The organism is Providencia sp. PROV175 (genome assembly GCF_032707045.1).
GTDB classification, from domain to species: Bacteria; Pseudomonadota; Gammaproteobacteria; order Enterobacterales; family Enterobacteriaceae; genus Providencia; species Providencia hangzhouensis.
Map to the genome: position 1 here is coordinate 4,209,533 of NZ_CP120533.1, position 57,671 is coordinate 4,267,203.

The following is a 57,671-nucleotide window of genomic DNA, read 5'->3' on the forward strand; positions in this document are numbered from 1 at the left end:
CAACACAAATGGGTTATCGTGGTGTTGTAGTAACCCTGAAATGATGCTTCCACGTATTGGTAGGGTATTTTTGACATCTTGTTCAGGCTGAATACTTGTATTTTCAGTCGCAAACAGTGAAGCAGACCAAAAGCTGAGCACTGCACTTAACAAAATCGGTAAAGCGCGCATTAGTCACTCCTATTTTCAACATCGTCCAAAAAAAGTTTGTCCTATTTTACACACAAAACTGAATAACGGTTGAAAGATTATTCATTCGTTTGTTAGAGACATAATTTACACACAATGTTAACTTGTCATTCACATATTTTTAAAGGATGAAAACGATGAATGACCGTACTTATACTTTAGAAGAAGCCAGTGACTTAATGAGCCATGCATTTATTTATAAAATGCCATTTAACCAGCTACTTGGTATTAAATTAATGAGTTTAAATGATGATTTTGTTCAACTTACCGTTGAAAATCGTCAACAATTAATTGGTAATTTTACTCAGAACATTTTACATGGCGGTGTGATCGCTTCGGTTTTAGATGTTGCAGGGGGGATGGTATGCATCAATCGTATTTTGCAGCGTATTAATCCATTAACCCACACCGAGATTGTCGATAAAATGTCCCGAATGGGGACAATCGACTTACGAGTTGATTATTTACGCCCCGGTCGAGGGCAAATTTTTACTGCTAGTGCTAGCTTATTAAGAGACGGCAATAAAATAGCCGTGACCCGCTGCGAGCTTCATAACGAAAACAACCAGCATATTGCAACAGCAACGGCAACTTATCTGGTTGGATAGAAATAAAATATAAATAATTAGTCACCTACTAAACTAATAACTTGTAAAAAAACCTGAGCAATGTCACATTAGTGGTATCAAAAATCGAGCCGCTTAAATCGGCTCGGTCTCTCTGTATAAGTATCTTTTTAGTCTTTAATTCAATTTCAGAGCCAACAATGAGCCAGCAAAATACTACCAAAGGCGTGTTATGTGCCTTAGGCGCCTATTTTATTTGGGGTGTCGCACCTATTTATTTTAAAAGCATCCAAGAAGTGCCCGCAGAAGAAATTCTGACTCATCGTATTATTTGGTCATTTTTCTTTATGATTTTATTATTAACAGTTTCACGGCATTGGAGTTATGTTCGCCAAGTACTAAAGCAACCAAAGAAAATATTAGTTCTTGGTGTAACGGCAACGACAATTGCTTGTAACTGGTTAATTTATATTTGGGCAGTTAATAATGGTTATATGCTACAAGCTAGCTTAGGTTACTTTATTAACCCACTAGTTAACGTACTGTTTGGAATGCTATTCTTACAAGAACGTTTTCGCCGCATGCAGTGGACTGCTGTTGGTCTTGCACTAACAGGTGTATTGATCCAGCTTTGGCAATTTGGCTCAGTGCCTGTGATTGGGCTAAGTTTAGCTGTTACATTTGCCACCTATGGATTATTACGTAAAAAATTAGGGGTCGACGCACAAACAGGAATGACATTCGAAACACTTTGGCTGCTTCCTGTCGGGATTATCTTCTTATTATTTTTTGCAGATAGTCCAACGAGTGATATGGCAATGAATGATTGGCATTTGAATGCACTTCTGATTGCTGCCGGGGTAATTACTACAGTGCCACTGTTACTATTTACAGAAGCCGCTAACCATTTAAGGCTTTCAACGCTAGGCTTTTTCCAATATATGGGGCCAAGTATTATGTTCTTACTCGCCGTCTTTATGTACGGTGAAGTTATGACACCTGAATTGTTAGTCACTTTTGGGTTTATCTGGGTTGCATTAATTTTATTTACATTAGATGCATTATATACCCAGCAGAAACTGAGAAAAAAATAATGGCTAACTGTTTACAGAAACTCAGATAGCCGGTAAATAGCGTTAATATTAAATACCGACTCTCGTTTTATATTCTAAACGAAGTCGGTGTTTCATTATATGGAACTCAAATAGTTAATTTAATTAATGCAAATAGGCTATTTAATTAAGTAGTAAATTCTTTATCTACCACATGATAAATTAAAATTAATTTAAATCTTTTTGTTCTTATCTATATATACGCAATTGTAACAAAATAAATTTAATCACATAAAATCAATAAGTTAAACAGAAAAAATTCATCTTGATTTTCTATACATAATGGCTATCATTTAACTTATCTTAAATCCACTTCAATTAATAAACACATCCATCAAACAACTCTTTGAAATAAAAGTAGTTGTTTATTTTTTTCAATTAATGATTGCTTAATAGGAACTTGGTAATTATATTGTACGCCGCTTGTATTCACCCCAGCGGATGGTGATGGTCCGATTCATCACTGACGTTTCATTAAAGTGCGCACGATGACATTTCATTTTAAAAATGTCCTGGTGCGAGGTTTTCTGAAATTGAATGCAGACGGTTCTAAGATTTAATTTAATACAACCATGTAGCGTTAAGACTCTAAATAATTCGAAAACACAACTAGGCGGCGAGCGAGAGAGTCGCTAGGAGCATACAAAAGTATGTGACTAGTGCGAGCGAGCGAAGCCAACAACGTTGTGATTCGAAGTATGACGAGTACGGCTCTAAATAATTCGAAAATACAACTAGGCGGCAAGCAAGGGAGTCGCTAGGAGCATACAAAAGTATGTGACTAGTGCGAGCGAGCAAAGCCAACGACGTTGTGATTCGAAGTATGACGAGTACGGCTGCATTTTAGGTTCACTCGGCCTGTGCATTCAGACAGAGTTAACGTTGTTAAGGGCTTTTGGGAAGGGCTTAAAAATGCAACAGAATACCGTTCAAATGAAACGCGTACTGACCACTCCTGCGTTAGTTTTTTTCGGGCTGGCTTATATGGTGCCACTCGGAATTTTCACCACCTATGGACAAGTAACTGTATTGAGTGAGGGCCATCTGCCTATCGCTTATTTAATTACATTAGCTGCCGTCTTTTTTACCGCCATGAGCTATTGCCGCATGACAAGCGCACTTCCTCTTTCAGGATCTGCTTATTCATACGTGCAAAAAACCTTTGGCGGCACACTCGGGTTTTTAGTGGGTTGGGCACAATTGCTCGACTATCTCTTTCTGCCAATTATTAACTACATTGCAATTGGGATCTTTGTTCATGAAGCGTTCCCCGATATCCCAATGTATGTGATTATTTGCAGTACCATCACAATTGTTAGCATTATGAATATTTTGGGAATTAAATTAGTTTCCTCAATGAATATGCTAATCATTTTAATGCAATTTGTATTTATCGCAGTGTTCCTATACTTGAGTTTTAAAACTTCATTTGTATTGGATACTGATGCTTTATTAGCACCTATTACGGTAATGTCAGAACAAGTATCAGGGTTATTTGCTGGTGCAGCGGTACTCTGCTTAGCCTTCCTTGGCTTTGATGCGATCTCCACCATGGCAGAAGAAACCAAAGATGCACGTAGTGCGTTACCAAAAGCGATTCTATACACCGTGTTTATCGCAGGTACGCTATTTGTCATCATTTCCTATGGTGCGCACTTGGTTTACCCGATATGGCAAGATTTCATTCCTAACACAGATATTGCTAGCCTTGCGGTAATGAAACAAGTTGGTGGTGCGATGATGGCTTCTAGCTTTATCACCGCTTATGTTATCGGTGTATTTGCCTCGGCAATGACCTCACAAGCCAGTATTGTGCGTATTTTCTATGCGATGGGCCGTGAAGGCGTGTTACCACGTTCGCTGTTTGCTTATCTGCATCCAAGACTCAATACACCGGTTTACTCAATTATCTTTGTTGCGTTAGCATCACTGCTTTCATTAGTGCTTTCACTCAGCATGGTCGCCTCAATGATTAGTTTTGGTGCCTTAATTGCATTCACTTTTGTGAATTTATCGGTCATTAAACATTTTTACATTGACCGTAAAGCACCGCTGGATAATACAAAAATTATCACTTGCCTGATTATGCCTTCTATTGGTGTTATCCTAACATTATGGTTATGGACAAGCCTTGATAGCGAAGCCTTTAAAGTGGGTTTATGGTGGCTAGCCGCAGGGGCAATTTACTTAGCACTGCTGACCCATGGTTTTACTCGTCGTCCACCTGCAATCTCTGACGATGAAACTGAAATGATTATTAACTAAGCATTTCAAGTCTTATAAATGATTACGGGGGAGCACTTGCCTTCCCCGTTGTTTTTTTAGCTCTGGTGCCACCAAAGCACCACTGATACAGACGGTTTACAATGAATAATCAATTAGCTGACGTTATTTATTTTAACGGTTATATATATACTGCGGATGATAAAAATCGCGTTGTCGATGCGGTTGCTGTTCGTGATGGTTACATTCTTGCCACAGGCACTTCTGATGAACTTCATCAGTATGTTGGCCCTGAAACAGAGAGTATCGATCTCGAAGGCAAAATGATGATGCCTGGTATCATTGATGGTCATATGCACCCTTTTTGGGGCGGTATTCAACTCTTCGGTTGTCATTTAAATTATGAATCGTTAACTATCGAGCAAATTTTAGAGCGTGTACAAGATCACCTCGATAAAGATCCTCGTACCGGGGAAAATGATTGGCTCAAAGTCACTGCATGGCTACGTCAAGGAATGATCCCGGCGGGTGTTGATATGTATCGTGAAGATATGGACAAGCTCAATACAAAACGCCCTGTCGTATTATTTTCAAATGACTGCCATACATTGCTAGCCAATAGCCGTGCTCTCGAACTATTTGGTATCACTAAAGACACGCCTGAGCCACCTGATGGTAAAATTGGCAAATACGAGAACGGTGAGTTGAATGGCATCCTTGAAGATGCACCCGCTATGCGTGCTGCCGATAGCATTCCTTCAATTCGTGACGACCAAGCAATTGAAGTTGCTGAATTAGTACAGAAAGTACTTAACCAGCAAGGTGTGACTATGGTGATGGACGCCCGCGTTTCAGAACAACAGCTTGAAGCCTTTTCTCAATTACAGCAACGTGGTGACCTTACGATCCGTTTCCAAGCTGCTCGTGAAATCACCCCCGATGAAACACCAGATGTTGCTTCAGTAGCGGCAGCCGTGGATAAAGCCGTTGCATTTGCCAAAAAATGGCACCAAGCTGATTGGACACCAACCCCAGGTATTGGCTTGAATAATATTAAAATGTTTGTTGATGGTGTCATGCAATTTCCAACAATGACAGCGTCGTTATTGCAGCCATACCGCATTAATCAAGGCACAGATGACACGCCTAATTGGGTAGAAACGGATAACTATGGTGATCTGTATTTCACAGCTGAAATTCTTGATGAATTAATGGAAAAAATTGCCGCAGCAGGCTATGACCCTCACTTGCATACTGTTGGTGAAGGTGCCGTTTCCATCGTATTAGATGCGATTGAAAAAATGCGAGCAGCGCACCCAGAAAAAGATATTCGCCCAGGACTAGCTCACAATGAACTAGTCCATGCGGATGATTACGCCCGTTTTGCGCGCTTAAAAACCATCGCTTGTTTATCTTTCCAGTGGGCAGCCCCAACTCCAGAGCTAGCGGCTTTTGAGAAAAAAATGCTCGGTGATGAACGTTTTGAGCAACTTGAACCCATCGCTAAATTTGTCGATGCTGGCGCGGTTGTTGCATTTGGTAGTGACTGGCCAATCGATGATTTCGATGAGTGGTATGATTTAAAAGTCGCAGCGACACGCCGTGGCCACGATATTAATGGCCAAAAAGCACCGAGACTCGATAATGACCGAGATTTGACGGTAATTGAAGTTTTGCGCTCTGCAACCATTGACTCTGCTTATGCACAGCACCGTGAAGATGTACTCGGCTCATTAGAGGCTGGAAAATTTGCTGATATGATCGTGCTAGATCGCAATGTATTTGAGATCCCTGCTGATGATATTGAAAATGTAAAAGTATTACGTACAATTATTGGTGGAAAAACTGTACATATTGCTTAATTATTTATTTAGATAACTAATTAAATAAACACCCCAAAGATTCAATAATATCTTGGGGTGTTTTTAATTGGGCACTTAATTCCAAACCTGAATACTCACAATTAAATCGGGAAATTACGAGGGAATAAACTCCCTCGTAAAGCAACATTATTCTTCGTAAGAAAATGTTGTTTGAACAACTGTATTTCCATGACTAATGACAATTAGGCAAAGCCTATCCCGCATTAATAGTGAAATACCGAACACGGTAATACACGCCGAAACAAACGCAATCACTGCGAACTTGCTCATTTCCCTTGACCTCTTAATAGTTAAGAGGCACAATCCTAATTGTTCGGTTAGGTTTGGGCCTCGTTGGTTAATAATAACTAACGGGGCTTTTCCATTTCTAATCCAAACATTTTATCCAATATAATAAGCTTGAACCAGAAAGGCTCAAGCACCCGCCCAAATGATAGCAAACTTTTATATTTCACTCACGCTCAATTCCATTGGAATAAATAAAAATATAAATTTAATTATCTAATTATTAGTTCGTATAATATTAATTAATTTACATATTGATTTTATATATTGGTTTAAGAAAAAGGCTAAAAATCGGCTATCTTTAAAATAGCCCTTGCAAAAGAAAAAAGTTACCGTTAGTATCCGTAGCGTTTTATATTCATCTACTAACTGCAAGGAGGTTTACCATGACAACAATTAATCAAACTCTTTGCGGGCACACTCAGAAATAGCCACTCTCGTTAGTTAATCTATTTTCTTAATTTTGCCTGCTAATTCACCTTATTTTTCAATTAAAAATGAGTTAATAGCTTATGGGCAATACCTTACATACTGTGGATCAGCAAGTCAGCTATATCGCCACAGAATCAACATGGATTGAAAGTAAAGCAATCCAACAGTTACAAACAACCGCAAACTTACCTAATATGGTCTCTGTTGTTGGCATGCCTGACCTACATCCAGGCCGTGGATACCCAATTGGTGCGGCATTTTTCTCAACCAAGCGCTTTTATCCTGCGCTAGTTGGTAATGACATCGGTTGTGGAATGGCGCTGTTCCAAACTGATATTAAAAAATCGAAAGTTAACCTCGATAAACTCGAAAAACAACTTTCTGAAATGTCAGATCATGCGCCTTTGTCATGGCTTGAAGAGCATGTTCCAAATAACATGCAATCACATGACTTTATGTCATCATTAAGTTCTATTGGTGGCGGAAATCATTTTGCTGAATTTCAGAGCGTTGATGAAATATTAAATCCAGAATTGTTCAGCATATGTGGATTAAATAAACAACAATTACTGTTATTAGTGCATAGTGGCTCTCGTGGCTTAGGCCAATCAATCCTTCGCCAACATGTAGAAAAATATAGTCATGATGGACTTATAGACAATACTCAAGATGCAAAAGATTATCTGGAAGCTCATCAGAATGCATTGGATTTTGCCCAACTAAATCGGCAAATGATCGGTTTACGTATGCTGCAACAAGTAAAATCAAAGGGAAAACTCGTACTCGATCTTAATCATAACCTAGTTGAATACTGTAAAATCAATGGTACTGAAGGGTGGATACATCGAAAAGGAGCGACACCATCAGATCGCGGGCTAGTCGTTATCCCTGGTTCTCGAGGTGATTACAGTTATCTCGTTTCTCCACAACCAAGTCAAGTTTGTCTGAATTCTCTTGCTCATGGAGCTGGACGGAGGTGGATGCGGGCTGAGTGTAAAGGGCGTTTATCACATAAATATACACCGACTCAATTATCAAGGACGGTATTAGGTAGCCGTGTTATCTGCGCAAACAAACAATTGATTTACGAAGAAGCCCCTCAATCTTATAAATCTATTGATACTGTAATTGAAAGCATGGTGAATATTGGCATCATCCAAGTTGTTGCACGCCTTAAACCTGTTATAACCTATAAAACCAGTAGAGATTGCTAATGATATTATTACAGTTTTCCTCTGCGCAGGGGCCTGAAGAATGTTGCATAGCGGTGGAAAAAGCACTTGCTTGTTTTTTCCAAGAGGCTAAAAAGCTTTCAGTCATTGCCGATACACTTGAGTTTTTTCCATCACGCTACGGACTGAAATCTGCCTTAATTTCATTGGAAGGTGAGAATGCAGAAATACTATCCCAAAAATGGACTGGCACTATTCAATGGCAGTGCCAAAGCCAAATTAGGCCACGACATAAACGTAAAAATTGGTTTTTGAGTGTCACCCGTTTCTCTCCCATTAAACCAATTGAAGAGAGTGAAATTGAGTTTGAATTTACTAAAGCACAGGGGGCTGGAGGGCAGCACGTTAATAAAACCTCGTCTGCGGTTAGAGCAAAACATGTCGCTACGGGTATCACTGTCAAAGTGCAATCTGAACGCAGCCAGCACGCTAACAAAAAGCTTGCGAAACAGTTAATTCAATGGAAATTGAATGAACATCAATCGCAGCAACTTAATGAACTGGATCAACAACGTCATCATTCCCATTATCAAATTGAAAGAGGAAACGCTGTAATTACTTTTTCAGGAAATGAATTTAAACGTTTAAAATAAAACAATGCCACCTCAGATAAGAGGTGGTATATAATTTAAGATATCTACCTTACTGTTTTGTGCTTTACTACCCAGACAATATTTAATTCACTAAATAACACATTGAATTATTAAATTGAAATTCAGCAATATAATAATTTGGTTCAATGATAAAACTATATTCTTTTTGTGAAGAAAAACAATTTGTTGTTTGTATTAGTGACGAATAATCAACATCATAATTAATAGGTACAATATCACCCTTATTTTTATTCATTAAGCTATTAAATGCTGTTTCTAATTGTTTTTCATATTCCATGATACTCATTCCTTGTTGAATCTGCTTATCACCATAACCAAATTTATCAACGCTGTTCATCTACAAGCTCCTTTTATATGTACATTGAAAAATCACAAGTAAAATGGCTGATATAACCGATTAAAACAAGTTAAATTGAATAGAGTTAATCTTAAATTTTAAAGAAAATATTCTAATATTAATTAGATATTATAAATATGGAAGAATCTCTATCAGCCACCTCAATAAGAGGTGGTAATAGCCTGAACGGATTAGAGTAATTTTTCTGTTAAAAACCAGCCTGCGATACTTTCTCGTTTTTGCTGAGTCGGTAGCACTTCATGTGGAAATTCTTCAGACATGAAAAAAATCATGCGGCCAGCCCGGGGTTCTAATTCAAACAGTTGATTGTTTTCTTTATCGTAAACAACAAGTTCACCGCCATCTCCTGTTTGCCATGTTTCATTCATATATAAAACAGTAGTCACCTTACGACGCCCTTGTCCTCTTGGGTTATCAAGATGCTTTTTATAAAACCCACCATTAGGATAACGGCAGAAATGCGTTTCAAAATCACGTAGCCCTAGATAAAGCTGGCAGTTTAACTCTTGCCTTATCTGTTCCATTTTATCGAGATAATGGGTGATAGGTGCCCCCATTTCAGGCTCTAGCCAAATAGTTTGGTCAGCACGAACAGCTTTATTACCTTGTAATGAGTCTCCATGCCCAATGCGTGCATCTTGCAATGTGTTTGGTATGCATTGTTTTATCGTTTTAATATCTGACAAGGTCAGAAAATCGTTCCACACATACCAACCTTGTGAGGAAAGTGAATCAATGAGTTTATTGATAGACATGATAAATATAAGAATGGTTATTAGGTAAGATTTTATACTTTATTGTCGGGAAAAATTAAAATAAAAAACGTGAATCTTGATGATTCAACAACTATATCGATGATTAATCCTAAAAGTAGGTATTTCTAAATGCAGGCTCTCGAGCGCCATCTATTATATTGATGCTCAACAAGTTTCCTCCTCGAGAGGATATTAATTAAGGGGACTAACGGTAACCAGTTAGCCCCCTCAACCAATTAGCAAAATGATATCTTTAGTGTGTTACTCCACACATTGCTGTTCTTCCGACGCAACCTTTAATTTGAATGATGGGTTTTTGATCCAATATAGGGGCATCAATACTTGATGAAGCATTACTCTCATAAGCTGGCTTGAGCCCTACAATTTGTTCAGCAAGTGTATCTGGCTGTTGACGTTGAGTAAGTGATGATTTCGGTGTTTTCATGCCCTTTAAAAAATCTAATTCAATATTTAAGCGCTCTCGATTCATTTCTTTCATTAACATTTCAACTTCATAAATCTCTTTAGCTAACTCATTACTTTTTATATTAAAACTAGAAATAGGTGTAAAAATCTTGCCCCGTAACCCACCATGATTAACAAAATCTATTTTCTTGAAATTATTTTCAGGTCTATTCCAACTTTCATTATTTTGCAAATCTTGATTGACTTCCTTAATATATATATCAGCTTCAAATCGACTGTATTGCCAATCTTCCTCTTTCAAATTAGTAAGTGCAGCCTCCTGATTTAATAACATATTAGAGACTTGTTTAACTTTCTCATACTGCTCAGATAGACTTTTATTTATTTTAATCTCAACCGTATTCATAGTGCTATTTATTTTATCAGCATCACGCCTTTTAGAGACTAACAAATCCTCACGAACAGAATCTATTCTCTCTATTGATTTATTAGCACTACTATCAACATCATTTAATAGCTCATTAATTCTTTTTATTTTCAACCTAACCAGATCTATATTTTGATTTATATTTGCAAAGATTTCATTTTCCATATGAATAATCTCCATTAATTAACTTAATAAAATTGAAAATAAAGGTTATCGCAAGTTAAAATAAAAAACAAACATTTTAAATATATCATTAAATTATAAAATCAAGAATACATTATTCAGTATTATATAATTTCTATTATATTTATTTGTGGATTAGTACCGCAATTCTTCGCGGTACTATATTGAATTGAGATCTACAGCATTTCTAGCCGTGCATAAGAAGCCACCAGCCACTTAATTCCTTGGCCTTGGAAAGCGATTTGTAAACGACAGTGTTCCCCACTACCTTCAAGGTTAATAATCGTGCCTTCTCCAAATTTAGGATGAACTACACGCTGCCCTAATGCATAACCCGAATCATTTTGGCTAATCGGGGTACCAAGGCGTTGATGGCTAACTGGTCTTGAAACCTGCGCTCGCAAACGAACTTCCTCAACACACTCGGTTGGTAGCTCACCGATAAAACGAGAAGGCCTGTGATAAACTTCTTTGCCATATAAACGACGACTTTCAGCGTAGGTGATAGTCAGTTTTTCCATTGCTCGGGTAATACCGACATAAGCAAGGCGGCGCTCTTCTTCAAGACGACCACTTTCATCCATCGACATTTGGCTTGGAAACATACCTTCTTCCATTCCCACAATGAATACAACAGGAAACTCTAGACCTTTAGCTGAATGTAAAGTCATCAATTGAACCGCATCTTGATTGACATCCGCTTGCCCATCTCCTGCTTCCAATGCTGCATGAGAAAGAAAAGCCTGCAGTGGCATTAAGTCTTGGTCTTCATCTTGATAACTAAAGTCACGAGTCGCGTTGACTAGCTCTTCCAAGTTTTCAATTCGTGCCTGTGCTTTTTCACCTTTTTCTTGTTCATACATCGCTCGAAGGCCTGAGTCATTAATCACTCGATCAGCCTGAACATGCAATGGCATATCTTGGGTTTCTTTAGCTAATGCATCGACTAATTCTAAGAAACGCTCAATTGCAGCGGCTGCCCGACCTCCCAACACCTGCTCGCGAAGTAAGTACTCACAACTTTCCCATAATGTTAGTTGTTGATCCCGTGCAGTTTGGCGAACAGTATCTAATGTTCTATCTCCGATGCCACGTGTTGGTGTATTGACCACCCGCTCGAAGGAAGCATCATCATTACGATTTGCTATTAATCTTAAATAAGAAAGTGCATCTTTAATCTCTTGGCGTTCAAAGAAACGTTGCCCACCATAAATACGATATGGCATAGCACCTTGGATGAGCGCCTCTTCTAATACACGAGACTGTGCATTACTCCGGTACAGCATGGCACAATCTTGTAGGGCTCCACCATTTTCATGCCATTGTTTAATGCGCCCAACCACATAACGTGCTTCATCTAACTCATTAAAAGCGCAGTAGAGGGAAATGGGTTCACCATCTCCGCCTTCTGTCCATAAATTTTTCCCTAAGCGGTCACTGTTATTCGCTATCAATGCGTTCGCCGCTTTTAATATATTATTCGTCGAGCGATAATTTTGTTCGAGGCGGATAGTTTCTGCACCAGGAAAATCATTGAGAAAACGCTGGATATTTTCGACTTGAGCACCACGCCAGCCATAGATTGACTGGTCATCATCACCAACAATCATGACTTTGCCAGTTTCCCCAGCGAGTACACGGATCCATGCATATTGGATATTATTGGTATCTTGGAATTCATCGACGAGAATATTCGTAAAACGCTCACGATAATGCTGTAGTACATGGGGCTTGTTTAACCACAGTTCATGGGCTCGTAATAATAGCTCAGCAAAATCCACCAGTCCGGCTCTGTCACAGGCTTCTTGGTAAGCTTGGTATACTTTTAGCCATGTTGCTTCAACGGGATTACCGTAGGCTTCAATGTGTTGAGGCCGAAGGCCTTCATCCTTTTTACCGTTGATGTACCACATGCCCTGACGTGGCGGCCATTGTTTTTCATCTAAATTCATCGCCTTAAGTAAGCGACGAATTAAACGGTATTGGTCATCACTATCGAGAATTTGAAAATCCTGCGGTAAATTGGCATCCATATAATGTTGGCGTAATAAACGATGCGCTAAGCCATGGAATGTTCCTATCCACATACCGCCTTCACTAGTACCAATCAATTGATTGATTCTATGGCGCATTTCTGCTGCCGCTTTGTTCGTGAACGTCACTGCCATAATTGAAAATGGGGAAGCATTTTCCACAGACATCAGCCATGCAATTCGATGCACTAGCACCCGAGTTTTACCACTACCTGCCCCCGCAAGGACAAGTAAATTGGTACGCGGGGCGGCAACCGCTTCGCGCTGTTTGTCATTAAGGCCTTCAAGCAGATAAGAGACGTCCATAGTTACCATCAAAGCAAAACAGTGGTTAATACCACTGTGAGGTTATTAACAATGGCTATTGCCACTGTGTTTTTATACAGGAAATAATTATACCAATGATAAGAGAGAATCCAACCGCGAAATTTCCACATGCGGTAATAAACGCCCCTCTTTCTCTTCCATCAGTGTTTTTTGTTCTGTGTTTATCCAGCAAGCTTGCATACCGCTGTTAATTGCACCTTCAACATCAGTTAACAGGTTGTCCCCGACATGAAGAATAAATTGTGGCTCAATTTCAAGTCGCTTTGCTGCTAAACGATACATATCACAAAATGGCTTTGAGCGCCCATCAGGCCCCGCTTTCAATACAAATTGAAAATATTGGCCTAACCCACATGCTTCCGGCTCTGCGTTACCATTAGTAATCGCCACCAACGGAACTTTTTCTGCAAGTTGGCACAATGTTTCATGGGTGGATTTCGGGACATCGATTCTATTTCGCCAATATGTGAAATGCGCCATGATGTCATCCGCCCCTTTTTGTGCCGCTTCTTTCGAGTAACCATAATGGCAAAGCATCATTTTGGAAGAGAGCCAACGCCAACGTGATATATCATGATAAATATCAGGCTCTTGTTCTTCAACAAGACGGCGAAAAGCATAAAGATCTTCATTACTAAAATGATTAAAGCGCGGATCATATTCACGAACAAAACGTAAAACTTCTTCTTCCGTTTTATCAATAACTGGGTGGTTATCGTAAAGCGTGTCATCCAAATCAAACGTGATCGCCAGAATGGGTGATAACGGACGGTAAAAATGCATTAAGGTTTCTCCCTCTTTGCTCTCGGATGAGCCACATCATAAACGTTTGCTAAGTGCTGAAAATCAAGGTGCGTATAGATTTGTGTCGTCGATAAATTTGCATGCCCAAGAAGTTCTTGCACTCCACGTAAATTCCCACTGGATTCAAGGATATGTGTCGCAAAAGAGTGGCGTAACTTATGGGGATTAATGTGGCTATTAACCCCTTGTTTTATTCCCCATTGCTCAAAACGCTTCTGTACGTTCCGATTCGAAATTCGTTTACCACTTTGGGTTGAAATGAAAACAGCGTCATCTTCTGGTTCATAGAGTTCTCGCATCTCAAGCCAACGCTGCAGCCAGCTCACTGCGGTTTTCCCCATTGGCACTCTGCGCTCTTTGCTCCCTTTTCCCATCACCCACACTTCACCCGTATTTAAATCAAGATGGCGAACGTCCAGCCCAACGAGCTCAGATAAACGTAACCCCGCACCGTACATTACTTCAAGCATTGTTCGGTCACGTACAACAAGGGGGTCGCCACTATCCATATTCAACAGTTGGGAAACTTCATCCACATCCATATTTTTAGGGAGACGCTTTTTGGATTTTGGAGCATGGATTGCTTTTGCAGGGTTTGCTGGTAGTTCCCCTTGATGTACCATCCAATCAAAAAAACTACGCAACGATGATAACCGCAACGCCATACTTGCTGCTTGCAAGCCCGATTTACGACTTTTCGCGGCAACATTACGCACAATAGTCGCATCCACCTTTTGCCATTCGTGGATATTTAATGAGGCTAACATTTCCACGATAACACTGAGTTGACGGCGATAATTAGTGATAGTGACAGAGCTTAGCCGGCGTTCAACTCGCAGATAATGCAGAAAAGCGTCAATTTGGCTCATCAGCCCTTCTGGCTGATTTTTTACAGGCGTTCTATCCATTGGCATAATAACCTCGGTAGAATTTGAGCGACTTTCTCCAACATGACCGTTCCCATACCATGTTGATAATGTTCACGATCACGGCTAGTAAAAATGACCATACCTGATTCACCATGATGACCAAACAATGAAATGGCGACTGAGCCAACATTTAACGCATCAGGCAAAAGTAGTTGGATTTCAGGGCCATTTAGCCGGCCGAGGTAGTTTCGCTTATCACCAAAGCGTTGAATCCTCACGTGTTCAAAAACACGACGCGAGATAACTAATTGATGTGCATCCAAAGGTGCAGACAAATGCCAACTGTCACTAAACAAGCGTACCTGAGCACCGGATAAACCCAGTTTTTTTGCCCAACGGTTTAGCGCTAACAGCATTTGCTGTAAACTTTCTGCTGATGACATTTCAATCACCAACACTAACAACTCATCAAAAAGCTCTACATTTTCATGAGCTTGCTCAACCATAAACCGAATATCTTGTTCGAGCTCTTTGATTTTCAACCGTTGACGGCTCATGACTAACTCAGGCAATGAAATCGCTTCCCGCACAACATGGGGGATTTTTAGCTGTTCCAACAGTTGAGCATTACGAAGAAAAAAATAGGGGTTTTCCGTTAAGTAGCGCACGACATCAAGCTCATCAATTTGATGAACCAATTCCTGTGCTTTTTTGGTTTTATCCATTTTTCCCTCTTCGGCTATTCAAAATTAGAGTTGAATGACTCCGTCATAAACATGCGTTGCAGGGCCTGTCATATAAAGTGGCGACCCAGGGCCGTCCCACGAAATATCTAATGAGCCCCCCGGCAAATCGACTTTAACCCGTTTCGCCAGTAGCCCTTGAGTAATTCCAACTGCAACAGCCGCACATGCTCCGCTACCACAAGCTTGAGTTTCCCCAGCCCCGCGTTCATAGACGCGCAAGCGAATATGGTCAGCACTGATAATTTCCATAAAGCCAATATTTGCACGTTCAGGGAAGCGCTCATGACTTTCTAATGCGGGACCTAAAACTTCGACTTCTGCCGTATGAATACTTTCAACTTGAATGACACAATGCGGGTTCCCCATTGAGACAACCCCACACAACACTGTACGTTCTTGTGCTCGAATAATATAGGTCTTTTCTTCTTTGATAGCGCGAAATGGCACTCTCTGTGGTTCAAAATCAGGCACGCCCATATTAACGCAGACATCATCATTCTCATTTATGGTTAATGTCATACGGCCGGACTGAGTACTGACCTTAATTTTCTGCTTATTCGTTAAGCCTTTTAGCCTAACAAAACGTGCAAAACAACGCGCACCATTGCCACATTGTGCAACTTCACTGCCATCCGCATTAAAAATACGATAATGAAAATCAAGGTCAGGGTCATAAGGTGCTTCAACTAATAATAGTTGATCGAACCCAACGCCTGTATGCCTGTCTGCTAATCGACAAATCAATTCAGGCGAAAAATACACATTTTGTGTAACACCATCGACAACCATGAAGTCATTGCCTAAGCCATGCATTTTAGAAAATTGCATTTCACGCTCCATAGAGGTGGCTTACTGATTATTTGTTGTTTGAGCAGGCTCTTTGGCAGTACTGTCTTGTGCAGTGGGTTGCACATCAGATGCCTTAGCCGGTGCTGCAGTTTCTTCCGGCGGAAAATACAACGGGCCTTTTAAGCCGCAACCAGAAAGGGTAAATAAAACAACTAGAGCACTAAGCCCAATTAAACTTTTTTTCATTCTTTTTCGCCCGTAATGCTTACTTTTGACATCTGATATTTTACACAATAACAGGAGTGGCCTTGCAAATCACGCCTGTTTATTCAGCATGCTGATATTATATACTTTAGGCTAAATTTAGTCTGAAATTTTTAGTAGGTATGCTTAGATTGACCCCAATGCCGATCCCCTCCTATAATTTCAATCAATAATAATAGTTTTCATTAAATCATTGTGAGCAAACAGGAAATTAATCGTGAATGACAGCGAATTTCATCAGTTAGCCGAAGCGCTACTGAACAGCATCGAAGAGCATTTAGATAATTATGAAGGTGATGCCGATATTGATTGTGAAATCAATGGTGGCGTGATGACCCTTAGCTTTGAAGATGGCAGTAAAATTATTATCAACAAACAAGAGGCATTCCACCAAATGTGGTTAGCAACGAAGCAAGGTGGATACCATTATGATTATCAACAAGGTCATTGGGTTTGTGACCGTTCAGGACATGAGTTTAAGGCTAAACTAGCCGAGGCAATTGCTTTCCAAAGCCAAGAGCCCTTTTCATTCTAAGCCTTATGAATTTAAACGGTGGGCAGCGTTATACTACTGCCTACCATCAATAATAGTGCGCTTGTGGGTGCTGCGGTTGGCTAGAATGCATTTCATACCCAATGTCATCATCTTCTGCCGTAAATGGCCATGTCCCGCCAGAAAAGGCAACAACTTGGTTTTTACCATCTTGATTAATGATTTGGTAAAATTGCGGTAAATTGAAGTTGATAAAGTTTGCACCGTAGGTAAACCGATCATGGGAAGAAGAATAGAATTTACTCACATCACGGACAAGATCTTCTTTCGATCCTTCACAGTGGGAATAGATTTCAACCCGATTCGCTTCATCTAAAACATAAATATTAAAACTGGTATTATCTGCCGTATTTTCAAAGAAAAACTGTACAATCCCTTCACTTGCATAGCCATCAACAACTGCAGGTAAATGGTTGTCACTCTTCGCCTGAAGTTTAACGGGCCAGCCATGTAGTTTGTTATGGGAGATAGCCCCGTAGAACTCAACCGCATTCTCAAGTTTTTGTACCGATACGTTCAGACGCTCAAAGAATAACCCCCACGTCTGCCCCGCGATACGCAATGCTTTAAAACGCCCAGGGTCATTTCGGTTGCTTGACAAACGCAATTCAACACACTCAGATACCAACTGTTGTACACGAGTACGGATCAACCCACGTAAGTGCTCACTATAACAAAACACCTCAACCGCTTCAGGAGGCGATGCATCTTGATGCATTTTCCCTAAAATGGTTTTAAGTGCTTCTAACATGCACTGTTCTCCGCTGAAATGTAGCGTTCTTACCTCATTCCACGAATTACGATACAACAAATCAATACTACCAATCAGGCACTGTTGTGATTCTCCAAAACTGAAAATATCCAGTTTTCTAAAATCAACATGGACGACTTGCTCAGAATATACCTGTGTTGGATCTTTTTCTAAGTTAACAATGATTGCAAGATGGCGAATTTCACATGGACTATAAAGCGCTTTTGGCGTTGGGGCTGGTAACCTGATAGGGAAATGGCTTGAAACATCGTGCATCAGTTCAAGCAATTTTCGTTCATCACACTGGGATTTCCCATTATGCATGTAAACCTGGGTGGTTTCAGTCAGCAAACCATTAAAATAAGCCCATGCCACTAATTTATTTAAATAGCGGTTATATTCAAGAGGTTGATGGCCAATAATGGCATCAATATTTGGCGCTTGGTTATACAAATACCAGCCGCTACGGTTAGCTCGCCCCTCTGGCACATAAATAAAGGTTAAATGCGCTTCGCTCAAATCAGGTGAGATTTGTGGATTAACTAACGTCACCTTCCCCGGGAGAGCTTCGAAAGCCGCATATAATTTACGGGTTAATACTCCAATATCTTGTGGGCTTGCACTAACACTTAAATTATTTCTACGGGCAAAGCGAATGAGGTTACGATAGCTTTGCATCATCGTATCAAGTAACTCGTTATGTGCTTCACGGACACGCTCAATTTTCCATTGATTGCGTGTATCGAGTATCGACAAACGCTCTGATCCCCACCCCCATGATTCAACCAATTGAGACAACACATCACGGCGCCAACCTGCGCAAGTATTCCCCTCTTCTTCAGATAGTTTTTCGCATACTTTCAGGTAGAAACAACGGCGGATAAGGTCAAGACGGGTTAAATCATTAATTTCAGTCAGGTAACGTGTCACACGCTCTAACATTAAGCAGTATGAGTCCAAGCCATAACACACAATTTCGCCTGCATGTAAATGACGCTTAAACTCCATGGCTAATAATTTACCGTTAGGGTAATCCCATGAATAGGATTCCAGCAAAATACTCTTCAATACCGCTTTATAAGGGGAATCAACACTTTTATACAACTGCCATAGGCTTGCACCGAAATACTCCGCGGCAGAAAGTTCGCTTAACCCACCTAAATCAAGCCATTCATTAGGCGTTAATACCCCTTGCGCGTATAACCCCATAACATATTCATCGTAATGCTGTTCTTCCTCAACGGGTACCATCGTCCACAATAAACGCTTGCCCGCCATACGCACAGCCGTTCGATAAAATTCATCTAATAGTAGGATGTGTTGCGTTGAACCACAGTTTTCCCCACCAATATGCCCACTGGCATGATGGCGAAAACGATTTTCATCGATTAAAAAAACAGTGACATCAATGCCTAAAGACGCTGCCCACTGCTCAATCAGTGTACATTTTTTTTGTAAGAACCGTTTTTCTTCGTGATCCAACCAAGAGGGGTGACAAACCCACACATCAATATCTGAGCATTGGCTTTGTCCAACAGAAGAGGTACTCCCCATCGAATAAATACCTGTGATGGGTAATTCGCCATTCGTGGCAGTTTCAATAGGTAAAAAGCGTTCAAATTGTTCCAACCACTTCATTTGCTCTGCATCAGGTGAGAAAAAACAGACACCATGAGGCACATTACCTTCAATAAAACCAGGTATCATTGGGTGATGATAATGAAACAAGACAGGCAGCAAGCTATAAACCTTCGAGAAGGTTTCACTCATAGAAGCTGTTGCACGTTCTAACCGTAATTGGTTTATTGCATCCAGTCTTTGTTTTAAGGTTTCAATATAGAGATACAAAGGTTACGCCTGATTGAATGAAAGTAATACAAACCGGAGAATTTCCCAGCACCCAACAGATAGAGATAGATTTAAAATAATTTTCAAATGGATTGTCGGAAACGTGATCAATTTAACACCTTGCATCAAAAGGGTAAAGTAGATCACATAATTTTACGCGCTTATTTTTGATACAAAATGCTTTTCAACATATTGTATAAAAAGACTTTTTATTTTTTAATCTGTAAAATATCCCTTGTTTTTCAATGGAATAATTTCTTTTTACCCAGCAGTCTAGTAAAACAACAAAATAGAATGATATTAAGTACAATACGCACAGCGTCTGTGCTTACACGCTTCAACACGAATTAACAGAAAACACAGAATGTTCCACGCAAAAAATAGCACGATAAGCTAAAGAAAGGACTTAATAACGATTCTAGGTCATCTCATTTTGAATCACTTTCTTGCATCATGGTAGAAAAAGTAAATCGGCGATAAACGATCCGAAGAGGTTTTTTTCACCTAACTGGAAAAAATATCCTTAACATGTTAAAACTAATGCCAATTGTATGGTTAATCTGCGGCATTCTTCGCCAGAGAAAACAGTAAAATGACATCAACAAATATCGTGCGTATTGCGACGCGCAAAAGCCCTTTAGCCCTATGGCAAGCGCACTTTGTCAAAGATAAATTAGAGCAGCTTCACCCAGGCTTACAGGTTGAATTAGTGCCTATGGTGACAAAAGGCGACATCATTCTTGATACCCCTCTTGCTAAGGTCGGCGGGAAAGGTTTATTCGTCAAAGAATTAGAACTTGCCTTGTTGGAAGGACGCGCAGACATTGCCGTTCACTCGATGAAAGATGTCCCTGTTGAATTCCCTAAAGGCTTAGGATTAGTCACGATTTGTGAACGTGAAGACCCTCGAGATGCCTTTGTCTCAAACCACTACGATAATCTTGATGCATTGCCAAAAGGCAGTATCGTCGGAACATCGAGTTTACGTCGTCAATGCCAATTAAGGGAACTCCGCCCTGATTTAGTCATTCGCGACTTACGTGGTAACGTAGGTACACGCCTATCAAAATTAGATAACGGTGAATATGATGCCATTATTTTAGCCGTTGCTGGGTTAAAACGCTTGGAGTTAGACATTCGAATTAAAACGGCTCTTGCACCTGAGCAATGCTTACCTGCAGTTGGCCAAGGCGCTGTCGGCATCGAATGCCGTTTAAATGACAGTAAAACCCGCGAGTTACTTGCGAAGCTAAATAATGACGCAACCTCAACTTGTGTCCTTGCGGAACGTGCGATGAATATGCGCCTTGAAGGCGGTTGCCAAGTCCCTATTGGCAGTTATGCTATTTGGCAAGATGACAAAATATGGCTGCGTGCCTTGGTGGGAGCCCCAGACGGCAGTGTTATTATTCGTGGGGAACGGCTCGTTTCTCCAAGCGAAGCTAACCAAGCAGGGGTATCCTTGGCTGAAGAATTACTTGAGCGTGGTGCAAGGGAAATTTTGGCGGATGTCTATCAAGGAAACCCGCCTGCATGAAAGTGCTTGTCACTCGCCCTGAGCCCGCATGTTCAGAGCTGATCACGGCAATCACCGCCAAAGGGGGGGAAGCCTTCTCCTCCCCTTTAATTCGCATTGGACCCGGTGCTGAATTAAATACCCTTATACCTCAACTTGATAGCCTTACTGAAAATGATTTAGTCTTTCTTTTATCTAAAAATGCAGTCGAATATGCAAATTTAACACTTGAACAAATGGGGCGTAGCTGGTCAGATAAGTTATCTTACTACGGGATTGGCCGCTCTACAGGGCAATATTTTCAGCAAGTAACCGGAAAAGACATACGTTGGACGGAGCAAGGCGAAACCAGTGAAATACTACTGACACACCCTGAGCTTCAATTTCTCGAAGGGAAAAACGCCCTGTTATTACGTGGAAATGGCGGGCGAGAGCTTCTCGCGTCAACATTGCGGGCTCGAGGTGCGCAAGTCAGTTATTGTGAATGTTATACAAGGTACCCGGTTGATTATGATAAAGCTCTGTTCAATCAGCAGTGGTTTCAAACCGGTATTACAGATGTTGTGATCACGAGTGGTCAAATGTTAGCCTTGTTAGAAGAATTAATCACTGAAGAATACCAAACTTGGTGGTTTTCCCGCCGCCTACTTGTCGTCAGTGAACGGATTGCAGACCAAGCCCGCAGAGGCGGATGGCAAAAGGTCTGTGTAGCTAATAGCGCAGATAATAATGCTTTATTAGAAGCATTAATTTCAATCGATATGGGATGCTAATTTATGACGGAACACGATAAAACAACCGAGACGGTTACCCCAGAAGCTGGTGCAGAACAACCGCGCCCAAAAACTAAACCTTCTTCGGAACAAAAACGTTCTGGTCTGATAGGCGGTGTAATTGCTATCGCTATTATCATCGCTATTGGCGGTGGGCTGTACTATTTCACTCAACAAAGTAATGCCACCTTAGTCAATGAAAACAATGAATTAAAACAAAAATTAAGTGATTTAATCGAACAACAAAACTCAGACAGGCAGCGGTTAGATGCATTAATTGCGGCTAATGCTGAAATAAAAAGCCATTCTCGTGAATATGAAGAGAACCTCAACCGCCGCATGCAAGAGCTGCAAGCGCACGTTACTGCGTTATCTAGCGCTGATGTTAAAAGTTGGCTACTTGCACAAGCTGACTTTATGGTCAAAATGGCGGGAAGAAAGCTGTGGAATGATCGCGACCCAGTAACCGCGGCCGTTCTGTTAAAAAGTGCAGACTCAAGTCTGGCAGAAATGAATGACCCGAGCCTACTCGACATTCGTAAATCGATTAACAGTGATATGGCTAAATTAGCCGCAATCAACCAAGTTGACTATGACGGTATTATCTTACGTTTAAACCAGCTAAGTAATGAAGTCGATAATTTACGGTTAGCGGATTTAAACAGTGGTGACGCGAAAACTGAAGATAACGCTGACGTTAGCGATGATATCTCTGATTGGAAACAAAACTTGACTCGTAGCTGGAAAAGTTTTGCAAATGACTTTGTCACAGTACGAGCTCGTGATGGCTCAGAAGCCCCTCTCCTTGCACCAAATCAAGATATTTACCTACGTGAAAACATTCGCTCTCAGCTATTAATTGCAGCGCAAGCCGTACCACGTTATCAAGAAGCCACTTACAAACAGTCATTAGAGCAGGCTTCGACTTGGGTAAGAGCCTATTTTGATACTGAGGCGCCGGAAACCAAAGCATTCCTATCAACCATTGACGACCTAATCAATCAGCCTATTGATATTGACATGCCTGATACTTTAGAAAGCCAAGAAAAGCTAGAAAAAGTCATGCAAACACGGGTTCGTAGCTTACTCTCTCAGTCGTCAGACAACACAAAAGTTAGCGATGGTGCTGTTGATGCCGCAGCAGATGCGCCTAAAGCGTCAACAGAGGCTGCGCCCGATGCTGCTGTTCCTGCCACGGATACGCAAAAAGCAGAGTCAGCTGACAATTCGCACCCTTTTGAATCAGCAGAGCCTGCTGGCAATAGGGGGTAATTATGATAAAAGTCCTGATCCTATTTATAGTACTTATTGCCGGGGTGATCTTAGGCCCATTATTAGCAGGTCACCAAGGTTATGTTTTTATTCGTACTGACAATTATGACATTACGACCAGTGTAACCAGCCTCGTTTTAGGCTTTATCTTGCTCCAATTTGTGCTGTTGTTCCTCGGTTGGTGTTATCGCCGCTTTATTAGTACAACATCGCGTACTCGAGGTTGGGTAAGTGGCCGTAAATACCACAAAGCACATACTCAAACACAAAAAGCGCTACTGAAATTAGCAGAAGGTGATTTCGAGCAAGTTGAAAAATTAATGAGCAAACATGCTGATTTTTCTCAACAACCGGTCATTAACTACCTCATGGCAGCCGAAGCTGCTCAACAGCGTGGTGATGAATATCGCACTCACCAATACTTGGATAGAGCCGCCGAAGCCGCAGGGAGTGACCAGCTTCCTGTTGATATCAGCCGTGTCCGTATCCAATTAGCGGAAGGAGAAGTCCATGCTGCCCGTAATGGCATTGATAAACTTCTCGACAAAGCTCCAAGGCACCCTGAGGTGCTGCGCCTAGCAGAACAAGCTTACTTACGCTCAGGCGCCTATCAGTCGCTGATTGAATTACTTCCTGTCATGGCTAAAGTACAGTTACACAATGAAGATGAGCTCGATGCATTGAAATTAAAGGCTTACAAAGGGTTGATGAACCAATATATGGCTGAAGGGGGTAGTGATGGGCTAAAAGCTTGGTGGAAAGCACAACCTCGCCGAGTTCGTCATGAAACCGCATTGCAAGCTTTCTTAGCAGAACATTTAATTGAATGTGGCGATGCTGCAAGTGCAGAAAAAATGATTATTGATGGTTTAAAACAGCAATATGATGAACGCTTACTCCTGCTAGTGCCAAAACTGAATAGTGAACGCCCTGAAGTTATCGAAAAAACCCTTTTACATCTGCAAAAGCAAAACGGTGCCACCCCGTTACTCAACAGTACATTAGGTGTTTTATCGCTACAGCATGCCCAATGGGATAAAGCAGAAACCTACTTTAAGGCCGCTTTAGCACAACGTTTTGATGTTCAGGATGCATCATGGTTAGCCGATGCGTTTGACAGGCAACATAAATCTAGTGATGCGGCAAAAATTCGCCAAGATGCATTAAACCATTCATTAAAACAAGAACGAAACTAATATTCTTGCTTATCCTTTTCTAAAAACTCCACACCTTTTAGTGGAGTTTTTTTATTCATAAACTTAACTGCCACTAAGTCTAGCTTCCCCAATCAAAACGCAGAAATGAATTTAAATACATTGCGTTAGTCGTATTAAATCATCGTAAAAGGAGAATATGAGGTTTATGATTGGTAACATTACAGATCAATAACTCAATATTTAATCAATAATCGTTATTTAAGGATCAGCAAAACACACTTGGCTATGTTATAAAATAAACACATAGTGTATAAAGCTTTATATACATCTTTGCTTTGAATGAATTAGGGATATCGGTATGAATGTAATTAAAACTATTTGGCGCTGGATTATTGCAACCCCAAACCGTTTACAAATATTCTTTGATCTTCTGCTGTTAGTATTATCACCTTTTGTTTTTATTATGATTATTGGTTTTAATACCGAAGATCTTAGTAAAGACATTTTCATTATTACATTCATTATCCTCTGCTATACCTATATTACTCGCTGGTTCAGTAAGTGGTTTAGTAAAGGTAGAAGCTAATACCTATCTTATTTTCAGCCTCTTAGTCATTTTCTAAGGGGCTTGGCTTTTCACATAAACAAAAAAAACACCTGCACAAGGCAGGTGTAAAATACAATCAGGTCTACAGACGGATGGTGCCTCACTCAACGTTTCGCCCGTTCGTTGATGGTAAGAGGATGAGCTCTTGATCATCTAAGTTGGACAATAGGCACCGATAATCGGCTTTGCGTCATCTCTGGGTTTATGAAGCTTCGCTGTCATAAGAAGTGAGATGAGCATCTACATATAAAATAATGCACAATGCATGCCAACTTTTTTAAACCGAGTTTTTTTTTAGTTTACTCTTTTGGCTTCGCTCTCATCTCTCGGTTTTACACATAATTTTCCTTCTTGGAAAGAAATCCCCCTAACATTAAAGAATTCACTAATGTGGTTCCTGTATCTTATCTTGCTATTTTGTCGCAGTTTAGAGACAGCATAAAACAGTTATTTACATTCCCTTATAAATCAACAAGTAAAATGTCTCCTTTTGGCGACATCAATATAATGAATTGTATCTATTTTACGACACAGGCTAGTTAACCTGCTAAATTACAAATAAAAACAAGCAATTAACCATAGCCAATCATTATTGAAGAAACAGCACTAAGTAGACTTTAAACAATTCAGGTTATAGCTAGGCGGTAAGTGAAGATATACCGATGAATATACACAAATATGTGATTCTAGGAGACTAACGCAGACAACAATGCGATGGGTTGAAGTGTGATGATTATAAAGCATAAAAAGCAAAAAACCCGTCGGTTAAGACAGGTTTCTTTAAATTGGTCGGCGAGAGAGGATTCGAACCTCCGACCCACTGGTCCCAAACCAGTTGCGCTACCAAGCTGCGCTACTCGCCGAAATTTTGTAGTACTTATTAATACCTATTACATTTCTTCGTGGTGCGAAAGGGGGGACTTGAACCCCCACGTCCATAGGACACTAACACCTGAAGCTAGCGCGTCTACCAATTCCGCCACCCTCGCAATGTCACAAAAAAATGGGGTGGCTAATGGGACTCGAACCCACGACAACTGGAATCACAATCCAGGGCTCTACCAACTGAGCTATAGCCACCATAACTTCACTTTTTTCAAAGCGTTGCTATATTACTACATACAACGTCATTTTGCCAACCGTAGCGAAGCGCTAAAACTGGTGCGCCCGACAGGATTCGAACCTGAGACCTCTGCCTCCGGAGGGCAGCGCTCTATCCAGCTGAGCTACGGGCGCTTAACGCCGTTGCGGGAGAGGATAGTACGGATTTATCCTCCTGCTGTCTAGTCCTTTTTGAAATAAAAATATCGATTGCTTGCCTTTTATCCATTTCGTTGAGAAAGAGAGCATATTTACCCTCTTTTTCGCTATGCGCCTAATAAAAATCTATCAAAACTCCGACGTTAAACTTTTCCGTTACGGTTATTGAACAGGCGAATGATGAAATAAAGGAGAGAAACACCCCCTAAGAAGATGGCTCCAACGATTAAAGATAAGCGAGTATCTGGGTTAATCGCCATTCCAACCAATACGCAGGCTAAAAATAACAAGGTCGCATAGTTAACCCATGGAAAAAGGATCGATTTGAAAGGATGCCCAATAAGCTTTTCTTTGTTTTGTTGGCGAAAACGGATTTGGCTGGTCAATAGCACTAACCAAGGCACCATACCTGGTAACACACTCGCACTATAGACATACACAAAGACTTTTTCTGGATTCGGTATGATGTAATTCAGGCTAGAACCCGCCACTAAACAGAGAATAGTAAAGCCAACGCAACGTGCTGGTACGCCATTTTTCGTTAATTTCAATAATGACTTAGGTAATTGCTTATTTTGTGCTAAGGCATATAGCATTCGCCCACCACTATACATGCCACTATTGCAACCAGATAACGCCGCAGTTAACACCACAAAGTTAATTACAGCGGCTGCGGACACAATTCCCACTTTCGCAAACGTAAGAACAAATGGGCTACCTTGTGAACCCACTTCCGTCCACGGAAAGAGTGTCACAACAATAAAAATAGCACCCACATAAAAAATTAATATGCGCCATAAAATATTATTGATCGCTTTTTTTAATGTAACTTGAGGATTTTTCGCTTCACCTGCCGTGATCCCAACTAATTCAACCCCTTGATAAGAGGCCACAACGATACACAAAGCAAATAAGAAACCTTTCCAGCCCCCGGCAAAGAAACCACCATGTTCGGTAAGGTTCGCAAGCCCAATCGGCTCAAAGTTATTACCTAGACCAAAAAAAATCAGCCCTAAGCCAATTAAAATCATCACCACAATCGTGGTCACTTTGATCATGGCAAACCAGAACTCAAGCTCTCCATACAGCCGTACAGCGGCTAAGTTAGCTAATGCCACTAATACCACTGCGATAATGGCAAAAATCCATTGAGGCACATCAGGGAACCAATATTCGGCATATACACCAATCGCAGTGATCTCTGAAATACCAACAGCCACCCACATAAACCAGTAGCCCCAAGCAGTCAGGCACCCCCAAAACGGACTTAAGTATTTATAACCAAATGAAGCAAAAGAACCCGTTACAGGCTCAAGAAATAGCATTTCCCCCATTGAACGCATAATGAAGAAAACAAAAATCCCGGCGATGATATATGCCAGTAAAACCGAAGGCCCCGCCCATTTCAGCGTACTGGCCGACCCCATAAATAAACCAACGCCAATGGTTCCCCCGAGCGCGATAAGCTCGATATGGCGCGCTTCTAACCCACGTTGAAGCCCCTGCTGTGGATTTCCCATACATACCCCTGTCAAAATTAGATAATTAAAATGCAGTTTTAATTGAAACTCAGTTAGTAATAATCACTGCAATTATTCGAAAAATATCAATTAGGCGATTAAAAAAATGCCATAGCCGCAAGATTGAGCACAAACTGATGCGAACATACTTATTTTTGAGGGATTATAGAAATATTTGAAGGAAGAGACCAGCTATTCGGAACCGTGTGAACTGTAAGTAAGCCTGTTAAGCCTACTTACAGTGAGTTAAATTCATTGAAAATAACAATATAAATCAAACTACTACAAAAACTACAGCTTACCACCGTAATAGTAGCCTAAAAATTTCAGTAATTTAAACTGTCGAGTAATACGGGAAGGTTGAGATAATAAGCGATATAACCATTCTAGACCTAAGTTTTGCCACACTTTCGGGGCGCGTTTAACATGCCCTGTAAACACATCATAAGTCCCACCAACGCCCATATATAACGCATCTGGATACACACTTCGGCAATCCCGCATAAAAATTTCTTGTTTCGGCGACCCCATCGCAACGGTGACAATTTTAGCGCCACTTGCGCGAATACGTTCGAATAATGCGCTTCGGTCTTCAGCGGTAAAATAGCCGTTTTGCGAGCCAACAATGTTCACATTCCACTGCGAGCGTAGTTTGCTTTCTGTTTGCTCTAGAATCTCGGGTTTACCACCCACTAAGAAAACTGGCGTGCCTTCTTTACCGGCCCGTTCCATTAACCCTTCCCACAAGTCAGCACCAGCGACACGAGAAACTTCAGCTTGTGGGTATTTACGACGGATAGCACGGACAATACTAATTCCGTCAGCATATAAATATTCAGCTTGGCCTAGTAATGTATTTAAAGCCGTATCTTGTTCAGCGATCATCACTTTTTCTGCATTAATCGCAACAAGTGTTCCCGTTTTTGTTTCTCCACCAGCAAATAAATAGTCTAAAAAATGGGCCATATTTTTAAAACCCCAAATATTATGACCACGAATACTATATTGTGGAATAGATGACTGTGTAACGGATGAAGACTGAGTTGATGACGATTCCATGATACTCCTTTAGCGGCTTTCACGCTGTTGGCTTCTTAAAAAAGAAGCTGTTTTTGTGCGAATAAGCCCTGCACTTTCAAATAACCAATACAGTAATTTTGCTAACACCAGACACAGTCCGAATATTAAGCAGAAGAAAACCACCCGTGAGACGAAAGAATCCACGCCTTCACGCGCTAAAACAATGATGTTAAAAATGGCACCAAAACAAAATGCCTGCATAATGGCAGCCTTATAGCGATTCGGTTCTTTCAGGCTCATGCCATAGATCCAATCAAACCATTTGATGATAAGCCCCACAACTATGGCGCCGAGTGGTATAAAAATCACTCCGCCCATCACTACCAATGAACCAATCAGTGTTGGCGAAATTGCCAGTCCTGAATGGTTGTTGAGTACTTCCCACGTAAAATAGTTGGCAGAGTTCAATACCGTATCTGGACGTTCAGGCCAAACCCAAGAAGGAATGAAAACATAAAAGTCACGGATAATTGGCGCTAGGCCTTGAAAATCCATCTCATCATAATGGCTTAACAGTAATGCTAAATTTTCCCACGGAGAGAATGTATCCCGCGTTAAGTACAAGAAAGTGTAATACGCTTCGGCACCGCTAACATCTAGCCCATAGCGTTTTAAGGCTAACCAGAACATTCCTACAATACTGGCGACCCCAGCCGCGGCTAACATCCACAGCGTAATCCAACCTCTGACAATCCCAATAAATAAGAAGAGTGCGAAAGCAATGATGATGTTCGCTCTTGTTCCCCCGACGATAACATAGGTTAAGAAACCAAATGCGACGGTACTAACAAGGAAGAAAATCCAGCGTTTCTGTGTTGGTCGCAAGAAATAAACAATCAACATTGCCGGTATGAAGAAATAGAAAAAGCGTTTTAATGCCACGCCAGAAACTTGGCTGGAGAAAATTTGGCTATAGGATTTTAGCTTAAACAGCAAAAAACCGTTCTGCATGAAAAAGATACCTACTGTCACGACTGCAATCAGTATCAATAACAGACAGGTTAGATTCGTTTCCACTTTGTTCATGCTAAACAACGCACGCCGTGGTGCGTCTGGTTGCCTAGAAAGCCGAGTTTTATAGGCAACATAATAAATCGCATAAAAACTAGTCGCTGCTAGTTGAGCGTAAAGTAAATAATCAGCCTTCACAACCGCAACATCAAATTGAAACACTAACGCACAGGTTAATGGGAAGCCAAAGTAAAACGTCAATAAATACAGCATTGAAAAGAAAATATTGAAGTTAAACCGAGCACGTAAAAATTCTTTGTATAGCAAAGTACCAATAAAAATAATTGATATCAGGTAGACCAGTGCTAAGCCGCCTAATTCCGTCAGCGTCATGCTCGCTCCTCCAGGGCTCTGAGAACGGTTTTCCAGCCCTCAGTAAAGTTAGGAGCAAAAAATTCAATATGGTGTTTATCTAATAAACTCATTTGGCGCTGAGCTTCGTCCACCAGCGGTATCGTCAGGTTGTCACCATAGAAAAACACAGGGACATTTTGAGCGGTTAAATCCTGCCAGAACGTATTTTGACGGCTGATGACAAACGGAATACCAAATTGGATCAGCAAACAAACCGTCCCCACCCCTTGCTGGCGATTAAAAATAAAATAACCAAGATCACAGGATTTGAGCAGATTAAGGTACTCGCTAAACTCCATGCGCTCTTTCAGAATTTCCACTTGCCCTGAGGTAAACTCACTACTCGCAGCCTGTTCAACTTGTTGGATATAACTTTGGTTATTGGCAGGATAGCCCATAGGGACAATAACCTTAACCTCATCACCAAATTGCTGTTTAATCGCACTCAGAGCCTCTACATGGCGATTAGAACGGTCACCTGAGTTACCCAGTAAAATAGTCAATTGAGAGCCTTCACGTACCTTAGGCTCGCTTATTGTCAATGCAGGGTCCATTCGGGTTGGGAAATACAACACTGACGCAGGCACTTTAGGGTTCGACTGGTGGAAATAGCACAAATCCCCACGTGTTGCACACACATGCCCTACTTTTTTCTGCGCTAAACGACGCAAAATATAGAATAACTTAAATTTTAGAGCGCTAGACTCTTCATAGAGGTCAGCTCCCCATATATGCCACCAAAACTGGTGGGATTTAATTTGCCCAAATAATAGTGCTAGCCAAATAGGGGCGTTAAATTGCCCATGAAAGAAAAAGCGAGTACGGCGGTCTGCCTTGGCACGCTGTATAACACTATTAGCAATGGCCTGTTTATTCGCAAAAACATCTATTTTTAGCTGAGGATAAGCGTCAGCAAGCTGCGCATCATCGCTTACCACCATAAAATGCGGCTTTGATGACGGAGCCATTTCTTGGCAAATGACGTCATTAAAAAACGTCAGTACCGTCTGATTGTGGTGTGGGAGGTTCGATCCCAGTACATGTATTAAGGTTGTCATGCTCGCCTACGGTAAATCAAAAATACGCAACAACATAAAGTAAAATAGACAATATAAGTGGCCATATAAGCCTGAGTTGCGCCTACTGCGCCATGTTCAGGGATTAGCCAATGGGCAAAGCCCGTTAATAATATAAACTGACTAACTTCAGTGAGGACATAAAAACGCAATGCGGCTTTGGCAATAACCAAGTAACCAAATACGTAAGCCCCCACTTTCAATACATCACCGACCAGTTGCCATGCAAACAGGTCTCTCATCCCTGTAAATTCTGTTGAGAACAGCAACCAAATCGCAAAATCACGTAATAACCAAACCGTAAAACTGACAACCGCTACGGCTGGTAAAACGAATTTCAATGCTTTAACAATCTCTGCTGTGATTTCATTTTTATGCTGCAAACGCGATAACGTCGGCAACAAATACACTGAAAATGTCGCGGTAATAAACTGCAAATAGGCATCTGAAATGGTGGTTACACCGGTCCATAACCCCACTTCATCCCAACTATAGGTTTGGGCGAGCAGGTTTCGCATCATGATATAAGCGACTGGCAACGTAACTGCGGTTAGCATCGCCATGACGGTGAACTTGCCTAAATTAGTCGCAATTGCTTTGTCCCATGCGGGTTTCAGTGATGACAACGCAAATTGCTTACGTTTAATTATCATCCCTGCCGCAGGCAGTACCACGAGTGCTGGCACTAATGCCAATCCTGCGAGTGCGCCTTCATACCCGCCAACTAGATAGCATAAATAATAAGCAACCACGCCAATTATGCTACCCCAAATAATGGCCAATGCATTACCTGAAGCGTCTCGATAGCCTTTTAAGATAGATAAAAAATAGTTGGCGTAACCGATCCCCATTTGGATCAAAGCAACCATTTGAATAACTGAGCTATATTTCACGCTATCAAATAGCGCCTCACTAATGACCGGGCTACACAGTAAAAAGATAATCGCTAATAAGGTCGAAAACCCAAGGATAATCGTCGATGAGGTCCCCAACACTGCACGCAATTTCAGTGGATCTTGGTGGTGCTCTGCGACATATTTGGTGACACCATTAAAAATCCCTGCGCCCGATAATACTCCGAGTACCGTAATCAATTGGCGGAAATTACCCGCCAGCCCCACACCGCTGGGGCCAAATGAGACTGCAAATAACTTAACGATTAACAGGCCTACCCCGATTTTAATCAGGGTTGACCCAGCAGTCCAAACCGATGCTTTAGCTAATGACATTAGGCAAAGAACGCTTTGATTCGCTCAATGACTGTCTGCTGCTCGTCATCAGTCATGTTGTAGAACATCGGTAAACGCACTAAGCGGTCACTTTCTGATGTCGTGTATTTATCTTCACCATGGAAACGGCCAAACTCAATACCTGCAGGGCTCGTGTGCAATGCAACGTAGTGGAATACCGTCAAAATACCATGAGATTTCATGTAATCATTGAATTCAGTACGCTCTTCAATATCTTTGAGTTTGATATAGAACATATGGGCATTGTGTTTCAAGCCATCTGGCACCGTCGCTAAGACTAAACGTCCCGCATCAACCAATGGCTGCAACGCTTCATCATAACGTTTCCATAATAGTAAACGGCGATCATTAATTTTGTCGGCTTCTTCTAACTGCGCCCATAAATAAGCGGCTTGTAAATCAGACAATAAGTAGCTTGAACCGATGTCACGCCATGTGTATTTATCCACTTGGCCACGGAAAAATTGGCTACGATTCGTCCCTTTTTCACGGATCACTTCGGCACGGCTAATCAAGTCTTTATCATTGATAAGCGTTGCTCCACCTTCACCGCCTGAAGAGTAGTTTTTCGTTTCATGGAAGCTATAACAACCGATGTGGCCGATAGTGCCCAGTGCTTTGCCTTTATAGGTCGACATCACACCTTGTGCCGCATCTTCAATCACGAATAAATTGTGTTTTTTTGCGATAGCCATGATGGTGTCCATCTCACAAGCAACACCTGCATAGTGGACAGGAACGATGGCACGTGTACGCTCAGTGATTGCAGCTTCAATTTTAGTTTCATCGATATTCATGGTATCCGGACGGATATCAACAAACACGATTTTAGCGCCACGTAATACGAATGCGTTAGAGGTCGATACAAAAGTAAAGCTTGGCATGATAATTTCATCACCTGGCTTAGTATCAATCAGGATCGCTGCCATTTCTAATGAGGCCGTACAAGATGGCGTTAACTGCACTTTTGGGCAATTAAATCGTTTTTCCATCCATTCTTCACAACGTTTCGTGAAGCCACCGTCACCACACAGTTTGCCACTTTCCATGGCTTGTCTCATATACTCTAATTCAGTACCTACAACGGGTGGTTTATTAAATGGAATCATGTTGTCCCCTGTATAACCAATAGGCGGTACTGGCAATTGCTGCACCGCTACGTGAATAAAGATTTAATGCCGCAACATTACTGATTTGCGTGGCCACATTTAACTGTCTTTTTTGGTGTTCCACACACCAATTAAATGCTGCTGACATCAACTTACGCCCCACACCTTGCCCTTTCGCTTCTGGCATTTTCGCTAGTAGGCCAACCCGTGCCGTTTCTGCATCAAGGTGCCGCAAACTCACGAAGCCCAATACCGCACCAGACGCATCTTTAACCAGTAAACAAGTGTGGTCAAACGTACCCAGAACTGATTTTTCTATCCACAACGCATAAAACTGCCCGCTATCACCATCACGGTACCAAGGTGCTCTAAAGCGGCTTTTGCTAAAGACAGACTCAGCGGCTTGCCGCAACGTAGGGATATCATCCACTTGTGCAACAATAACGTGGTCTTCCGCTGTTAAACCAGCCTTTAAATAAGCATTTTCTGTGCCAATAGTAAGAGCGAAATCGATTTCACCTTCAACAAATGAAAACCCCATACCAGCTAAATCATCAATCAGCTGCGTTTCAGACGCGGCGACTTTTGCTTGCACGATATCGTATTCATCCATTTGATAAGCAAGGAGAGTTTCGAGGTTATCCCCTGTAAAATTCAACTTTGCTGTTGAGCGATGAAAAAATTCGCTCTCCCATGGCAAGCTCTCAATACTGGCGTGGACGGACACGTAATAAATCCTCTAAATATTGCCCATAACCTGTTTTTTTCAGCTGTTGCGCTGAAAAAGCGACTTGTTCGTCTGTCAACCAGCCATTACGCCATGCTATTTCTTCTAAACAAGCCACTTTGAAGCCTTGGCGTTTTTCAACGGTTTGTACAAAAGTACCCGCCTCAATGAGGCTATCGTGAGTGCCTGTATCCAACCAAGCAAAGCCACGACCGAGCAATTCAACGTTTAATTCACCACGTTCTAAATACATTTGGTTAATTGACGTAATTTCTAACTCACCACGTTCAGAAGGTTTAACTTGTTTTGCAAACTCAACCACTTGGGAGTCATAGAAATATAGCCCCGTCACCGCCCAATTCGATTTAGGTTTAACCGGCTTTTCTTCAATCGACAGTGCTTTAAAATTATCGTCAAATTCCACGACACCAAAACGTTCAGGATCCATCACTTGGTAACCAAAAACCGTTGCGCCTTTTACTCGTTCAGCAACAGATTTCAATTTTGGGCTAAATGAATGACCGAAAAAGATATTGTCGCCCAAGACTAAACAGCAAGAATCACCATTGATGAACTCTTCACCAATGATAAACGCCTGCGCAAGGCCGTCTGGTGATGGCTGCTCTGCATAACTCAGCTCAATCCCAAACTCATGACCATCCCCTAATAAACGCTTAAACATCGGCAAGTCGTCAGGAGTAGAAATAATTAAAATCTCACGGACTCCCGCCAACATCAGGACTGAAAGCGGGTAGTAAATCATCGGCTTATCGTAGATAGGCAATAACTGTTTAGAAATACCGCGAGTGATAGGATGCAAACGCGTCCCCGACCCTCCAGCTAATATAATACCTTTCATACTGTCACCTAATTTCCTAGACCTAGACGTTCGCCCGCATAGGAACCGTCCTGTACGCGGCGCCACCACGTTTCATTATTCAAATACCACAGCACTGTTTTGCGGATACCTGATTCGAAGGTTTCTTGTGGCGTCCACCCCAATTCGCGCTCAATCTTCGCGGCATCAATGGCATAACGCATATCATGCCCCGGCCGGTCTTTCACATATGTGATTAAATCACGGTAGTGCGCCACACCTTGTGGCTTCTGCGGGTGCAGCTCTTCAAGCAGATCACAAATCGTTTCTACAACGTCAATATTACGGCGCTCATTATGGCCACCAATATTATAGGTGGTGCCAGGTTGCGCGGTTGTCGCAACTAAATGCAGTGCGCGTGCATGGTCTTCAACAAACAGCCAGTCACGAATTTGCTCACCTTTCCCATAAACAGGCAGAGGCTTACCGGCTAAGGCGTTCAAAATAATTAAAGGGATCAATTTCTCTGGGAAATGATACGGCCCGTAGTTATTTGAACAATTGGTGATCATCGTCGGCAGACCATAGGTTCTTTGCCATGCACGAACCAAGTGATCGCTCGATGCTTTCGATGCGGAATAAGGGCTACTTGGCGCATAAGGCGTGGTTTCTGTGAAGAAACCATCAGGCCCCTCGAGGTCGCCATAAACTTCATCTGTTGAAATATGATGAAAACGGAAAGCCGCTTTTTTCTCATCATTCAGTGCAGACCAGTAATGGCGCGCCGCCTCTAACAATGTGTAAGTTCCCACAATGTTGGTTTCGATAAATGCCGCAGGGCCATCAATTGAACGGTCAACATGGCTTTCTGCCGCTAAATGCATCACTGCATCGGGTTGATATTGTTCAAAAACGGCATCTAATGCAGCTCTATCACAAATATTCACCTGCTCAAAAGCATAGCGCGGGTTATTCGCAACCGTTGCAAGGGACTCTAAGTTACCTGCATAGGTTAAGCAATCCAGAACCACTGCGCTGTCGTCAGTGTTTTCAATAATATGACGAACAACAGCAGAGCCGATAAACCCGGCGCCTCCAGTGATTAAAATGCGTTTCAACGCCATACTCCTTTTGTATCCACAACCCATTTTTGTGGGATCGCAGAGCCTTGGATGCCTTTGAACATATTGTGGTCAACTAACATTAAGATCACATCCGCTTCATTAACGGCTTTTTCAATCGAAACAAGCTCAGAAATGCCTTTTAAAGAGGTCGGTAATTCATCAATGTGTGGCTCAACCGCATATGTTTTACCTGGGTTCCAGTTCGCCACCATTTTGGTGATGTGCATTGCTGGGCTTTCACGTAAATCATCAATATTCGGTTTAAATGACAGGCCGAAACAGGCAATGGTCACTTCACTGGCTTTTTTACCGGTTTCCACTAAGCAATCAGCCACTGCTGCTTTCACTTGGTCAACAACCCAAATTGGTTTGCCATCATTGACTAAACGAGCGGTATGAATAAGACGTGATTGTTTTGGATTTTGCGCAACGATAAACCATGGGTCAACCGCGATGCAGTGCCCACCAACACCTGGGCCTGGTTGCAAAATATTAACGCGTGGATGACGATTCGCGAGGCTGATTAACTCCCACACATTGATGTCTTGTTCCGCACAAATTAATGATAATTCATTCGCAAAAGCAATATTCACATCACGGAAGCTATTTTCCGTTAACTTACACATTTCCGCAGTTCTTGAGTTAGTAATTACACACTCACCTTCAAGGAAAATATTGTATAGCTCACTTGCACGCAGAGAGGATTTTGGCGTCATACCACCAACAACGCGGTCATTTTTAATTAATTCGACCATCACTTGACCTGGTAACACACGCTCAGGGCAGTACGCTACATCGATATCGGCTTCTTCCCCTGCTTGATGAGGGAAGGTTAAATCAGGGCGAGCAGCTGCCATCCACTCTGCCATTTGCTCTGTTGTTCCTACTGGCGATGTAGACTCAAGGATGACTAAATCCCCTTTCTTCAGCACCGGAGCAACAGACTCAGCTGCAGCACGTACATACGCGAGGTCAGGTTCGTGCTCGCCTTTAAATGGCGTAGGCACAGCAATCAGATAAGCATCTGCAGGTTGCGGCTTAGTAAAAGCTTTCAGATGGCCTTCTTCAACCGCCTTTTTGACCACGATATCCAGTTCTGGCTCCACGATGTGGATTTTACCCTGGTTAATAGTATCAACGGCATGTTGGTTAACATCGACACCAACCACTTGTTTTTTACGTGATGCAAAGGCTGCTGCTGTTGGTAAACCAATATAACCAAGGCCAATAACAGAAATAGTTTCAAAACTCATAATTTCACCTGATTACTTTTCAATGCTGCAAGAATACGCTGACATGCATGACCATCCCCATAAGGGTTATGTGCGCGGCTCATTTCGTGATACTCCGCGTCATCTGTCAGTAACCGATTAACTTCTTTCACAATTTTTTGTGTATCTGTTCCCACAAGACGAACTGTTCCTGCATCAACCGCTTCTGGTCGTTCTGTGGTATCTCTCATCACCAAAACAGGCTTACCAAGAGAAGGCGCTTCCTCTTGAATACCACCTGAGTCTGTTAGAATTAAATAAGCATGGTTCATCAAATAAACAAACGGTAGATAGTCTTGAGGGCTAATTAAAATAATATTATCAATATTATGCAGTATACGTTTAACAGGCTCACTCACATTTGGATTTAAGTGAACTGGATATACGACTTGCACATCGGGATGCGCTTGTGCAATTTCTGCTAAAGCGTGACAAATACGTTCAAAGCCACCACCAAAACTTTCTCGACGATGGCCCGTGACTAAAATCATTTTTTTATTTGGGTCGATAAATGGGTAATTTGCAGCCAATTTCTCCATCATATGCTGGTCGCTCATGACTTTATCACGTACCCACAATAACGCATCAATTACGCTATTACCGGTGACAAAAATATGGCTGTCAGGAATAGATTCTTTTAACAAATTTTGGCGTGAATTTTCAGTTGGCGCGAAGTGATACATCGCTAAATGACCAGCAATCTTACGGTTTGCCTCTTCAGGCCATGGCGAATACAGGTTTCCTGTACGTAATCCCGCTTCAACATGCCCTACTGGTATACGATGGTAAAATGCCGCAAGGCTAGTTGCCATCGTTGTAGCTGTGTCGCCATGAACAAGAACAACATCCGGTTGAAAATCAGCAAAAACGCTTTTCAACCCTTCAAGAATACGACAAGTGATATCAGTTAAATCTTGCCCTGGCTTCATAATATTGAGATCGTAATCTGGAATGATCTCAAACAGTTTCAGTACTTGATCTAGCATTTCACGATGCTGTGCCGTAACACAAACTTTAGCTTCAAAGTCTGTATCTTCAGCCAATGCATGAACCAGTGGTGCCATTTTAATAGCTTCAGGTCGTGTGCCGAATACAGTCAATACTTTCACAGTGACTCTCTTATATTTATCTTTCGCAGTGAGCTGCTTTGTATAATCTTAATAACTTTATATGCCACTGGAAAATTCGCCAGTGGCTTATCCCAAAATCAAGATGGGCGGCGGCGAGCAAGTACCACTCCGGCACCTACTAACATCCCTATGGCTCCCCATAGAACCATCATAAAGGCTCGACGAGGACTATCGCGTTTAACGGGCTCTTCAGGAGTACGTAAATAGCGATATGCTTGAAAATTATCTTGGAGGGTAGGCCCGACGCTCAATGTTGATAACATGGCAATATTTTGGTCGTAATCACTGTCGTGATCGGGGCCGGTTGCTTTCAATGTTTCAATTTGTGCTTGTAATAAAGGAGCACCTAACATAAACATTTTAGAATCTGGGATTTCATCCACAGGCGTTGCACTTTGATTACGTACAATACCTTGTTTTTCAGCAACTTTTAGTGCTTGTTCTAAAGCATTCAAACGTCGTTCATAAGCAGCTTTTGCCACCATATCTTCACGTTTAACCAATGCCTTCATGGATTGCATTTTCGTTGCCCATGTACCTTTAATTTCATCATTGAGATTAGCTGTGGCACGTTGGTTAGCGAACTGAATATATTGACGTAGTAACTGGTTCGCATCTGCGGAAGTTTCCGCTACTAACTTAATGCTATCTGTTAAATTTTTGACTTCATCTGCTGGCGTAAACTCAATATCATTAATGAGCTCATCCAATAATGCGGCATCTGCTTTAGGGTCATTCTCTAAACGCTGCTTATAGTAATCCGTATTTAGCCAAAACTGACGACGCGTATCATAAGAACCGAGCTGCTTTGTGAATTCTTGATAAGCTTCTTTTGCGATTGTTGGTAATTGCCCTTCTTGCCCCGTAGTATTAATACGGGAATCGAGGTTGCGCAGAAATTGTTGCTGAGAATAATAACTTCCCAGATTATTGACGGTTGGTAAATCCGTAATTGCTGTCGCACTCCACTTTGGCTGCATAAAATAGGACGCTCCCAAAGCAATTGCTGCAAAAATAACAGCAAATGCAACGATCCAAATTTTACCTTGCCACAGTGAGCGACATAAACCACGGATATCCAATTCCGGCTCTATTGGCGATTGATACTGACTCGGTTGTGTTTCTGAGTTATTCACTGCACAGAACCTCTATTTTCGTTTTGTCGTTACCGTACTGCTCCTCTACGTGCTCTACGTCTCACTCGCTTAATAAAACGGGCGACTTTCCAAGCTCGTTTGATGCAGTAACCATACATCATAAATACAAGCAAAAATAATGCCAACATTACCCATTCAGGTACAAATGTTAAGTGTTCACCAATAATACCGACACATGCTAAAGCGGCCGCTGATAGTGTAATCAGTACAAATGCCCCTTTTGGTGTAAAACCAGAACGCATAATTAAATGATGAATGTGCTGGCGATCTGGTGAGAATGGGCTCATGCCTTTGCGAATACGACGATACATAATGGCAACCATGTCCATTAGTGGGATCGCAATAATCCATAAAGCAGTAACTGGGTTAATCGGATGTACTTCTTCTTGGGTCGAAGCCACAAGGATCCAAATAATAGTAAACCCAATCAGCGTACTTCCCGCATCTCCCATGAAAACTTTAAAACGACGGCCTAGCACACCTAAATTCAGAAGAATATAAGGAAGGATAGCTGCAATAAAGGCAAAACACCAAAATGCTAACGCATAGTTACCGTTTTGATATAGCAAAAAGCCGAGAGCGCCAAAAGAAACAGAAGATAAGCCACCGAGTAACCCATCAATGCCATCAACCATGTTAAAAGCATTAATTGCTGCCCATACTGCAAATAGGGTAACGATATAACCGAATGGACCCAGTACCAGTTCCCATGGGCCAAAGGCATGACCGAGTGAATCAAGTTTCAACCCTGCCGCTGTCATCATAACAACCGCAACGATCGCTTGAATACCAGCCCTTAGTTTCACACTAATGTCAAACCTATCATCTAATGCGCCAATAAAGACTAATAACCCTGCACAAGCGATGTATAGCCACTTATGAGGAATGTATTCTCCGGTAATATAAAATGCAAAACAGATCCCAAAGAAAACGGAAATTCCCCCAACAAGAGGAACTAATCCTACGTGTTTCTTTCTGAAATTAGGTTTATCAACTAACCCGATTTTTATTGCAACAACTCGAGCCAAAAAAATAAAAACTAATGAAAACAAGAAAACGTAGAAGAGATTGGTTACAAAGTGTATGGTGTCCACTGTTCGACTCTCTTAATCTTTATATTTAACTTTCAAAACTAATTTTTTAGCGAATGCCGGTAAATAAGCATACGCCAATGCATTATCATCTTAGTACTCAAATCCGCTATAAGACGAATCTTCATTCATGAAGAAATCCCTGTCATTATTAGTTCATACACTTTATTAGTGTTTTTGATTTAATAATAGAGTATCCGTAATTTTATACTGAATAAGTGCAATATGCATGCCATAAAAGCAATACTCCAAAATTGAGTTAACCGATTGATGCTTAAATAGGCATTTAATGATTAGATAATAAAGTGATGCAAATAAATTTAGCACTAATCACAAAATAAACATAAAAACAATATTCATCTTTTAGTTCAATATGTTACCGTATATGCGTTGGTGTTTTTATCATTTATGATTAGTGTTTTAATAAAAAAATCGCCTATTTATTCAATGTTATTTATAAATAAAGCAATAAAACAGCATCTTAATCCATTGAAATTCAGCCAGCAAAATATTGAGCTTTACTTAATATGATATGTTTTAATTTTTATGTGCGACCGCCGCGTATAAAAACAAAAAAATAGGTGCCATAACAGACACCTATTTTATAAAATACGAAAAGTTTTAACGGTAACGGTTAGGCTCTTTTCATAAAGTCAAAGAACTCTTCGTTAGTTTTTGTCATCGCTAATTTACTGATGAGGAACTCCATGGCATCGATTTCGCCCATTGGGTGAATAATCTTACGCAGGATCCACATTTTTTGTAATTCATCTTGCGATGTCAGTAACTCTTCTTTACGCGTACCTGAACGGTTGTAGTCTATCGCAGGGAAAACACGTTTTTCTGCAATTTTACGAGATAGGTGCAGTTCCATGTTACCTGTACCTTTAAACTCTTCGTAAATAACTTCATCCATCTTAGAACCAGTATCAACCAGTGCAGTTGCAATGATTGTCAGGCTTCCACCCTCTTCAACATTACGGGCAGCACCGAAGAAACGTTTTGGACGATGTAATGCGTTAGCATCCACACCACCGGTTAATACTTTCCCAGAGGAAGGTACAACGGTGTTATATGCACGGGCTAGACGCGTAATAGAGTCGAGTAAAATGATAACGTCTTTTTTATGTTCAACTAGACGTTTCGCTTTCTCAATCACCATTTCAGCGACTTGAACGTGACGTGCTGCAGGCTCATCGAAAGTTGAAGCAATGACTTCACCTTTAACTAAACGCTGCATTTCTGTCACTTCCTCAGGACGTTCATCGATCAACAGAACCATCAGAACGCAATCAGGATAATTGTGAGCAATATTTGCTGCAATATTTTGCAGTAACATTGTTTTACCGGCTTTCGGTGGAGCAACAATCAGGCCACGTTGACCACGACCGATTGGAGCCGCAAGATCCAGCACACGTGCAGTTAAATCTTCAGTTGAACCATTACCACGTTCCATGCGCAGACGATTGTTAGCATGTAAAGGAGTTAAGTTTTCAAAAAGGATTTTACTACGTGCGTTTTCAGGTTTATCGAAGTTAACTTCGTTTACTTTCAGAAGGGCAAAATAACGTTCACCTTCTTTAGGGGGACGGATTTTTCCTGAAATTGTGTCACCTGTGCGTAGGTTAAATCGGCGGATTTGGCTAGGAGAAACGTAGATATCATCAGGGCCTGCGAGGTAAGAACTGTCTGCTGAACGGAGGAAACCAAATCCATCCTGCAATATTTCCAGTACGCCATCGCCGAAAATATCTTCGCCACTTTTCGCATGCTGCTTCAAAATAGAGAAAATAATATCCTGCTTTCTCATACGGGCTAAGTTCTCTAGCCCCATGTTTTCGCCTAACGTAATCAATTCTGATACTGGCGTATTTTTTAATTCGGTAAGATTCATAATGGTGGGTTCTTTAACTCGGGGTAATTCTCGAACTATGAACGTAAATTGACGGCAGCTTATTAATAAGTGCCAGTTTAACTTTATACTGCCCTGCTGATCGCTAATTTTCATTAGAAGCAAACAGCAATGCAAAAAAATCTTGTGCTAGCCATTACTAAGATTGCTCTAACATTTGGCTGCAACTCATCTTGATGATGTGTGGCATATTATTAGAAACACACACAATATTAGCAATAGTTTTTTGTACATTTAGGACAACATACATCCCAATATCGCAAATTTAAGGTCAAATTAGCATTAAAAAACACATAATTGCTCAATGCCAACTTTCTCCCACTTCATTTTTATATCCAAAAGATATAAACACATTGAATTTCATGATGTTCGTTTATGCACTATCTTTAATTCATATGAAGAGTACATTGAAACAGAAGATATTGAATACTGCTATAACTCAACGTCTAAACTTTCAATTTCATATTTAAAATCATTATGTCATCAGTTTTTGAACAAAAAATATCACAATACTGAACTAACAAGCTAGATATATAAGATAAGAGCAATGGAATACAAGGTAATTCATATGGGTGCTATACGAGGAATAAAGATAACTTATCATGCTTAAGTGAAGACGTCTAGCGGCTCTCTAGATAAAATAGATATACCGCTAAACGTTTTAGCTTACATATAACGATAACTTACAGATTTTCGTCTAAAAATTCTTTCAGTTGCGTTTTTGATAATGCCCCAACTTTCGTTGCCGCGACTTCACCATTTTTGAATAAAAGCAAGGTCGGGATGCCACGAATTCCATATTTTGGAGCGGTGGCTGGGTTTTCATCAATATTCAGTTTTGCGATAGTCAGTTTGCCTGTATATTCTTCAGCAACTTCATCAAGAATAGGCGCGATCATTTTACAAGGACCACACCATGCTGCCCAAAAATCGACGAGAACAGGTGAACTTGCGTTCAAAACTTCAGTTGCAAAACTTGCATCAGTTATCTTTATAATTTTATCGCTCATGTTGTACTCCAAGGGGTCATCTTTTGTAGACTTAGTATAACATTATTGGCAGCAGTATGCTTTATTTCAAAAGATACACTTTCGTAAACCAACCGTTAACTGATATTCTAACATACTATGAGTAAAGCACACTTGACAGAAAAGAAGTTTTCCGACTTCGCATTGCACCCTAAAGTCATTGAAGCTCTAAATAAAAAAGGCTTCAATTTTTGCACGCCTATTCAGGCGTCCACCTTGCCTTTTACTGTCGAAGGCAAAGACGTGGCGGGTCAAGCGCAAACCGGTACAGGTAAAACGTTAGCTTTTTTAACGTCTACATTCCATTATTTATTAACTCACCCCGCAATTGAGGGTAAAAAAGCGAATCAGCCTCGTGCACTCATTATGGCACCGACACGCGAGCTCGCTGTACAAATCTATTCAGATGCTAAAGAGCTCGCTGAGTACACTGGCCTGAAAATGGGCTTAGCATACGGTGGTGACGGCTATGATGAGCAACTGAAGGTTTTACAAAATGGTGTTGATATCCTTATTGGTACAACTGGCCGTTTAATCGACTACGCAAAACAAGGCCATGTCGATTTAAGTGCAATCCAAGTTGTGGTACTCGATGAAGCCGACCGTATGTATGACCTTGGTTTCATTAAAGATATCCGCTGGATTTTCCGTCGTATGCCAAGTGCGGCAGATAGGCTTAATTTGCTATTTTCTGCAACTTTATCTTATCGCGTAAGGGAATTAGCTTTCGAACAAATGAATAACCCTGAATATGTTGAGGTCGAACCTTTGCAAAAAACAGGTCACCGTATCAAAGAAGAGTTATTTTACCCTTCTAATGAAGAAAAAATGCGCTTGCTCCAAACGCTTCTTGAAGAAGAATGGCCAGAGCGTTGTATTATTTTCGCCAATACAAAACACCGTTGTGATGATATTTGGGCCCATTTAGCTGCCGATGGTCATCGTGTCGGTTTATTAACTGGCGATGTCGCACAGAAAAAACGGCTACGTATATTAGAGCAATTCACACAAGGCCATTTAGATATTTTAGTGGCAACTGATGTTGCAGCACGTGGTTTACATATTCCATCCGTCACTCATGTCTTTAACTACGATTTACCTGATGACTGTGAAGATTATGTTCACCGTATTGGCCGTACTGGTCGTGCCGGTGAAAGTGGAAACTCAATTAGCTTAGCCTGTGAAGAATATTCACTTAACTTGCCTGCTATTGAAGAATATATCCAACACTCAATCCCTGTTAGTAAATATAACAGTGATGCATTATTGAGCGATTTACCTGCACCAAAACGCCGTCATCGCCCACGTCCTGGAGGCCCGCGCCGTAATTCAAATTCGCAGCGTCGCCACAATGGCCCACGTAACAACCATAAACGTCCAGGCTGAGTAAAAACGATATGCTGAAATCTTCTTCTCTTTATGCCGCCATCGATTTAGGATCAAACAGTTTTCATATGCTCGTTGTACGTGAAACTGCTGGCAGCATTCAGGTCATCTCTAGGGTTAAACGCAAAGTTCGTCTTGCTGCAGGGTTAGATAACAACAACCTGCTTTCTGAGCAAGCAATGGCGCGAGGCTGGCAATGTTTACGCCTGTTTTCGGAACATTTACAAGATATTCCGAACACACAAATTCGTGTTGTCGCAACAGCGACTTTGCGTATAGCTAAAAATGCCGATATTTTCATCGAGAAAGCCAGCCAAATTTTAGGAAACCCTGTTAAAGTCATTCAAGGGGAAGAAGAAGCTCGCTTAATTTATCAAGGTGTCGCACATACAACTGGCGGGCCAGATCAACGCTTAGTGGTTGATATTGGCGGGGGAAGTACTGAGCTAGTTACGGGTACAGGCGCAAAAGCAGAGCAACTCTACAGCCTTGAAATGGGGTGTGTAACTTGGCTTGAGCGCTACTTTGGCGATAGAAGTTTAACAGAAGAAAACTTCGCTGCGGCTCAAACCGCTGCCCATCGTGTCATCGCCCCTATTGCTGATGCTCTCAAAACACATGGGTGGAAGATATGTGTTGGTGCATCCGGTACTGTACAAGCGATTCAGGAAATCATGATTGCCCAAGGCATGGATGAACTGATCACGCTTTCTAAATTACAACAGCTTAAGCGCAAAGCCATTCAATGCCAAAAACTTGAAGAGCTTGAAATTGACGGTTTAACCTTCGAACGCGCTCTTGTCTTTCCAAGCGGCTTATCTATTCTGATTGCTATCTTTGAAGCATTAGACATTGATAACATGACACTGGCAGGCGGTGCACTTCGTGAAGGTCTTGTCTATGGTATGCTACAGCTTCCTATTGAGCAGGATATTCGCGCTCGTACCGTCCGCAATATTCAACGACGCTTCCAAGTCGATATCGAACAAGCTAGCCGAGTTCGTCAACTTGCAGAATATTTTTATTTACAAGTCGCGAAAGATTGGGGCTTAGATACACGCTGTCGTGATTTACTATCAAGTGCATGCGCCTTACATGAAATCGGCTTGAGTGTTGATTTCCGTAAAGGCCCCGAGCACGCGAGCTACCTCATAACACACCTTGATTTACCAGGCTTCACTCCAGCTCAAAAACGGTTACTTGCTGCATTATTGAAAAATCAGCAAGGCCCTGTCGATTTAACACCATTAAGCCAACAAAATGCGCTACCCATACAGCATGCATATGATTTATGTCGTTTACTCCGCCTCGCCATTATTTTTGCGAGCCGCAGACGGGATGATACCTTGCCTGCACTAAGACTTAATGTGAATGCACAAAGGCTAACCATTACACTGCCTTATCGTTGGTTATCTGCTCACCCTCTACGAGCGGAAAATTTACAGCAAGAAGTTCAATGGCAGGGCTATGTGAATTGGATTTTAGAGTTGGAAGAACGTAATAGTTCAAATTGATAATATATTCCACACTAGGTCTACTCTAGTGTGGAAATTCAATTAGTTGTGGTTACTCACTTTTTTTATTTAACCCTAAACGTGCTTTAATATCGGCTAAAGCTGATTGCCCTTTCTGCATACGCTCCTGCGCACTAACCACTTTACGCTGTTGCTCCCATTGTAAATCATCTTGTGGCAATTCAAGGAGAAAACGGCTTAATTCGGGACGGATCAATTCACCATATTGACGACGCTCACGACAATGAGAAAAGAATAACTCTCTTTGCGCTCTTGTGATCCCTACATAAGCTAAACGGCGTTCTTCATCAATATTATTTTCATCAATACTGCTTTGATGTGGCAGCAGCCCTTCTTCCATACCGACCAAAAAAACATAAGGAAACTCAAGGCCTTTAGACGCATGCAACGTCATGAGTTGAACTTGGTCTGATTCTTCATCATCCTCACCACGCTCCATCATATCGCGCAGCGTAAAGCGTGTAACCACTTGGCTCAATGTCATTGGGTCATTGAGCTCATCACCCTCCACCATTTCACTCATCCATGTGAACAATTGGTTGACGTTTTTCATTCGCATTTCAGCAGCTTTAGTACTGGTCGACGTTTCATATAACCAGCTTTCATAATCCATTTCGCGCAGTAAATCACGCACCGCAATTAAAGGTTCACGTTCCGACGTTCGAACAATACTGTCCATCCAATGAGTGAAACGCTGTAATGCTTCTAATCCTTTGCCTTTTAAAATTTGTTCAAGCCCTAGATCAAAGCTGGCCTGATATAAGCTTTTCCCTCGCTGGTTTGCCCATTCCCCAAGTTTTTGGATAGTTTTAGGACCAATCTCTCGTCGTGGAGTATTTACTATGCGTAAAAAAGCACTGTCATCTTCAGGGTTCGTCAATACTCGCAAATAAGCTAATAAGTCTTTAATTTCAGGGCGGGAGAAAAACGAAGTCCCCCCCGAAATGCGATACGGAATACGATTTTGCATCAACATTTTTTCAAAAATACGCGATTGATGATTACCGCGATACAAAATGGCGTAATCTTTATATTCCGTCTTATTAATAAAATGGTGTGCAATAAGCTCCCCAATCACCCTTTCAGCTTCGTGATCTTCATTATTTGCAGTAAGGACCCTCAGTGGCGCACCATATCCCAATTCTGAAAACAGTTTCTTTTCAAATACATGAGGGTTATTGGCAATTAAAATATTCGCAGCTTTTAAAATTCGTTCGGATGAACGGTAATTTTGCTCAAGCTTAATGACATTTAACTTAGGGAAGTCTTGATTCAATAAAACTAAATTTTGCGGCCTTGCGCCACGCCATGAATAGATTGACTGGTCGTCATCCCCCACAACCGTAAACCTTGCCCGCTGCCCCACAAGCAATTTAACCAACTGATATTGACTCGTATTGGTATCTTGGTACTCGTCCACCAGCAAGTAACGAATTTTTTGCTGCCAGCGTTCGCGCACTTCTTCATTTTGATATAACAACAGGGTAGGTTTGCTGATTAAGTCATCAAAATCCAGCACATTGCAGCTTTTCAGATGAAGTTCATAGCGGCGATAACACTCGGCAAAGTGATGCTCTTTCTCACTCCGTGCTTGGCCTATGACTTGTTGTGGGGAGATGAGATCATTTTTCCAATTTGAGATCGCCGAGATCAATTGTTTGAGTAAGTCTTTATCTTCTTCCAATAAATCAAAGGTAAGTTCTTTCAGCAACGCCATCTGGTCTTGGTCGTCAAATAGCGAGAAATTGGCTTTAATACCCAGTGCTTTATATTCACGCTTAATAATTTCTAACCCTAATGTATGGAAAGTAGAAATAATTAAACCGCGAGCTTCTTTTTTCCCCAATGTCTGCGCCACGCGCTCTTTCATTTCCCGCGCCGCTTTATTGGTAAAAGTCACCGCGGCAATTTGCCGAGGCTGATAGCCACATTGGCGAATTAAATGCGCAATTTTATTGGTAATAACACGTGTTTTGCCTGACCCCGCCCCCGCCAATACAAGGCACGGGCCATCGACAAATTCAACTGCCTGCTGTTGGCTTGGGTTTAATCGCATGGCTTCTCTACATCACTCAGTTATTCAAAATAGAATTCGCTACAGATTGTAGCAGAAACCGAACCAACTCTAGAGCAACGATCTTTTATAAAAGCAAAAAACCACATCATTCTTAGAAACAATGTGGTTTATATCAGAATGTATTTTTCTAAACTATTGCAAGAGAAAACATGGTGATTATCCAAAGCATTTCGCGTTCTAGGTAGGAAGCAAATAAGATTATCCCAAGGAGCATACTGAAGTATGTGACTTGTGTAATCTTAAGAAGCTGACACCCCTAGAGCGTGAAAGGGGAAGGATAATGAGTTAGCCGACTGCAATCTTCTTCATATCCGTCATATATCCCCGTAAAGTCTTACCGATTTTCTCAATCGGATGATTACGGATAGCTTCATTGATATCACGTAACTGTGCGTTATCAGTGCCATTATCTGCAACTGGCTTCGCTAAATCCCCTGCTTGTAATTTCGTCATGAAATCTTTCAGCATTGGTACAACTGCAAATGAGAACAGATAGTTACCATATTCTGCAGTATCAGAGATAACCACGTTCATTTCATATAAACGTTTACGAGCAATAGTGTTCGCAATCAGTGGTAATTCATGCAGTGACTCATAGTAAGCCGATTCTTCTAAGATACCCGCTTCTAACATCGTATCGAACGCTAACTCAACGCCTGCTTTAACCATTGCAACTAACAGAACACCGTGGTCGAAGTACTCTTGTTCCGCAATTTTCCCATTATATTCAGGGTAATTTTCGAATGCCGTTTTGCCGGTCTCTTCACGCCATGTCAGCAAGTTTTTATCATCATTTGCCCAGTCTGCCATCATGGTTGCAGAAAATTCGCCTGAAATGATGTCATCCATATGTTTGTGGAATAATGGTGCCATGATAGTTTTCAGTTGCTCGGATAACGCATAAGCACGCACTTTCGCAGGGTTAGATAAGCGATCCATCATCAGCGTGATACCGCCTTGTTTCAGCGCTTCAGTGATAGTTTCCCAACCAAACTGAATTAATTTACCTGCGTAGCCTGGCTCAACACCGTCTGCGACCATTTTGTCGTAGCTCAGTAATGCACCCGCTTGCAACATACCACACAGAATAGTTTGCTCGCCCATCAGGTCAGACTTAACTTCTGCAACAAATGAGGATTCCAGAACACCTGCACGGTGGCCACCAGTCGCTGCTGCCCACGCTTTGGCAATCGCCATACCCTCACCTTTCGGGTCATTTTCTGGGTGTACTGCAATCAGCGTTGGAACACCAAAACCACGCTTGTATTCTTCACGAACTTCAGTACCTGGGCATTTTGGCGCTACCATCACAACAGTAATATCTTTACGAATTTCTTCGCCAACTTCAACAATGTTGAAGCCATGTGAATAACCCAGTGCTGCACCTTGTTTCATCATAGGCTGAACAGCGCGAACAACGGTTGAGTGCTGCTTGTCTGGCGTTAAGTTAATAACCAAATCAGCGGTAGGGATCAGTTCTTCATAAGTACCAACTTTGAAACCATTTTCTGTCGCTTTGCGCCATGAAGCACGTTTCTCTGCAATTGCTTCATCACGTAATGCATAAGCAATATCTAAACCTGAATCACGCATATTCAGGCCTTGGTTTAAACCTTGCGCTCCACAACCGACGATGACGATTTTTTTACCTTTCAGAAAACCTGCTTCATCTGCAAACTCTTCGCGCTGCATAAAGCGGCACTTGCCTAACTGAGCTAACTGCTCACGCAAATTCAATGTGTTAAAATAATTCGCCATTGTCATACTCCATTGTTCTGTTGTGTTCGTTATGTCAGGCAGTCTGCCTGTCGCTCATTTTTGAGCGTTTATGGATTTACTATATGCGATGTTTCGCATTGCTTAAATTGATATATTAACAATACAATGTTGCAATATCTGCAACATCATTAATGATTTCATTAGAGGGCAAAATGGATATTCGCGATCTCAAGCTTTTTTTACATTTAGCACAAAGTTGCCACTTCGGGCGAACATCTAAAGCGATGCATGTCAGCCCTTCCACATTGTCTCGACAAATACAACGCCTCGAAGAACAGCTTGGTCACCCACTGTTTGTGCGTGATAACCGCTCCGTCAAGCTGACCCAAGCAGGAGAGCACCTTAAGCAGTTTGCCCAACAAACATTATTGCAATATCAACAGCTGCAACATGCTCTCAATCAACAAAGTCCATCGCTCAGCGGAGAACTGCACCTTTTTTGCTCAGTTACGGCTGCTTATAGTCATTTACCCGAAGTATTAGATAAATTCCGTGCGCTACACCCATTAGTTGAAATTAAACTCACGACGGGGGACGCAGCTGATGCTGTTGAAAAAGTGGAAACGCATGAGGCTGACCTTGGTATTGCAGGCAAACCCGAGCGCTTACCTGATAACGTCCGTTTTGCAAAAATCGGCGAAATCCCTCTCGTTTTGATTGCTCCATCACTACCCTGTGCTGTACGAAGCATGGTGACAGAAGCGGAACCTGATTGGTCTACCGTCCCCTTCATCCTGCCTGAACACGGCCCATCTCGTAAACGTATCGAACTTTGGTTCCGTCGCCATAACATCAATAACCCTGTTATTTACGCGACGGTATCAGGCCATGAAGCTATTGTGTCAATGGTCGCTTTGGGATGTGGTATTGCCTTGATCCCCAGTGTGGTCGTTGATAACAGCCCAGAGCCCGTGCGTAGCCGTATTTCACAACTCGATAATATCTCAATGGTTGAACCCTTTGAACTCGGCGTTTGCCTATTAAGCAAACGCCTGAGTGAACCATTAATTAAAGCGTTTTGGGAATTGCTCCCAGACAACTCAATCTAAGGTTCTTTGGCTATCTTGCGGCGCTAAGAAAAAACGGAAAGATGGGTTTCCTGTTTCATCATGATATTCATAACCTAGCGCATCCAGATGCCTATCAAAACGCACTTCCGGCCCAGCTAATTCAAATGCCGCCAGCACTCGCCCATAGTCTGTACCATGGCTGCGATAATGAAATAACGTAATATTCCAATGAGTTCCAAGAGTCTCTAAGAATCGCAGTAATGCACCTGGAGACTCAGGAAACTCAAAGCTATACAGTCTTTCATCTAATGGCTTTGATGGACGACCACCAATCATATAACGCACATGAAGTTTGGCCATTTCATCATCAGATAAATCATCAACTTCATAGCCGTTACTTCTGAGTTCTTGGATAATCTCTGAACGTTCTCCATCACGACCACTTAAACGCACCCCAACAAAAATACATGCACGATCAGGGTCTGCATCCGTATAACGGTAGTTAAATTCAGTAATCGCTCGATGGCCTAATAACTGGCAAAAACGTAAAAAGCTCCCTTTTTGCTCAGGGATAGTCACTGCCAGTAACGCTTCTCGTTGTTCTCCAATTTCACAACGTTCAGAAACATAACGCAGCCCGTGAAAATTCATATTCGCACCGGACAAAATATGCGCTAAACGCTCGCCTTTGATGTTGTGCTGCTGTACATATTTTTTCAATCCAGCCAATGCCAACGCACCTGAAGGCTCTGCTATAGCACGAACATCTTCAAAAATATCTTTCAGTGCTGCACAAATAGAATCGCTATCAACCGTGATAACATCATCAACATATTGCTGGCACAACCTGAAGGTTTCATCACCAATGCGTTTTACCGCGACACCTTCGGCAAATAGCCCGACACGAGGTAGATCCACTGGATGCCCTGCTTCTAACGCTGCTTTCAGGCAGGCTGCATCTTCGGATTCAACGCCAATGATTTTTATTTCAGGCATTAATTGCTTGATAATCACAGCGACGCCCGCGATTAACCCACCGCCACCCACAGGGATGAAAATACGGTCTAAGTGAGCATCTTGCTGTAATAATTCAAGTGCGATAGTGGCTTGGCCAGCTATGACAGCAGGATGGTCAAAAGGGGGAACAAAGGTATATCCTTCTTCCGCTGCCATCGCGATTGCTTTAGCTTTCGCTTCATCAAAGTTCGCACCGTGTAGAATAGCTTCACCGCCAAAACTGCGCACTGCATCCACTTTGATGTCTGCAGTTGCAATAGGCATAACAATTTTTGCCTTCACACCTACACGGCTCGCTGACAACGCGACACCTTGAGCATGATTGCCCGCAGAAGCGGTTACAACCCCCTTCGATTTTTGTTCATCCGTTAAGCCAGCAATCATCGCATATGCGCCACGAAGCTTAAAGCTATGAACAGGTTGCCTATCTTCGCGCTTGACTAAAATGGTGTTACCCAAGCGTGAAGATATTTTATCCATCTGCTGAAGAGGTGTTACTTGTGCAGCCTCATAAACCGGCGCACTCAGCGCCGCTTTTAAGTAATCTGCTCCGGTTGGGGCAACCGGTAATGGTTTTGCTGCCGCCACAATTAGCCCCCTAGTTTCGACTTGTCACGAACCGCACCTTTGTCTGCACTCGTTGCCAAAGAAGCATAAGCACGCAGAGCAAAAGAAACCTCACGCTGACGATTACGCGGTGTGTAAGCTTTATCGCCTCGAGCTAACTCAGTTTCACGACGTTGATTCAATTCGCTTTCACTAACATCCAGCACCATCGTTCTCTTTGGAATATCAATATCAATAATATCGCCATCTTGAACTAATGCTAATAAGCCACCACTCGCTGCTTCTGGGGAAATATGACCAATCGAAAGACCTGAACTACCACCAGAGAAGCGACCATCTGTGATCAATGCACAGCTTTTGCCTAATCCCATTGATTTCAGGTATGAGGTTGGGTATAGCATCTCTTGCATGCCCGGCCCACCCTTAGGCCCCTCATAACGAATAACCACGACATCGCCTTCAACAACTTTTCCACCGAGGATCGACTCAACGGCATCATCTTGGCTTTCAAACACTTTGGCTGGGCCACGGAATGTTAAGCTGCCTTCATCAACCCCTGCTGTTTTAACAATACAGCCATCTTCTGCAATATTTCCAGACAGGACGGCAAGGCCACCATCCAAACTATACGCATGCTCAATACTACGGATACACCCATTTTCACGATCAGTATCCAATGACGGCCAACGGCAATTCTGTGAAAAGGCTTTTGTCGTGCGGATCCCTGCAGGACCTGCGGAAAACATCGATTTGACAGACTCGTCCTTTGTTAACATCACATCATATTGCGCTAATGTTTCTTGGAAGCTGAGCCCTAAAATATTAGTCACATTTTCTTGTAACAAACCTGCACGGCTCAGCTCACCTAAAATACCGATAACACCACCAGCGCGGTGAACATCTTCCATATGGTATTTTTGTGTACTCGGTGCAACCTTACACAAATGCGGGACTTTACGTGATAAGCGGTCGATATCATCCATGGTGAAATCGATCTCTGCTTCCTGAGCGGCTGCCAGTAAGTGCAGAACAGTGTTAGTCGAACCCCCCATAGCAATATCCAACGTCATCGCATTTTCAAATGCGGATTTATTAGCAATATTGCGTGGTAACGCACTTTCATCATCTTGTTCGTAATAGCGTTTGGTTAATTCAACAATGCGCTTACCTGCATTAATAAATAACGTTTCGCGATCTGCGTGAGTTGCTAATAATGAACCATTTCCTGGTTGGGATAACCCCAGCGCCTCAGTTAAACAGTTCATTGAGTTTGCAGTAAACATACCAGAGCATGAACCGCAAGTAGGACAAGCGGAGCGCTCAATTTGCTCGCTATCTGCATCGCTCACATTTGGGTTTGCCCCTTGGATCATCGCATCAACCAAATCGAGCTTGATAATTTGGTCTGAAAGCTTGGTTTTACCCGCTTCCATCGGGCCACCCGAAACGAAGATCACCGGAATATTCAAACGTAATGACGCCATCAACATACCCGGCGTAATTTTATCGCAGTTTGAAATACACACCATGGCATCCGCACAGTGGGCGTTCACCATATATTCTACGGAGTCTGCAATTAATTCACGGGAAGGTAAGGAATACAACATTCCGCCATGTCCCATGGCAATCCCATCATCAACAGCAATCGTGTTGAACTCTTTCGCAACTCCACCTGCATTTTCAATTTGCTCTGCAACTAATTTGCCTAAATCACGGAGATGTACGTGACCTGGAACAAACTGTGTGAATGAGTTAACAACCGCAATAATGGGCTTTCCAAAATCAGCATCGGTCATGCCTGTTGCACGCCATAATGCACGAGCCCCAGCCATATTACGACCATGAGTTGTTGTTGCTGAACGGTACTTAGGCATATCTTTAACTCCCGTGTTTAAAACAGGCGGGGAACGTCCGCCTGTAACATCTATTTCAATTTAATTATTAAGGGTTTACTGGATCTAACCAGCCCCATTTGTCTTCTGTTGTACCATCAAATAAGCCAAAGAATGCTTGCTGAATTTGCTTGGTTACTGGGCCACAACGACCAATGCCAACTTGGATACCATCAACGCTACGTACTGGCGTAATTTCGGCAGCTGTGCCTGTCATAAAGACTTCATCAGCAAGATAAAGAGATTCGCGTGATAGTGTTTGCTCACGAACTTCAATACCCAAATCTTTTGCTAACGTTAAAATTGCATCACGTGTAATACCTGGTAATGCAGAGGATGTGAACGGAGGTGTATACAGGATGCCGTCTTTCACCTCAAAAATATTTTCCCCTGCACCTTCTGATAAATACCCATGAACATCTAATGCAATACCTTCTTGGTAACCATGACGACGAGCTTCGCTACCAACTAGCAAAGAAGATAAATAATTACCTCCTGCTTTCGCCCCTGTAGGGATAGTATTTGGCGCCACACGGTTCCAAGAAGACACCATCGCATCAATACCTTGGTCTAACGCTTCTTCACCTAAATACGCCCCCCATGGGAACGCCGCTAAAATAACATCGGTTTTGTAACCGTCTGGTGGGTTAACGCCCATACCAACATCACCAATAAACACTAATGGACGAATATACGCACTGACTAAGTTATTTTTACGCAAAGTTGCACGGCAAGCTTCCATTAACTCTTCAACGCTATAGCTGACAGGCATACGGTAAATTTTCGCTGAATCATGCAAACGTTGCATATGCTCACGGTGGCGGAAGACCACAGGACCTTTATGTGAGTCATAACAACGGACGCCTTCAAACACCGATGTACCATAGTGCAGAGCATGAGACATAACATGAACCTTTGCATCAGCCCATGGCGTCATTTCACCGTTAAACCAAATAAAGTCAGCTTTCTTAGTCATTTGTATATTCCTTACATTGCACTTTGTGTGCGTAATAGTCGTGATTCTTGTTGTAGTACTTCAACTTCTGTAATGTCTGAAAGCTTAGTTAACTGTGCACAAAGCTGAGTTAATGGCCTTTGACTACTTACAGTGAGTTCAATATTAACATTGTCGCCGTCTGTTGATTGCCCCATATTCATGGAATTAATACGAAATCCACGATGGCGAGTGACCCTTAATATACGCTCTAAAACCTCAGGACGGAAACGGGCCAATATCGAGATTTGATGTTGCATCATAATGGTTTCTCCATCATTTTTTCATTACTAGCCCCAGGTGGAACCAACGGCCAGACATTTTCTAGTTCATTAATTGATACCTGTAATAAATAGGCACCTTCGCTATTCAGCAATTCATCTAATGCAGCATTAACTTCTGACTTATCAGTAATTCGTTGGCCTTTGATACCAAACGCACTGGCTAATGCCACAAAATCAGGGTTATCCGTCAAAATCGTTTCACTATAACGCTGCTCAAAAAACAGTTCCTGCCATTGGCGAACCATGCCTAAGCGTTGGTTATCGATCAAAAGGATTTTTACAGGAAGTTGCTTACGTTTGATGGTTCCCAACTCTTGGACATTCATCATAAATGACCCATCCCCAGATACACAGACTACAGTATCCTCAGGCCTAGCAACCTGTGCACCAATTGCCGCAGGGATACCAAACCCCATGGTGCCAAGCCCACTAGAGGTTAAGAAATTTTCAGGGCCATCAACGGTGATATGCTGTGCTGACCACATTTGGTGTTGCCCTACATCGGTGGTCACAACCGTATTTGGTTTCATTTTATCCGACAGCTGTTTCAATAACAGTGGCGCATAAATAGGTTCACCAGGATGGTCATAACGCCAACCAAACTCTTTTTTAAGTTGCTGAACTTCCTGCTGCCAAGGTTCAATTGATTTTTTAAGCATTAATTCAGGGAGTAATACTTTTGCATCACCATGTAGCGCAACATGTGTTTGACGTAATTTGTCTAATTCTACGTGGTCTATATCGATATGAATCACTTTGGCGTTCGGTGCAAAAGTATTCAACTTACCTGTTACCCTATCATCAAAACGAGCACCAACAGCGATGAGTAAGTCACAGCGTTGCACTGAAATATTGGCTGCTTTAGTACCATGCATACCTAACATGCCTAAATAGTTTTCATCTAAAGGGCTCACGGCACCAAGCCCTTTTAACGTTGCAACTGAAGGAACACCTGTAAACTCAATAAATTCACGTAATTCTTTAACGGCACCAGACATTCCAACACCGCCACCAACGTACAACATAGGCTTTTCTGATTGTTCTAATAGCATTCTTGCCTGTTGTATTTCAGATAAAGGTGAAGTGACTTCTTGCTCTACCGGCATTAAAAATGGAGACAACTCAGCTTGTTGTAGCTGAATATCTTTCGGAATATCAATCAGTACAGGACCAGGACGCCCACTATTTGCGATTGCGAAAGCCTCAGCAAGAATGCGAG

Annotated in this window: 49 protein-coding genes and 4 tRNA genes (2 of these 53 running past the window's edge); 15 read left to right on the top strand and 38 right to left on the bottom strand. The window is 41.8% G+C overall.

Annotation, left to right across the window (positions count from 1 at the left end; translation table 11 throughout):
* Nucleotides 1-171, bottom strand: the beginning of a protein-coding gene (gene pldA / locus P3L44_RS19220; protein ID WP_272662154.1) for a phospholipase A. 723 nt of this gene lie to the left of the window's left edge; the window shows 171 of its 894 coding nt (coding positions 1-171); its start codon is at nt 169-171; the stop codon falls past the left edge of the window.
* Nucleotides 172-326: 155 nt separating this feature from the next.
* Here pldA and P3L44_RS19225 point away from each other — a divergent pair, with 155 nt between their 5' ends.
* The 4 genes from P3L44_RS19225 to P3L44_RS19240 all read left to right on the top strand — a co-directional run bounded on the left by P3L44_RS19225 (nt 327) and on the right by P3L44_RS19240 (nt 5,952).
* Entirely contained in the window at nt 327-797 is a 471-nt protein-coding gene (locus tag P3L44_RS19225) for a thioesterase family protein (protein ID WP_096864355.1), read from the top strand.
* Nucleotides 798-955: 158 nt separating this feature from the next.
* Nucleotides 956-1,849: an EamA family transporter RarD gene (gene rarD / locus P3L44_RS19230; RefSeq protein ID WP_272662155.1), complete on the top strand. Its 894-nt coding sequence runs from the start codon at nt 956-958 to the stop codon at nt 1,847-1,849.
* Nucleotides 1,850-2,779: 930 nt separating this feature from the next.
* Complete coding sequence (locus tag P3L44_RS19235) at nt 2,780-4,132, top strand: APC family permease (RefSeq protein ID WP_272662176.1); 1,353 nt, start codon at nt 2,780-2,782, stop codon at nt 4,130-4,132.
* Between the two features lie 101 nt (nt 4,133-4,233).
* Nucleotides 4,234-5,952 carry an amidohydrolase gene (locus tag P3L44_RS19240; RefSeq protein WP_272662156.1) on the top strand — a complete coding sequence of 573 codons (1,719 nt, stop codon included), beginning with the start codon at nt 4,234-4,236 and terminating at the stop codon, nt 5,950-5,952.
* 147 nt (nt 5,953-6,099) lie between these two features.
* Here the strand turns inward: P3L44_RS19240 and P3L44_RS19245 are convergent, their stop codons facing one another.
* Nucleotides 6,100-6,243, bottom strand: a complete 144-nt coding sequence (locus tag P3L44_RS19245; protein WP_110591039.1) for a Hok/Gef family protein — start codon at nt 6,241-6,243, stop codon at nt 6,100-6,102.
* 527 nt (nt 6,244-6,770) lie between these two features.
* Between P3L44_RS19245 and P3L44_RS19250 the strand changes: the two genes are divergently transcribed.
* Both P3L44_RS19250 and prfH read left to right on the top strand, forming a co-directional pair.
* On the top strand, nt 6,771-7,904 hold the full coding sequence (locus P3L44_RS19250; RefSeq protein WP_272662157.1) for an RNA ligase RtcB family protein: 1,134 nt from the start codon (nt 6,771-6,773) through the stop codon (nt 7,902-7,904).
* Nucleotides 7,904-8,515: a peptide chain release factor H gene (prfH, locus tag P3L44_RS19255; RefSeq protein WP_140171852.1), complete on the top strand. Its 612-nt coding sequence runs from the start codon at nt 7,904-7,906 to the stop codon at nt 8,513-8,515. Before P3L44_RS19250 ends, prfH begins: the two co-directional genes overlap by 1 nt.
* A gap of 82 nt (nt 8,516-8,597) precedes the next feature.
* On the opposite strand, the gene P3L44_RS19260 is transcribed toward prfH, so the two are convergent.
* From P3L44_RS19260 to lptM, 9 genes are all read right to left on the bottom strand, one after another.
* Nucleotides 8,598-8,873 (bottom strand): hypothetical protein, encoded by a 276-nt coding sequence (locus P3L44_RS19260; protein WP_272662158.1) that lies wholly within the window; start codon nt 8,871-8,873, stop codon nt 8,598-8,600.
* A gap of 191 nt (nt 8,874-9,064) precedes the next feature.
* Nucleotides 9,065-9,649: a 2OG-Fe(II) oxygenase gene (locus P3L44_RS19265; protein ID WP_272662159.1), complete on the bottom strand. Its 585-nt coding sequence runs from the start codon at nt 9,647-9,649 to the stop codon at nt 9,065-9,067.
* A 253-nt stretch (nt 9,650-9,902) separates the two neighbouring features.
* Complete coding sequence (locus P3L44_RS19270) at nt 9,903-10,667, bottom strand: hypothetical protein (protein ID WP_272662160.1); 765 nt, start codon at nt 10,665-10,667, stop codon at nt 9,903-9,905.
* Between the two features lie 194 nt (nt 10,668-10,861).
* Nucleotides 10,862-13,024 carry a DNA helicase II gene (uvrD, locus tag P3L44_RS19275; protein ID WP_272662161.1) on the bottom strand — a complete coding sequence of 721 codons (2,163 nt, stop codon included), beginning with the start codon at nt 13,022-13,024 and terminating at the stop codon, nt 10,862-10,864.
* An 87-nt stretch (nt 13,025-13,111) separates the two neighbouring features.
* A complete protein-coding gene (gene yigB, locus P3L44_RS19280) occupies nt 13,112-13,828 on the bottom strand; it encodes a 5-amino-6-(5-phospho-D-ribitylamino)uracil phosphatase YigB (protein ID WP_004906059.1) in 717 nt (238 codons plus the stop codon).
* Nucleotides 13,828-14,757 (bottom strand): tyrosine recombinase XerC, encoded by a 930-nt coding sequence (gene xerC / locus P3L44_RS19285; protein WP_272662162.1) that lies wholly within the window; start codon nt 14,755-14,757, stop codon nt 13,828-13,830. Before xerC ends, yigB begins: the two co-directional genes overlap by 1 nt.
* A complete protein-coding gene (locus tag P3L44_RS19290) occupies nt 14,739-15,443 on the bottom strand; it encodes a DUF484 family protein (RefSeq protein WP_140171859.1) in 705 nt (234 codons plus the stop codon). The genes xerC and P3L44_RS19290 overlap by 19 nt, the downstream gene beginning before the upstream one ends.
* 24 nt (nt 15,444-15,467) lie before the next feature.
* The gene (gene dapF / locus P3L44_RS19295; protein WP_272662163.1) at nt 15,468-16,292 is read right to left on the bottom strand and encodes a diaminopimelate epimerase; all 825 of its coding nucleotides are present in this window, start codon (nt 16,290-16,292) and stop codon (nt 15,468-15,470) included.
* Nucleotides 16,293-16,313: 21 nt separating this feature from the next.
* Nucleotides 16,314-16,499, bottom strand: a complete 186-nt coding sequence (gene lptM, locus P3L44_RS19300; RefSeq protein ID WP_004906065.1) for an LPS translocon maturation chaperone LptM — start codon at nt 16,497-16,499, stop codon at nt 16,314-16,316.
* Between the two features lie 235 nt (nt 16,500-16,734).
* Between lptM and cyaY the strand changes: the two genes are divergently transcribed.
* Complete coding sequence (gene cyaY / locus P3L44_RS19305) at nt 16,735-17,052, top strand: iron donor protein CyaY (protein ID WP_125894317.1); 318 nt, start codon at nt 16,735-16,737, stop codon at nt 17,050-17,052.
* A 46-nt stretch (nt 17,053-17,098) separates the two neighbouring features.
* Here the strand turns inward: cyaY and P3L44_RS19310 are convergent, their stop codons facing one another.
* A complete protein-coding gene (locus tag P3L44_RS19310; protein ID WP_272662164.1) occupies nt 17,099-19,669 on the bottom strand; it encodes a class I adenylate cyclase in 2,571 nt (856 codons plus the stop codon).
* A gap of 592 nt (nt 19,670-20,261) precedes the next feature.
* Between P3L44_RS19310 and hemC the strand changes: the two genes are divergently transcribed.
* The 5 genes from hemC to P3L44_RS19335 all read left to right on the top strand — a co-directional run bounded on the left by hemC (nt 20,262) and on the right by P3L44_RS19335 (nt 24,973).
* Nucleotides 20,262-21,206 (top strand): hydroxymethylbilane synthase, encoded by a 945-nt coding sequence (gene hemC / locus P3L44_RS19315; RefSeq protein WP_272662165.1) that lies wholly within the window; start codon nt 20,262-20,264, stop codon nt 21,204-21,206.
* The gene (locus P3L44_RS19320) at nt 21,203-21,958 is read left to right on the top strand and encodes a uroporphyrinogen-III synthase (RefSeq protein WP_272662166.1); all 756 of its coding nucleotides are present in this window, start codon (nt 21,203-21,205) and stop codon (nt 21,956-21,958) included. Before hemC ends, P3L44_RS19320 begins: the two co-directional genes overlap by 4 nt.
* Nucleotides 21,959-21,961: 3 nt before the next feature.
* Nucleotides 21,962-23,230, top strand: a complete 1,269-nt coding sequence (gene hemX / locus P3L44_RS19325) for a uroporphyrinogen-III C-methyltransferase (protein ID WP_272662167.1) — start codon at nt 21,962-21,964, stop codon at nt 23,228-23,230.
* A 2-nt stretch (nt 23,231-23,232) separates the two neighbouring features.
* Nucleotides 23,233-24,426 carry a protoheme IX biogenesis protein HemY gene (hemY, locus tag P3L44_RS19330; protein WP_140171865.1) on the top strand — a complete coding sequence of 398 codons (1,194 nt, stop codon included), beginning with the start codon at nt 23,233-23,235 and terminating at the stop codon, nt 24,424-24,426.
* Nucleotides 24,427-24,745: 319 nt separating this feature from the next.
* Complete coding sequence (locus tag P3L44_RS19335; RefSeq protein WP_004906084.1) at nt 24,746-24,973, top strand: hypothetical protein; 228 nt, start codon at nt 24,746-24,748, stop codon at nt 24,971-24,973.
* Nucleotides 24,974-25,780: 807 nt separating this feature from the next.
* Here P3L44_RS19335 and P3L44_RS19340 read toward each other — a convergent pair.
* The 19 genes from P3L44_RS19340 to trxA all read right to left on the bottom strand — a co-directional run bounded on the left by P3L44_RS19340 (nt 25,781) and on the right by trxA (nt 43,893).
* Nucleotides 25,781-25,857, bottom strand: a tRNA-Pro gene (locus tag P3L44_RS19340).
* 40 nt (nt 25,858-25,897) lie between these two features.
* Nucleotides 25,898-25,983 (bottom strand) — tRNA-Leu (locus P3L44_RS19345).
* 15 nt (nt 25,984-25,998) lie between these two features.
* Nucleotides 25,999-26,074, bottom strand: a tRNA-His gene (locus tag P3L44_RS19350).
* Between the two features lie 79 nt (nt 26,075-26,153).
* A tRNA-Arg gene (locus tag P3L44_RS19355) sits at nt 26,154-26,230 on the bottom strand.
* A 167-nt stretch (nt 26,231-26,397) separates the two neighbouring features.
* Complete coding sequence (gene thrP / locus P3L44_RS19360; RefSeq protein ID WP_140171866.1) at nt 26,398-27,774, bottom strand: bifunctional threonine/serine APC transporter ThrP; 1,377 nt, start codon at nt 27,772-27,774, stop codon at nt 26,398-26,400.
* A 291-nt stretch (nt 27,775-28,065) separates the two neighbouring features.
* Nucleotides 28,066-28,833 carry a lipopolysaccharide N-acetylmannosaminouronosyltransferase gene (gene wecG / locus P3L44_RS19365; protein WP_109912161.1) on the bottom strand — a complete coding sequence of 256 codons (768 nt, stop codon included), beginning with the start codon at nt 28,831-28,833 and terminating at the stop codon, nt 28,066-28,068.
* A gap of 9 nt (nt 28,834-28,842) precedes the next feature.
* Entirely contained in the window at nt 28,843-30,198 is a 1,356-nt protein-coding gene (wzyE, locus tag P3L44_RS19370) for an ECA oligosaccharide polymerase (RefSeq protein ID WP_094962456.1), read from the bottom strand.
* Entirely contained in the window at nt 30,195-31,277 is a 1,083-nt protein-coding gene (locus P3L44_RS19375; RefSeq protein ID WP_272662168.1) for a TDP-N-acetylfucosamine:lipid II N-acetylfucosaminyltransferase, read from the bottom strand. The genes wzyE and P3L44_RS19375 overlap by 4 nt, the downstream gene beginning before the upstream one ends.
* A complete protein-coding gene (wzxE, locus tag P3L44_RS19380; protein ID WP_140171868.1) occupies nt 31,274-32,524 on the bottom strand; it encodes a lipid III flippase WzxE in 1,251 nt (416 codons plus the stop codon). Before wzxE ends, P3L44_RS19375 begins: the two co-directional genes overlap by 4 nt.
* Nucleotides 32,524-33,654 (bottom strand): dTDP-4-amino-4,6-dideoxygalactose transaminase, encoded by a 1,131-nt coding sequence (gene rffA / locus P3L44_RS19385; protein ID WP_272662169.1) that lies wholly within the window; start codon nt 33,652-33,654, stop codon nt 32,524-32,526. The genes wzxE and rffA overlap by 1 nt, the downstream gene beginning before the upstream one ends.
* On the bottom strand, nt 33,641-34,381 hold the full coding sequence (gene rffC, locus P3L44_RS19390; protein ID WP_164529252.1) for a dTDP-4-amino-4,6-dideoxy-D-galactose acyltransferase: 741 nt from the start codon (nt 34,379-34,381) through the stop codon (nt 33,641-33,643). The genes rffA and rffC overlap by 14 nt, the downstream gene beginning before the upstream one ends.
* Nucleotides 34,359-35,240, bottom strand: coding sequence for a glucose-1-phosphate thymidylyltransferase RfbA (gene rfbA, locus P3L44_RS19395; protein ID WP_102139870.1), 882 nt, complete (start codon nt 35,238-35,240; stop codon nt 34,359-34,361). Before rfbA ends, rffC begins: the two co-directional genes overlap by 23 nt.
* A gap of 8 nt (nt 35,241-35,248) precedes the next feature.
* Nucleotides 35,249-36,322 carry a dTDP-glucose 4,6-dehydratase gene (rffG, locus tag P3L44_RS19400; RefSeq protein ID WP_272662170.1) on the bottom strand — a complete coding sequence of 358 codons (1,074 nt, stop codon included), beginning with the start codon at nt 36,320-36,322 and terminating at the stop codon, nt 35,249-35,251.
* Entirely contained in the window at nt 36,313-37,575 is a 1,263-nt protein-coding gene (gene wecC / locus P3L44_RS19405) for a UDP-N-acetyl-D-mannosamine dehydrogenase (protein WP_094962451.1), read from the bottom strand. The genes rffG and wecC overlap by 10 nt, the downstream gene beginning before the upstream one ends.
* Nucleotides 37,572-38,702: a non-hydrolyzing UDP-N-acetylglucosamine 2-epimerase gene (wecB, locus tag P3L44_RS19410; protein WP_272662171.1), complete on the bottom strand. Its 1,131-nt coding sequence runs from the start codon at nt 38,700-38,702 to the stop codon at nt 37,572-37,574. Before wecB ends, wecC begins: the two co-directional genes overlap by 4 nt.
* A gap of 98 nt (nt 38,703-38,800) precedes the next feature.
* Nucleotides 38,801-39,859 carry an ECA polysaccharide chain length modulation protein gene (gene wzzE / locus P3L44_RS19415; RefSeq protein ID WP_213913408.1) on the bottom strand — a complete coding sequence of 353 codons (1,059 nt, stop codon included), beginning with the start codon at nt 39,857-39,859 and terminating at the stop codon, nt 38,801-38,803.
* A gap of 29 nt (nt 39,860-39,888) precedes the next feature.
* The gene (gene wecA, locus P3L44_RS19420) at nt 39,889-40,974 is read right to left on the bottom strand and encodes a UDP-N-acetylglucosamine--undecaprenyl-phosphate N-acetylglucosaminephosphotransferase (protein WP_004906107.1); all 1,086 of its coding nucleotides are present in this window, start codon (nt 40,972-40,974) and stop codon (nt 39,889-39,891) included.
* Between the two features lie 631 nt (nt 40,975-41,605).
* A complete protein-coding gene (rho, locus tag P3L44_RS19425; RefSeq protein ID WP_004915469.1) occupies nt 41,606-42,865 on the bottom strand; it encodes a transcription termination factor Rho in 1,260 nt (419 codons plus the stop codon).
* A 701-nt stretch (nt 42,866-43,566) separates the two neighbouring features.
* Entirely contained in the window at nt 43,567-43,893 is a 327-nt protein-coding gene (gene trxA / locus P3L44_RS19430) for a thioredoxin TrxA (RefSeq protein ID WP_125894355.1), read from the bottom strand.
* Between the two features lie 117 nt (nt 43,894-44,010).
* Between trxA and rhlB the strand changes: the two genes are divergently transcribed.
* Nucleotides 44,011-45,297, top strand: coding sequence for an ATP-dependent RNA helicase RhlB (gene rhlB, locus P3L44_RS19435; RefSeq protein WP_272662172.1), 1,287 nt, complete (start codon nt 44,011-44,013; stop codon nt 45,295-45,297).
* A gap of 11 nt (nt 45,298-45,308) precedes the next feature.
* The gene (gene gppA / locus P3L44_RS19440; RefSeq protein WP_140171874.1) at nt 45,309-46,811 is read left to right on the top strand and encodes a guanosine-5'-triphosphate,3'-diphosphate diphosphatase; all 1,503 of its coding nucleotides are present in this window, start codon (nt 45,309-45,311) and stop codon (nt 46,809-46,811) included.
* A 52-nt stretch (nt 46,812-46,863) separates the two neighbouring features.
* Here gppA and rep read toward each other — a convergent pair whose 3' ends face one another.
* Both rep and ilvC read right to left on the bottom strand, forming a co-directional pair.
* A complete protein-coding gene (gene rep, locus P3L44_RS19445; RefSeq protein WP_272662173.1) occupies nt 46,864-48,888 on the bottom strand; it encodes a DNA helicase Rep in 2,025 nt (674 codons plus the stop codon).
* 306 nt (nt 48,889-49,194) lie between these two features.
* On the bottom strand, nt 49,195-50,667 hold the full coding sequence (gene ilvC, locus P3L44_RS19450; RefSeq protein ID WP_140171876.1) for a ketol-acid reductoisomerase: 1,473 nt from the start codon (nt 50,665-50,667) through the stop codon (nt 49,195-49,197).
* 173 nt (nt 50,668-50,840) lie between these two features.
* Here ilvC and ilvY point away from each other — a divergent pair, with 173 nt between their 5' ends.
* The gene (gene ilvY, locus P3L44_RS19455) at nt 50,841-51,737 is read left to right on the top strand and encodes an HTH-type transcriptional activator IlvY (RefSeq protein WP_004906122.1); all 897 of its coding nucleotides are present in this window, start codon (nt 50,841-50,843) and stop codon (nt 51,735-51,737) included.
* Here ilvY and ilvA read toward each other — a convergent pair.
* The 5 genes from ilvA to ilvG all read right to left on the bottom strand — a co-directional run.
* Nucleotides 51,729-53,303: a threonine ammonia-lyase, biosynthetic gene (gene ilvA / locus P3L44_RS19460; RefSeq protein WP_140171877.1), complete on the bottom strand. Its 1,575-nt coding sequence runs from the start codon at nt 53,301-53,303 to the stop codon at nt 51,729-51,731. The genes ilvY and ilvA overlap by 9 nt on opposite strands.
* 2 nt (nt 53,304-53,305) lie before the next feature.
* Nucleotides 53,306-55,156: a dihydroxy-acid dehydratase gene (gene ilvD / locus P3L44_RS19465; protein ID WP_125894367.1), complete on the bottom strand. Its 1,851-nt coding sequence runs from the start codon at nt 55,154-55,156 to the stop codon at nt 53,306-53,308.
* 67 nt (nt 55,157-55,223) lie between these two features.
* Nucleotides 55,224-56,150: a branched-chain amino acid transaminase gene (locus P3L44_RS19470; protein ID WP_004906127.1), complete on the bottom strand. Its 927-nt coding sequence runs from the start codon at nt 56,148-56,150 to the stop codon at nt 55,224-55,226.
* Between the two features lie 11 nt (nt 56,151-56,161).
* The gene (gene ilvM, locus P3L44_RS19475; protein ID WP_004906129.1) at nt 56,162-56,431 is read right to left on the bottom strand and encodes an acetolactate synthase 2 small subunit; all 270 of its coding nucleotides are present in this window, start codon (nt 56,429-56,431) and stop codon (nt 56,162-56,164) included.
* Nucleotides 56,428-57,671: the 3' portion of an acetolactate synthase 2 catalytic subunit gene (gene ilvG, locus P3L44_RS19480; RefSeq protein WP_272662174.1), read on the bottom strand. It continues 403 nt past the right edge of the window; 1,244 of the gene's 1,647 nt are visible here — the last part of the coding sequence; the start codon falls outside the window, past its right edge; it ends in the stop codon at nt 56,428-56,430. The genes ilvM and ilvG overlap by 4 nt, the downstream gene beginning before the upstream one ends.

What these genes read in the sequence shown, in the direction of transcription:
- P3L44_RS19225 (WP_096864355.1), top strand. Translation starts at nt 327, where the DNA reads ATGAATGACCGTACTTATACTTTAGAAGAAGCCAGTGACTTAATGAGC.
- rarD (WP_272662155.1), top strand. Translation starts at nt 956, where the DNA reads ATGAGCCAGCAAAATACTACCAAAGGCGTGTTATGTGCCTTAGGCGCC.
- P3L44_RS19235 (WP_272662176.1), top strand. Translation starts at nt 2,780, where the DNA reads ATGCAACAGAATACCGTTCAAATGAAACGCGTACTGACCACTCCTGCG.
- P3L44_RS19240 (WP_272662156.1), top strand. Translation starts at nt 4,234, where the DNA reads ATGAATAATCAATTAGCTGACGTTATTTATTTTAACGGTTATATATAT.
- P3L44_RS19245 (WP_110591039.1), bottom strand. Translation starts at nt 6,243, where the DNA reads ATGAGCAAGTTCGCAGTGATTGCGTTTGTTTCGGCGTGTATTACCGTG.
- P3L44_RS19250 (WP_272662157.1), top strand. Translation starts at nt 6,771, where the DNA reads ATGGGCAATACCTTACATACTGTGGATCAGCAAGTCAGCTATATCGCC.
- prfH (WP_140171852.1), top strand. Translation starts at nt 7,904, where the DNA reads ATGATATTATTACAGTTTTCCTCTGCGCAGGGGCCTGAAGAATGTTGC.
- P3L44_RS19260 (WP_272662158.1), bottom strand. Translation starts at nt 8,873, where the DNA reads ATGAACAGCGTTGATAAATTTGGTTATGGTGATAAGCAGATTCAACAA.
- P3L44_RS19265 (WP_272662159.1), bottom strand. Translation starts at nt 9,649, where the DNA reads ATGTCTATCAATAAACTCATTGATTCACTTTCCTCACAAGGTTGGTAT.
- P3L44_RS19270 (WP_272662160.1), bottom strand. Translation starts at nt 10,667, where the DNA reads ATGGAAAATGAAATCTTTGCAAATATAAATCAAAATATAGATCTGGTT.
- uvrD (WP_272662161.1), bottom strand. Translation starts at nt 13,024, where the DNA reads ATGGACGTCTCTTATCTGCTTGAAGGCCTTAATGACAAACAGCGCGAA.
- yigB (WP_004906059.1), bottom strand. Translation starts at nt 13,828, where the DNA reads ATGCATTTTTACCGTCCGTTATCACCCATTCTGGCGATCACGTTTGAT.
- xerC (WP_272662162.1), bottom strand. Translation starts at nt 14,757, where the DNA reads ATGGATAGAACGCCTGTAAAAAATCAGCCAGAAGGGCTGATGAGCCAA.
- P3L44_RS19290 (WP_140171859.1), bottom strand. Translation starts at nt 15,443, where the DNA reads ATGGATAAAACCAAAAAAGCACAGGAATTGGTTCATCAAATTGATGAG.
- dapF (WP_272662163.1), bottom strand. Translation starts at nt 16,292, where the DNA reads ATGCAATTTTCTAAAATGCATGGCTTAGGCAATGACTTCATGGTTGTC.
- lptM (WP_004906065.1), bottom strand. Translation starts at nt 16,499, where the DNA reads ATGAAAAAAAGTTTAATTGGGCTTAGTGCTCTAGTTGTTTTATTTACC.
- hemC (WP_272662165.1), top strand. Translation starts at nt 20,262, where the DNA reads ATGACATCAACAAATATCGTGCGTATTGCGACGCGCAAAAGCCCTTTA.
- P3L44_RS19320 (WP_272662166.1), top strand. Translation starts at nt 21,203, where the DNA reads ATGAAAGTGCTTGTCACTCGCCCTGAGCCCGCATGTTCAGAGCTGATC.
- hemX (WP_272662167.1), top strand. Translation starts at nt 21,962, where the DNA reads ATGACGGAACACGATAAAACAACCGAGACGGTTACCCCAGAAGCTGGT.
- hemY (WP_140171865.1), top strand. Translation starts at nt 23,233, where the DNA reads ATGATAAAAGTCCTGATCCTATTTATAGTACTTATTGCCGGGGTGATC.
- P3L44_RS19335 (WP_004906084.1), top strand. Translation starts at nt 24,746, where the DNA reads ATGAATGTAATTAAAACTATTTGGCGCTGGATTATTGCAACCCCAAAC.
- thrP (WP_140171866.1), bottom strand. Translation starts at nt 27,774, where the DNA reads ATGGGAAATCCACAGCAGGGGCTTCAACGTGGGTTAGAAGCGCGCCAT.
- wecG (WP_109912161.1), bottom strand. Translation starts at nt 28,833, where the DNA reads ATGGAATCGTCATCAACTCAGTCTTCATCCGTTACACAGTCATCTATT.
- wzyE (WP_094962456.1), bottom strand. Translation starts at nt 30,198, where the DNA reads ATGACGCTGACGGAATTAGGCGGCTTAGCACTGGTCTACCTGATATCA.
- P3L44_RS19375 (WP_272662168.1), bottom strand. Translation starts at nt 31,277, where the DNA reads ATGACAACCTTAATACATGTACTGGGATCGAACCTCCCACACCACAAT.
- wzxE (WP_140171868.1), bottom strand. Translation starts at nt 32,524, where the DNA reads ATGTCATTAGCTAAAGCATCGGTTTGGACTGCTGGGTCAACCCTGATT.
- rffA (WP_272662169.1), bottom strand. Translation starts at nt 33,654, where the DNA reads ATGATTCCATTTAATAAACCACCCGTTGTAGGTACTGAATTAGAGTAT.
- rfbA (WP_102139870.1), bottom strand. Translation starts at nt 35,240, where the DNA reads ATGAAAGGTATTATATTAGCTGGAGGGTCGGGGACGCGTTTGCATCCT.
- rffG (WP_272662170.1), bottom strand. Translation starts at nt 36,322, where the DNA reads ATGGCGTTGAAACGCATTTTAATCACTGGAGGCGCCGGGTTTATCGGC.
- wecC (WP_094962451.1), bottom strand. Translation starts at nt 37,575, where the DNA reads ATGAGTTTTGAAACTATTTCTGTTATTGGCCTTGGTTATATTGGTTTA.
- rho (WP_004915469.1), bottom strand. Translation starts at nt 42,865, where the DNA reads ATGAATCTTACCGAATTAAAAAATACGCCAGTATCAGAATTGATTACG.
- trxA (WP_125894355.1), bottom strand. Translation starts at nt 43,893, where the DNA reads ATGAGCGATAAAATTATAAAGATAACTGATGCAAGTTTTGCAACTGAA.
- rhlB (WP_272662172.1), top strand. Translation starts at nt 44,011, where the DNA reads ATGAGTAAAGCACACTTGACAGAAAAGAAGTTTTCCGACTTCGCATTG.
- gppA (WP_140171874.1), top strand. Translation starts at nt 45,309, where the DNA reads ATGCTGAAATCTTCTTCTCTTTATGCCGCCATCGATTTAGGATCAAAC.
- rep (WP_272662173.1), bottom strand. Translation starts at nt 48,888, where the DNA reads ATGCGATTAAACCCAAGCCAACAGCAGGCAGTTGAATTTGTCGATGGC.
- ilvC (WP_140171876.1), bottom strand. Translation starts at nt 50,667, where the DNA reads ATGGCGAATTATTTTAACACATTGAATTTGCGTGAGCAGTTAGCTCAG.
- ilvY (WP_004906122.1), top strand. Translation starts at nt 50,841, where the DNA reads ATGGATATTCGCGATCTCAAGCTTTTTTTACATTTAGCACAAAGTTGC.
- ilvD (WP_125894367.1), bottom strand. Translation starts at nt 55,156, where the DNA reads ATGCCTAAGTACCGTTCAGCAACAACAACTCATGGTCGTAATATGGCT.
- P3L44_RS19470 (WP_004906127.1), bottom strand. Translation starts at nt 56,150, where the DNA reads ATGACTAAGAAAGCTGACTTTATTTGGTTTAACGGTGAAATGACGCCA.
- ilvM (WP_004906129.1), bottom strand. Translation starts at nt 56,431, where the DNA reads ATGATGCAACATCAAATCTCGATATTGGCCCGTTTCCGTCCTGAGGTT.